The 56459-nt window shown below is 72.7% G+C and carries 51 protein-coding genes (2 of these 51 running past the window's edge); 36 read left to right on the top strand and 15 right to left on the bottom strand.

Annotated elements, in window-relative coordinates:
- From ACIP84_RS27260 to glmM, 4 genes are all read left to right on the top strand, one after another.
- A protein-coding gene (locus ACIP84_RS27260) for an ATP-binding cassette domain-containing protein (protein WP_401801142.1) crosses the window boundary here: on the top strand, nucleotides 1-742 show its 3' portion. It extends 5 nt beyond the left edge of the window; only the last 742 of its 747 coding nucleotides appear in the window; the start codon falls outside the window, past its left edge; its stop codon occupies nucleotides 740-742.
- Nucleotides 743-997: 255 nt separating this feature from the next.
- Entirely contained in the window at nucleotides 998-1441 is a 444-nt protein-coding gene (rplM, locus tag ACIP84_RS27255; protein WP_017239595.1) for a 50S ribosomal protein L13, read from the top strand.
- Between the two features lie 44 nt (nucleotides 1442-1485).
- Nucleotides 1486-1998, top strand: a complete 513-nt coding sequence (rpsI, locus tag ACIP84_RS27250) for a 30S ribosomal protein S9 (RefSeq protein ID WP_015035601.1) — start codon at nucleotides 1486-1488, stop codon at nucleotides 1996-1998.
- 140 nt (nucleotides 1999-2138) lie between these two features.
- Nucleotides 2139-3497 carry a phosphoglucosamine mutase gene (glmM, locus tag ACIP84_RS27245; protein ID WP_401801082.1) on the top strand — a complete coding sequence of 453 codons (1359 nt, stop codon included), beginning with the start codon at nucleotides 2139-2141 and terminating at the stop codon, nucleotides 3495-3497.
- Between the two features lie 67 nt (nucleotides 3498-3564).
- Here glmM and ACIP84_RS27240 read toward each other — a convergent pair whose 3' ends face one another.
- Entirely contained in the window at nucleotides 3565-4524 is a 960-nt protein-coding gene (locus tag ACIP84_RS27240) for a DUF389 domain-containing protein (RefSeq protein WP_401801079.1), read from the bottom strand.
- 2 nt (nucleotides 4525-4526) lie between these two features.
- Entirely contained in the window at nucleotides 4527-5495 is a 969-nt protein-coding gene (coaA, locus tag ACIP84_RS27235; protein WP_355966051.1) for a type I pantothenate kinase, read from the bottom strand.
- Nucleotides 5496-5692: 197 nt separating this feature from the next.
- On the opposite strand from coaA, the gene ACIP84_RS27230 reads away from it, so the two are divergent.
- The 9 genes from ACIP84_RS27230 (at nucleotide 5693) to ACIP84_RS27190 (ending at nucleotide 14424) form a co-directional block, all read left to right on the top strand.
- Nucleotides 5693-6463 (top strand): hypothetical protein, encoded by a 771-nt coding sequence (locus ACIP84_RS27230; RefSeq protein WP_401801076.1) that lies wholly within the window; start codon nucleotides 5693-5695, stop codon nucleotides 6461-6463.
- Nucleotides 6464-6502: 39 nt separating this feature from the next.
- The gene (glmS, locus tag ACIP84_RS27225; RefSeq protein ID WP_266968389.1) at nucleotides 6503-8350 is read left to right on the top strand and encodes a glutamine--fructose-6-phosphate transaminase (isomerizing); all 1848 of its coding nucleotides are present in this window, start codon (nucleotides 6503-6505) and stop codon (nucleotides 8348-8350) included.
- A gap of 24 nt (nucleotides 8351-8374) precedes the next feature.
- On the top strand, nucleotides 8375-8743 hold the full coding sequence (locus ACIP84_RS27220) for a holo-ACP synthase (RefSeq protein ID WP_266895479.1): 369 nt from the start codon (nucleotides 8375-8377) through the stop codon (nucleotides 8741-8743).
- A gap of 42 nt (nucleotides 8744-8785) precedes the next feature.
- Nucleotides 8786-10258, top strand: a complete 1473-nt coding sequence (locus ACIP84_RS27215; protein WP_401801072.1) for an NAD(P)H-hydrate dehydratase — start codon at nucleotides 8786-8788, stop codon at nucleotides 10256-10258.
- A 779-nt stretch (nucleotides 10259-11037) separates the two neighbouring features.
- Nucleotides 11038-11217, top strand: a complete 180-nt coding sequence (locus ACIP84_RS27210) for a L,D-transpeptidase (protein WP_401801069.1) — start codon at nucleotides 11038-11040, stop codon at nucleotides 11215-11217.
- Nucleotides 11218-11237: 20 nt separating this feature from the next.
- On the top strand, nucleotides 11238-12386 hold the full coding sequence (gene alr, locus ACIP84_RS27205; RefSeq protein ID WP_401801067.1) for an alanine racemase: 1149 nt from the start codon (nucleotides 11238-11240) through the stop codon (nucleotides 12384-12386).
- A 10-nt stretch (nucleotides 12387-12396) separates the two neighbouring features.
- Nucleotides 12397-13587: an alpha/beta fold hydrolase gene (locus ACIP84_RS27200; protein WP_401801064.1), complete on the top strand. Its 1191-nt coding sequence runs from the start codon at nucleotides 12397-12399 to the stop codon at nucleotides 13585-13587.
- Nucleotides 13588-13597: 10 nt separating this feature from the next.
- Entirely contained in the window at nucleotides 13598-14098 is a 501-nt protein-coding gene (tsaE, locus tag ACIP84_RS27195) for a tRNA (adenosine(37)-N6)-threonylcarbamoyltransferase complex ATPase subunit type 1 TsaE (RefSeq protein WP_030318610.1), read from the top strand.
- A 134-nt stretch (nucleotides 14099-14232) separates the two neighbouring features.
- Entirely contained in the window at nucleotides 14233-14424 is a 192-nt protein-coding gene (locus ACIP84_RS27190; protein WP_401801061.1) for a hypothetical protein, read from the top strand.
- Nucleotides 14425-14624: 200 nt separating this feature from the next.
- Here the strand turns inward: ACIP84_RS27190 and ACIP84_RS27185 are convergent, their stop codons facing one another.
- A complete protein-coding gene (locus ACIP84_RS27185; protein WP_355966106.1) occupies nucleotides 14625-15167 on the bottom strand; it encodes a L,D-transpeptidase in 543 nt (180 codons plus the stop codon).
- Nucleotides 15168-15287: 120 nt separating this feature from the next.
- On the opposite strand from ACIP84_RS27185, the gene tsaB reads away from it, so the two are divergent.
- The 8 genes from tsaB to ACIP84_RS27145 all read left to right on the top strand — a co-directional run bounded on the left by tsaB (nucleotide 15288) and on the right by ACIP84_RS27145 (nucleotide 21134).
- A complete protein-coding gene (gene tsaB / locus ACIP84_RS27180) occupies nucleotides 15288-15944 on the top strand; it encodes a tRNA (adenosine(37)-N6)-threonylcarbamoyltransferase complex dimerization subunit type 1 TsaB (RefSeq protein ID WP_030318607.1) in 657 nt (218 codons plus the stop codon).
- A gap of 23 nt (nucleotides 15945-15967) precedes the next feature.
- Nucleotides 15968-16438 carry a ribosomal protein S18-alanine N-acetyltransferase gene (rimI, locus tag ACIP84_RS27175; RefSeq protein ID WP_266973705.1) on the top strand — a complete coding sequence of 157 codons (471 nt, stop codon included), beginning with the start codon at nucleotides 15968-15970 and terminating at the stop codon, nucleotides 16436-16438.
- The gene (gene tsaD, locus ACIP84_RS27170) at nucleotides 16428-17543 is read left to right on the top strand and encodes a tRNA (adenosine(37)-N6)-threonylcarbamoyltransferase complex transferase subunit TsaD (RefSeq protein ID WP_055601347.1); all 1116 of its coding nucleotides are present in this window, start codon (nucleotides 16428-16430) and stop codon (nucleotides 17541-17543) included. The genes rimI and tsaD overlap by 11 nt, the downstream gene beginning before the upstream one ends.
- Nucleotides 17540-17794, top strand: a complete 255-nt coding sequence (locus ACIP84_RS27165; RefSeq protein ID WP_401801058.1) for a hypothetical protein — start codon at nucleotides 17540-17542, stop codon at nucleotides 17792-17794. The genes tsaD and ACIP84_RS27165 overlap by 4 nt, the downstream gene beginning before the upstream one ends.
- 65 nt (nucleotides 17795-17859) lie before the next feature.
- Nucleotides 17860-18708, top strand: a complete 849-nt coding sequence (locus ACIP84_RS27160; RefSeq protein WP_355966026.1) for a polysaccharide deacetylase family protein — start codon at nucleotides 17860-17862, stop codon at nucleotides 18706-18708.
- Between the two features lie 115 nt (nucleotides 18709-18823).
- A complete protein-coding gene (locus tag ACIP84_RS27155) occupies nucleotides 18824-19189 on the top strand; it encodes a YciI family protein (RefSeq protein WP_187623382.1) in 366 nt (121 codons plus the stop codon).
- Between the two features lie 82 nt (nucleotides 19190-19271).
- Nucleotides 19272-20477, top strand: a complete 1206-nt coding sequence (locus tag ACIP84_RS27150) for an RNA polymerase sigma factor (RefSeq protein WP_401801137.1) — start codon at nucleotides 19272-19274, stop codon at nucleotides 20475-20477.
- Nucleotides 20478-20498: 21 nt separating this feature from the next.
- On the top strand, nucleotides 20499-21134 hold the full coding sequence (locus ACIP84_RS27145) for a hypothetical protein (RefSeq protein WP_355966023.1): 636 nt from the start codon (nucleotides 20499-20501) through the stop codon (nucleotides 21132-21134).
- A gap of 79 nt (nucleotides 21135-21213) precedes the next feature.
- Here the strand turns inward: ACIP84_RS27145 and ACIP84_RS27140 are convergent, their stop codons facing one another.
- Nucleotides 21214-22404, bottom strand: coding sequence for a methyltransferase domain-containing protein (locus ACIP84_RS27140; protein WP_401801053.1), 1191 nt, complete (start codon nucleotides 22402-22404; stop codon nucleotides 21214-21216).
- A 129-nt stretch (nucleotides 22405-22533) separates the two neighbouring features.
- On the opposite strand from ACIP84_RS27140, the gene ACIP84_RS27135 reads away from it, so the two are divergent.
- The 4 genes from ACIP84_RS27135 to groL all read left to right on the top strand — a co-directional run bounded on the left by ACIP84_RS27135 (nucleotide 22534) and on the right by groL (nucleotide 25877).
- Nucleotides 22534-23466 (top strand): polysaccharide deacetylase family protein, encoded by a 933-nt coding sequence (locus tag ACIP84_RS27135; protein ID WP_401801051.1) that lies wholly within the window; start codon nucleotides 22534-22536, stop codon nucleotides 23464-23466.
- A complete protein-coding gene (locus tag ACIP84_RS27130; RefSeq protein ID WP_401801048.1) occupies nucleotides 23463-23654 on the top strand; it encodes a hypothetical protein in 192 nt (63 codons plus the stop codon). Before ACIP84_RS27135 ends, ACIP84_RS27130 begins: the two co-directional genes overlap by 4 nt.
- Before the next feature lie 175 nt (nucleotides 23655-23829).
- Nucleotides 23830-24138: a co-chaperone GroES gene (gene groES / locus ACIP84_RS27125; RefSeq protein WP_017239619.1), complete on the top strand. Its 309-nt coding sequence runs from the start codon at nucleotides 23830-23832 to the stop codon at nucleotides 24136-24138.
- Nucleotides 24139-24248: 110 nt separating this feature from the next.
- Nucleotides 24249-25877: a chaperonin GroEL gene (groL, locus tag ACIP84_RS27120; RefSeq protein WP_055601340.1), complete on the top strand. Its 1629-nt coding sequence runs from the start codon at nucleotides 24249-24251 to the stop codon at nucleotides 25875-25877.
- Between the two features lie 95 nt (nucleotides 25878-25972).
- Here the strand turns inward: groL and ACIP84_RS27115 are convergent, their stop codons facing one another.
- Nucleotides 25973-26671 carry an ester cyclase gene (locus ACIP84_RS27115; RefSeq protein WP_401801044.1) on the bottom strand — a complete coding sequence of 233 codons (699 nt, stop codon included), beginning with the start codon at nucleotides 26669-26671 and terminating at the stop codon, nucleotides 25973-25975.
- A gap of 46 nt (nucleotides 26672-26717) precedes the next feature.
- On the opposite strand from ACIP84_RS27115, the gene ACIP84_RS27110 reads away from it, so the two are divergent.
- Nucleotides 26718-30161, top strand: a complete 3444-nt coding sequence (locus ACIP84_RS27110) for a hypothetical protein (RefSeq protein ID WP_401801041.1) — start codon at nucleotides 26718-26720, stop codon at nucleotides 30159-30161.
- Here ACIP84_RS27110 and ACIP84_RS27105 read toward each other — a convergent pair.
- The 5 genes from ACIP84_RS27105 to ACIP84_RS27085 form a co-directional block, all read right to left on the bottom strand.
- Nucleotides 30138-31160: a hydroxyacid dehydrogenase gene (locus ACIP84_RS27105; protein ID WP_401801036.1), complete on the bottom strand. Its 1023-nt coding sequence runs from the start codon at nucleotides 31158-31160 to the stop codon at nucleotides 30138-30140. The two genes, ACIP84_RS27110 and ACIP84_RS27105, sit on opposite strands and share 24 nt — an antisense overlap.
- A gap of 17 nt (nucleotides 31161-31177) precedes the next feature.
- Nucleotides 31178-32035: a carbohydrate ABC transporter permease gene (locus ACIP84_RS27100; protein ID WP_355966002.1), complete on the bottom strand. Its 858-nt coding sequence runs from the start codon at nucleotides 32033-32035 to the stop codon at nucleotides 31178-31180.
- Nucleotides 32032-32931, bottom strand: coding sequence for a carbohydrate ABC transporter permease (locus ACIP84_RS27095; RefSeq protein WP_266968427.1), 900 nt, complete (start codon nucleotides 32929-32931; stop codon nucleotides 32032-32034). The genes ACIP84_RS27100 and ACIP84_RS27095 overlap by 4 nt, the downstream gene beginning before the upstream one ends.
- 4 nt (nucleotides 32932-32935) lie before the next feature.
- A complete protein-coding gene (locus ACIP84_RS27090) occupies nucleotides 32936-34264 on the bottom strand; it encodes an ABC transporter substrate-binding protein (RefSeq protein WP_401801032.1) in 1329 nt (442 codons plus the stop codon).
- A gap of 123 nt (nucleotides 34265-34387) precedes the next feature.
- A complete protein-coding gene (locus ACIP84_RS27085; RefSeq protein ID WP_401801029.1) occupies nucleotides 34388-35485 on the bottom strand; it encodes a substrate-binding domain-containing protein in 1098 nt (365 codons plus the stop codon).
- Nucleotides 35486-35692: 207 nt separating this feature from the next.
- On the opposite strand from ACIP84_RS27085, the gene ACIP84_RS27080 reads away from it, so the two are divergent.
- Nucleotides 35693-37513, top strand: coding sequence for a DUF2264 domain-containing protein (locus tag ACIP84_RS27080; protein ID WP_401801027.1), 1821 nt, complete (start codon nucleotides 35693-35695; stop codon nucleotides 37511-37513).
- On the opposite strand, the gene ACIP84_RS27075 is transcribed toward ACIP84_RS27080, so the two are convergent.
- Nucleotides 37506-38279, bottom strand: coding sequence for an SDR family oxidoreductase (locus ACIP84_RS27075; RefSeq protein WP_055602935.1), 774 nt, complete (start codon nucleotides 38277-38279; stop codon nucleotides 37506-37508). The two genes, ACIP84_RS27080 and ACIP84_RS27075, sit on opposite strands and share 8 nt — an antisense overlap.
- Before the next feature lie 61 nt (nucleotides 38280-38340).
- Complete coding sequence (locus ACIP84_RS27070) at nucleotides 38341-39015, bottom strand: MOSC domain-containing protein (protein WP_401801024.1); 675 nt, start codon at nucleotides 39013-39015, stop codon at nucleotides 38341-38343.
- An 81-nt stretch (nucleotides 39016-39096) separates the two neighbouring features.
- Between ACIP84_RS27070 and ACIP84_RS27065 the strand changes: the two genes are divergently transcribed.
- Entirely contained in the window at nucleotides 39097-40014 is a 918-nt protein-coding gene (locus ACIP84_RS27065) for a LysR family transcriptional regulator (protein ID WP_355965983.1), read from the top strand.
- A 108-nt stretch (nucleotides 40015-40122) separates the two neighbouring features.
- On the opposite strand, the gene ACIP84_RS27060 is transcribed toward ACIP84_RS27065, so the two are convergent.
- The gene (locus tag ACIP84_RS27060; RefSeq protein WP_355965980.1) at nucleotides 40123-40512 is read right to left on the bottom strand and encodes a WhiB family transcriptional regulator; all 390 of its coding nucleotides are present in this window, start codon (nucleotides 40510-40512) and stop codon (nucleotides 40123-40125) included.
- Nucleotides 40513-40945: 433 nt separating this feature from the next.
- Here ACIP84_RS27060 and ACIP84_RS27055 point away from each other — a divergent pair, with 433 nt between their 5' ends.
- The 4 genes from ACIP84_RS27055 to ACIP84_RS27040 all read left to right on the top strand — a co-directional run bounded on the left by ACIP84_RS27055 (nucleotide 40946) and on the right by ACIP84_RS27040 (nucleotide 45311).
- Nucleotides 40946-41557 (top strand): response regulator transcription factor, encoded by a 612-nt coding sequence (locus ACIP84_RS27055; RefSeq protein WP_003948568.1) that lies wholly within the window; start codon nucleotides 40946-40948, stop codon nucleotides 41555-41557.
- Nucleotides 41558-41806: 249 nt separating this feature from the next.
- Nucleotides 41807-42409: a sigma-70 family RNA polymerase sigma factor gene (locus ACIP84_RS27050; RefSeq protein ID WP_030318557.1), complete on the top strand. Its 603-nt coding sequence runs from the start codon at nucleotides 41807-41809 to the stop codon at nucleotides 42407-42409.
- Between the two features lie 168 nt (nucleotides 42410-42577).
- Entirely contained in the window at nucleotides 42578-44080 is a 1503-nt protein-coding gene (gene guaB / locus ACIP84_RS27045; RefSeq protein WP_030318555.1) for an IMP dehydrogenase, read from the top strand.
- A 106-nt stretch (nucleotides 44081-44186) separates the two neighbouring features.
- Entirely contained in the window at nucleotides 44187-45311 is a 1125-nt protein-coding gene (locus ACIP84_RS27040) for a GuaB3 family IMP dehydrogenase-related protein (RefSeq protein ID WP_030318553.1), read from the top strand.
- A gap of 70 nt (nucleotides 45312-45381) precedes the next feature.
- Here the strand turns inward: ACIP84_RS27040 and ACIP84_RS27035 are convergent, their stop codons facing one another.
- Both ACIP84_RS27035 and ACIP84_RS27030 read right to left on the bottom strand, forming a co-directional pair.
- Entirely contained in the window at nucleotides 45382-45870 is a 489-nt protein-coding gene (locus ACIP84_RS27035; protein WP_401801019.1) for a hypothetical protein, read from the bottom strand.
- Nucleotides 45871-45984: 114 nt separating this feature from the next.
- Complete coding sequence (locus tag ACIP84_RS27030) at nucleotides 45985-47226, bottom strand: nucleotide sugar dehydrogenase (RefSeq protein ID WP_355965973.1); 1242 nt, start codon at nucleotides 47224-47226, stop codon at nucleotides 45985-45987.
- A gap of 262 nt (nucleotides 47227-47488) precedes the next feature.
- Here ACIP84_RS27030 and ACIP84_RS27025 point away from each other — a divergent pair, with 262 nt between their 5' ends.
- From ACIP84_RS27025 to ACIP84_RS27010, 4 genes are all read left to right on the top strand, one after another.
- Complete coding sequence (locus ACIP84_RS27025) at nucleotides 47489-49195, top strand: glycerol-3-phosphate dehydrogenase/oxidase (protein WP_355965971.1); 1707 nt, start codon at nucleotides 47489-47491, stop codon at nucleotides 49193-49195.
- A 185-nt stretch (nucleotides 49196-49380) separates the two neighbouring features.
- The gene (locus ACIP84_RS27020) at nucleotides 49381-51807 is read left to right on the top strand and encodes a serine/threonine-protein kinase (protein ID WP_401801016.1); all 2427 of its coding nucleotides are present in this window, start codon (nucleotides 49381-49383) and stop codon (nucleotides 51805-51807) included.
- Nucleotides 51808-51967: 160 nt separating this feature from the next.
- Nucleotides 51968-55309 (top strand): protein kinase, encoded by a 3342-nt coding sequence (locus tag ACIP84_RS27015; protein ID WP_401801134.1) that lies wholly within the window; start codon nucleotides 51968-51970, stop codon nucleotides 55307-55309.
- A 136-nt stretch (nucleotides 55310-55445) separates the two neighbouring features.
- Nucleotides 55446-56459 carry the 5' portion of a serine/threonine-protein kinase gene (locus tag ACIP84_RS27010; protein ID WP_401801014.1) on the top strand. The gene runs 711 nt beyond the window's last position, so only the first 1014 of its 1725 coding nucleotides appear in the window; the start codon lies at nucleotides 55446-55448; its stop codon lies off the right edge, out of view.

Raw genomic sequence — 56459 nt, 5'->3', positions numbered from 1 at the left:
CTCGCGGTACGCGGCGGCGCAGACCCGGCTGCGGAAGTTCGAGGAGGCGGGGCCTCCGCCGGAGCCGCCGCGCGAGCAGGACATCAAGATGCGGCTGCGCGGCGGCCGTACCGGTGTACGTGCTGTGACCTGCGAGAACCTTGAGCTGACCGGGCTGATGAAGCCCTTCTCGCTGGAGATCTTCTACGGCGAGCGGGTCGGCGTCCTCGGCTCGAACGGGTCGGGCAAGTCGCACTTCCTGCGGCTGCTCGCGGGGGACCCGTCCGTCGCCCACACGGGGACGTGGAAGCTGGGCGCGCGGGTGGTGCCGGGGCACTTCGCCCAGACCCACGCGCACCCGGAGCTGACCGGGCGGCCGCTCGTCGACATCCTGTGGACGGAGCACGCCAAGGACCGGGGCGGTGCGATGTCGATGCTGCGGCGGTACGAGCTGGAGCGGCAGGGCGACCAGCCGTTCGACAAGCTCTCGGGCGGGCAGCAGGCGCGGTTCCAGATCCTGCTGATGGAGCTGGCGGGCACGACGGCGCTGCTCCTGGACGAGCCGACGGACAACCTGGACCTGGAATCGGCGGAGGCCCTGCAGGACGGGCTGGAGTCGTACGACGGGACGGTGCTGGCGGTGACCCACGACCGGTGGTTCGCGAAGAGCTTCGACCGGTTCCTGGTGTTCGGGTCCGACGGGGTGGTCCGGGAGACCACGGAGCCGGTGTGGGACGAGCGGCGGGTCGAGCGGGCGCGGTGACCTGGGGCGGTCGGCGGGCCCGGGGTGACCGGGTGTCCCATGGCGTTTTGACCCGTCCGGGGTGGCGCGGGTAGTGTTGCGGTTTGTTATGCGTACTGGCTTCGTCGCTTTCACGCGAGGAGCCCTTACGCAGGTTCCCTGGAGCAGTTACCAGTGGCTCGCATACGGGCGTCGTTCCCGGCAGTGCAGGCCCCAGCTGCATGATCGCTTCAGGTGTGTCTGGACTCCATCCACTGAAGAAGCGAAGGCTACGAAGTGCGTACGTACAGCCCCAAGCCCGGCGATGTCACTCGCCAGTGGCACATCATCGACGCGCAGGACGTTGTCCTGGGCCGTCTGGCGACCACGGCTGCGAACCTCCTCCGAGGCAAGCACAAGCCCGTCTACGCCCCGCACATGGACATGGGCGACTTCGTCATCATCATCAACGCTGACAAGGTCCACCTGTCCGGCAACAAGAAGACCCAGAAGCTGGCTTACCGCCACTCCGGCTTCCCGGGTGGTCTGCGCTCCGTCCGTTACGACGAGCTGCTGGACAAGAACCCCGAGAAGGCCGTCGAGAAGGCCATCAAGGGCATGATCCCCAAGAACACCCTGGGCCGTCAGATGATCTCGAAGCTGAAGGTCTACGCGGGCGAGAACCACCCGCACGCTGCGCAGCAGCCGGTCCCGTTCGAGATCACCCAGGTCGCGCAGTAGTTCCGGCCACACCCCCTAAGAACGAAAGAAATCTGAGGAGCATCGTGGCCGAGACCACCCCCGAGACCCCCGTCGACGAGTTCGAGGGCGTTGAGGAGTACACCACCGAGACCGAGCTCGTCGAGGGTGAGTACACCTCCGAGTCGCTCGCGTCCCGCTTCGGCGACCCGCAGCCGGCCGCCGGCCTGGGCCGTCGCAAGAACGCCATCGCCCGCGTCCGGATCGTTCCGGGCACCGGCAAGTGGAAGATCAACGGTCGCACCCTTGAGGACTACTTCCCCAACAAGGTGCACCAGCAGGAAGTCAACGAGCCCTTCAAGGTGCTCGAGCTCGACAACCGCTACGACGTCATCGCCCGCATCGCGGGTGGCGGTGTCTCCGGCCAGGCCGGCGCCCTGCGCCTCGGCGTGGCCCGTGCGCTGAACGAGGCGGACGTCGAGAACAACCGCCCGGCGCTGAAGAAGGCCGGCTTCCTCTCCCGCGACGACCGTGCGGTCGAGCGCAAGAAGGCCGGTCTCAAGAAGGCCCGTAAGGCTCCGCAGTACAGCAAGCGTTAATCGCCTGCTCGGTCTGCTTTCGTACGCCCCGGCGGCACTGTTCGTGCCGTCGGGGCGTACGTTTTTTCATCACTCTTCTCACCTTCGCCTTTCATCTTCACCTTTCATCAGCTTGGGCACGTATTTCTCGGAGGACAGCTGTGGGACGACTCTTCGGCACGGACGGCGTACGCGGTGTGGCCAACGCGGACCTGACGGCGGAGCTCGCGCTCGGCCTGTCGGTCGCGGCCGCGCACGTGCTCGCCGAGGCGGGCACCTTCGAGGGCCATCGGCCGACCGCGGTGGTCGGACGTGACCCCCGCGCGTCCGGAGAGTTCCTCGAAGCCGCCGTCGTGGCGGGGCTCGCCAGCGCCGGCGTCGACGTGCTGCGCGTCGGCGTGCTGCCCACCCCGGCCGTGGCCCACCTCACCGGCGTCCTCGGCGCCGACCTCGGCGTGATGCTCTCCGCCAGCCACAACGCCATGCCCGACAACGGCATCAAGTTCTTCGCGCGCGGCGGCCACAAGCTGGCCGACGAGCTCGAGGACAAGATCGAGTCCGTGTACGAGGAGCACCGCACCGGCGCCCCCTGGGAGCGTCCGACCGGTTCCGGTGTCGGCCGGGTCCGCGACTACAACGAGGGCTTCGACACGTACGTCGCCCACCTCATCGCCGTCCTCCCGAACCGTCTCGACGGTCTCAAGGTCGTCCTCGACGAGGCGCACGGCGCCGCCGCCCGCGTCTCGCCCGAGGCCTTCGCCCGGGCCGGCGCCCAGGTCGTCACCATCGGCGCCGAGCCGGACGGCCTCAACATCAACGACGGCTGCGGCTCCACCCACCTCGGGCTGCTCAAGGCCGCCGTCGTCGAGCACGGCGCCGACCTGGGCATCGCGCACGACGGCGACGCCGACCGCTGCCTCGCGGTGGACGCCGCGGGCAACGAGGTCGACGGCGACCAGATCCTCGCCGTGCTCGCCCTCGCCATGCGGGAGGCCGGCGCGCTGCGCGGGGACACCGTCGTCGCGACCGTCATGTCGAACCTGGGCTTCAAGCTCGCCATGGAGCGCGAGGGTCTGAACCTCGTCCAGACGGCGGTCGGCGACCGTTACGTCCTGGAGTCCATGAAGGAGCACGGCTTCGCGCTCGGCGGCGAGCAGTCCGGGCACGTCATCGTGCTCGACCACGCCACCACCGGAGACGGCACCCTCACCGGTCTGATGCTGGCCGCCCGGGTGGCCGCCACCGGCAAGTCGCTCGCGGACCTGGCCGGTGTGATGGAGCGGCTGCCGCAGATCCTCATCAACGTCCCCGACGTCGACAAGTCCCGGGTGAAGACCTCCGGCGACCTCGCCGCCGCCGTCACCGCCGCCGAGCAGGAGCTCGGCTCCACCGGCCGCGTCCTGCTGCGCCCCTCCGGCACCGAGCCGCTGGTCCGCGTCATGGTCGAGGCCGCGGACATCGAGCAGGCGCGCGCGGTGGCGCAGCGGCTCGCGGACGTCGTGAAGTCGGCGCTGGGCTAACCTTTCTGAGGCGCCGTCATGCGTTGAGGGCCTCGCCGTACCCGTGCCGGGTGCGGCGGGGCCCTTCTCAGCTGTCCTTCCGGGCCCCGGGCGCGCGGCGCCAGTGGCCGCGCTGGGTGCGCCAGAGGAGTTTCTGCCCGTACAGCGTCAGCACCCCGGCCAGCATGATGCCGAAGAGGTTCAGCATCAGCTGCTCGATCGAGCCCCACATCTGGCCGAAGTCGCCGTAGCTGAGGGCGACCGCCGCGTTCGCGCCGGCCGGGACCGTCGTCACCGAGATCGCCACGCCCACCAGGGCGCCGGACTTGGCCGAGGTCAGGGAGAGCATGCCCGCCACCCCCGCGAGCAGGGCCACGACGAACGAGAACGGGTCCGGCTGCCAGATGAAGCTGGTGTTGGGGCGGTCCCCGTCGAGGCGGCTCTCGCTGAACAGGTCGAGCGCGTCCATCCCCAGACTGAACACCGTCGTCGCCGCGATCGCCGCCGCGAAGCCGACGACCAGGGCGATCAGCGAGCGTGCCGCAAGCCTCGGCTCGCGGCGCACCACCGCCGTGCAGACCCCGGCGAGCGGGCCGAACTCCGGTCCGACCGCCATGGCGCCCACGATCAGGATCGCGTTGTCCAGGACGACACCGCAGGCCGCGATCATCGTCGCCAGGATCATGAACGCGCTGTAGGTGATCGAGAGCGTCGACTCCTCGTGCGTCGCCCCCTCCAGCTGCTCCCAGAGCACCGCGTCCGCAGGCTCGCCCGGAGCCTCCTTCTCGGCGGTGTCCGCGCGCGTGGAGAGGGAGAAGTCGATGTTCTCGACCGCGATGGAGCCGTCCTGATCGATCCTCAGCCCGCGCAGCCCCTTGAGGAGCTCGTCGCCCGCCTCACGGGCGACGTCGCACATGACCACGTCTCCGGAGGGCTCCCGGGCGGCCCCGGGAAGCACCACCAGGTGCGTGGTGCCGACCGTGGACTCGATCACCTCGACGGCGGCCCGGGTGCGGTCGGGCGGCACGATCATCCGGAGATGCAGCATCCTCAGAGCTTACGGAGGCTCAGCCGCTGCACCTTGTGGTCCGGGCCCTTGCGGACGACGAGAGTCGCCCGGCCTCGCGTCGGGGCCACGTTCTCCAGGAGGTTCACCTTGTTGATGGTCCGCCACATGGTGCGCGCGTAGTCGAGGGCCTCGTCCTCGGAGACCTGGGTGTAGCGCTGGAAGTACGAGTCGGGGTCCTGGAAGGCGGTGTCGCGCAGCTTGCGGAAGCGGTTGAGGTACCAGCGCTCGATGTCCTCGGGGCGCGCGTCCACGTACACGGAGAAGTCGAAGTAGTCGGCGAGGCCGACGCGGGTGCGGCCGTCCTTGCCGGGCAGGGCCGGCTGGAGGACGTTCAGGCCCTCGACGATGAGGATGTCCGGGCGGCGGACGACGAGGCGCTCGCCGGGGACGCGGTCGTAGATCAGGTGCGAGTAGACCGGGGCCGTGACCTCGTCCTTGCCCGCCTTGATGTCGGCGACGAACCGGGTCAGGGCCCGGCGGTCGTAGGACTCGGGGAAGCCCTTGCGGGACATGAGGCCGCGGGCCTTCAGCTCCTCCATCGGGTAGAGGAAGGCGTCCGTGGTGACCAGCTCCACGCGCGGGTGCTCCGGCCAGCGGGCGAGGAGGGCCTGCAGCAGACGGGAGACCGTGGACTTCCCGACGGCGACCGAGCCGGCGACCCCTATGACGAAGGGGGTGCCGCGCTGCTCGGCGCTCTCGCCGAGGAAGGTGTTGAGGGCGCCCCGCAGTCCGCTGGTGGCCTGCACGTACAGATTGAGCAGCCGGGACAGCGGAAGGTAGATGTCCCGTACCTCGTCGAGGTCGATGACGTCACCGAAACCGCGGAGCCGCTCGACCTCCTCGGCGGTGAGGGGGAGCGGGGTCTTGTCGCGCAGGGCGCTCCACTCTGCGCGGGTGAGGTCGACGTAGGGCGTCGTGCCGTTGGCGCTTCGTGGCGGCGAGGTGATCACCCCGCCATTGTCGGGGGTCGCACGGCTCTGTGGGCCGTGGGGGGCCGTGGGGTGGGTCACGCGGCAAAAGCGGTTGTCGTGCCGCGGGGATGGGGCAATCCTGCTTGACGCCGCGTGGCCGTAGTTCCTCACGCGGGGGGAGCCGCCCCGAAGGGCGGCACGACGAGAACACGAAGAGAAGCAGAGAGCCACCACGCATGCGTACGTCCATTCGAAGCACCGCCGTCGCCGCCACCGCCGTCTCCCTCGTCCTGCTCGTCACCGCCTGCGGTGGCGGGGAGAAGAGCGACGGCAAGGGGGACAAGGCCGGTGGCACCGGTGCGCCCGGCGCCTCCGCCACGAGCGCGCCCGCCGCCAGGGCGCTGTCCGACGCCGAGCTGGAGAAGGCGATCGTCGAGCGGGCCGACCTCAAGGGCCACCAGGTGCAGAAGACCGAGACCGGGGACGTCGTCCCGGCGGCCTCGGTCACCGCCGACAAGGCCGCCTGTACGCCGATCGCCCAGGCCATGTCCTTCCTCTCGCCCGGCTCGCCCGCCGCGTCGGCGGAGCGCAAGGTCCTCGAAGAGCCGAGGAAGGACGCGTCGGCCTCGCCCGAGGACGCGCTCCTCGGCGGGCTGGCCGCCCGGGTCACGGCGGTCACGCTCGGCTCGTACGACGGGCAGGGCGCGCAGGAGGCCTTCGCCTCGGTGAAGAAGGCCGGTGCGGAGTGCGCCGGCGGCTTCCACGTCGTCCACCTCAAGGAGAAGACGAAGGTGGCCGAGGTCGCCCCGGAGACCGTCACCGCCGGCGAGGAGGCCGTCGCCTTCACCGTCACCTCCGACATGGAGGGTCAGCCCTTCGTCAGCAAGCTCGTCGTCTTCCGCCAGGGCAACACGCTCGCGTCGTTCTCGACGATCAGCCTCGTCCCCGGCGGCGTCAAGGAGCTGCCGAAGGCCGTCATCGACGCGCAGGCCGCCAAGCTGTCCTGACTCCGGCCCTTGGGGCGCCTTCCGCCGTAGGCTGCCGTCATGTGCGGAATCGTGGGATACGTCGGCGGGCAGTCGGCGCTTGATGTGGTGGTCGCGGGCCTCAAGAGGCTCGAATACCGGGGCTACGACTCGGCCGGTGTCGCGGTGCTCTCCGACGGAGGGCTCGCCGCGGCCAAGAAGGCGGGCAAGCTCGTCAACCTGGAGAAGGAGCTCGTGGACCGGCCGCTCGCCGGGGGGTCCGTGGGCATCGGGCACACCCGCTGGGCCACCCACGGCGGGCCGACCGACGCCAACGCGCACCCGCATCTGGACAACGCCGGGCGCGTCGCCGTCGTCCACAACGGCATCATCGAGAACTTCGCCCCCCTGCGGGACGAACTCGCCGAACGCGGCCACGACCTGCTGTCCGAGACGGACACCGAGGTCGTGGCCCACCTCATCGCCGAGGAGTTCTCCTCCGCGGGGGACCTCGCGGAGGCCATGCGACTGGTGTGCCGGCGGCTCGACGGGGCCTTCACCCTGGTCGCCGTGCACGCCGACCAGCCGGACGTGGTCGTCGGCGCCCGCCGGAACTCGCCGCTCGTCGTCGGTGTCGGCGAGGGCGAGAACTTCCTCGCCTCCGACGTGTCGGCGTTCATCGCCCACACCCGGTCGGCCATCGAACTCGGCCAGGACCAGGTCGTCGAGCTGACCAGGGACGGCGTCACGGTCACCGACTTCGACGGCGCGCCCGCCGACGTCCGCGCCTTCCACGTGGACTGGGACGCCTCCGCCGCCGAGAAGGGCGGCTACGACTACTTCATGCTCAAGGAGATCGCCGAGCAGCCCAAGGCCGTCGCCGACACCCTCCTCGGCCGGATCGACGGCTCCGGCCGGCTCACCCTCGACGAGGTGCGCATCCCCGACGCCGTGCTCCGCGAGGCCGACAAGATCGTCATCATCGCGTGCGGCACCGCGTTCCACGCCGGCCTCATCGCCAAGTACGCCATCGAGCACTGGACCCGCATCCCCTGCGAGGTCGAGCTCGCCAGCGAGTTCCGCTACCGTGACCCGATCCTGGGCCAGCGCACCCTCGTCATCGCCATCTCGCAGTCGGGCGAGACGATGGACACGCTGATGGCGCTGCGGCACGCGCGGGAGCAGGGCGCGAAGGTGCTCGCCGTCTGCAACACGAACGGCTCGACGATCCCGCGCGAGTCCGACGCCGTGCTGTACACCCACGCCGGGCCCGAGGTCGCCGTCGCCTCCACCAAGGCCTTCCTCACCCAGCTCGTCGCCTGCTACCTCCTCGCGCTCTACCTCGGCCAGGTGCGCGGCACCAAGTGGGGCGACGAGATCCACGCCGTGGTCCGCGAACTGGCCCGGATCGGCGACGAGGTCGAGCGGGTCCTGGAGACCATGGAGCCGGTCAGGGCCCTGGCCCGCTCCCTCGCCCACAAGGACACCGTCCTCTTCCTCGGCCGGCACGTCGGCTACCCCGTGGCCCTCGAAGGCGCTCTGAAGCTCAAGGAACTGGCGTACATGCACGCCGAGGGCTTCGCCGCCGGAGAGCTCAAGCACGGGCCGATCGCGCTCATCGAGGAGGACCTGCCGGTGGTCGTGGTCGTGCCCTCGCCCAAGGGCCGCTCCGTCCTGCACGACAAGATCGTCTCCAACATCCAGGAGATCCGGGCCCGCGGCGCCCGCACCATCGTGATCGCCGAGGAGGGCGACGAGGCCGTCGTCCCGTACGCCGACCACCTCGTCCGCATCCCCGCCACGCCTACGCTGCTCCAGCCGCTGGTCTCCACGGTGCCGCTCCAGGTCTTCGCCTGCGAGCTCGCCACCGCGCGGGGCAACGAGGTCGACCAGCCGCGCAATCTGGCCAAGTCCGTGACCGTGGAGTGAGTGTGTGCGTGTGAAGGTGAGCAGATGATCATCGGGGTGGGGATCGACGTGGCCGAGATCGACCGGTTCGCCGCGTCGATCGAACGGACGCCGGGGCTGCTGCAGCGCCTCTTCGTCGAGCGTGAACTGCTGCTCCCCAGCGGCGAGCGGCGCGGGCCCGCCTCCCTCGCGGTGCGGTTCGCCGCGAAGGAGGCCCTCGCGAAGGCGCTCGGCGCGCCGGGCGGCCTGCACTGGACGGACGCCGAGGTGTACGTCGAGGGCACCGGGCAGCCACGGCTGCGGGTGAGCGGGACGGTGGCGGCGCGGGCGGCCGAGCTGGGCGTGAAGCACTGGCACGTGTCGCTGAGCCATGACGCGGGGGTGGCGTCCGCCGTGGTGATCGCGGAGGCGTAGGCGCGGGATGTACGGACCCGGGGGCTGCGGCAGACTGCGACCATGCGTACCGCTTACCGCGTGGAGACCGTACGGGCCGCCGAAGCCGCCCTCATGGCCCGACTCCCCGAAGGCGCGCTCATGCAGCGCGCCGCCGCCGGACTCGCCGCCGCCTGCTGCTCGCTCCTCGGGAAGGGGCGGGTGTACGGGGCGAGGGTCGCCCTCCTCGTCGGCAGCGGCGACAACGGCGGCGACGCCCTCTACGCCGGGTCCCGGCTCGCCCGCCGCGGCGCCGGAGTCACCGCCGTCCTGCTCGGCGACCACGCGCACGAGGGCGGGCTCGCGGCCCTGCGCGCGGCGGGAGGCCGGGTCGTGGACAGCGCCCACGACGACCCCTTCGAACCGCTCGCCGCCGCCGATCTCGTCCTCGACGGCATCACCGGCATCGGCGGCCGGGGCGGGCTCCGGCCCGACGCCGTGCCCGTCGCCCGTGCCGCGCGCGGCTCGGACGCCGTCGTCGTCGCCGTCGACCTGCCGAGCGGCGTCGACGCGGACACGGGGGAGGTGGCGGGGGAGGCGCTGCGGGCGGACGTGACGGTGACCTTCGGGACGTACAAGCCGGGCCTCCTCGTCGACCCGGCGCGTTCCTACACGGGCGCGCTGCGGCTCGTCGACATCGGGCTCGGCGCGGAACTGCCGGGCGTGGCCGACCTGGAGGCGCTCCAGCACCAGGACGTGGCGCGCCTGCTGCCCGTACCGGGCGCCGAGAGCGACAAGTACCGGCGCGGGGTGCTCGGCGTCGTCGCCGGGTCCGCGCGCTATCCGGGAGCGGCGGTGCTCGCCGTCGAGGGCGCGCTGCGGGGCGGCGCGGGGGCGGTGCGGTACGTCGGGTCCGCGGCGGACGCGGTGATCGCGGCGCATCCGGAGACGCTGGTCCACCCCGGGCCGCCGGACCGCGCCGGGCGGGTGCAGGCATGGGTGGTCGGGCCGGGGCTCGGCGACGAGCCGGGCGTCGCGGAGGTCCTCGCCTCGGACGTGCCGGTGCTCGTGGACGCGGACGGGCTGCGCGGGCTCGATCCCGCGCTCGTACGGGCCCGCAGCGCGCCGACCGTGCTCACCCCGCACGCGGGGGAGGCGGCGGCGCTGCTCGGCGCGACCCGGGGCGAGGTGGAGGCGGGGCGGCTCGCGGCGGTACGCGAACTGGCGGCGCGGTTCGGGGCGACGGTGCTGCTCAAGGGGTCGACGACGCTGGTCTGTGGTCCGGGCAGCACGGACGCGGGGCCGGCCGCGGGTGGCGCGGTGCGGGTGAACCCGACGGGGACGGGGTGGCTGGCGACGGCGGGCAGCGGGGACGTCCTGTCGGGCCTCGCGGGCTCGCTGCTCGCGGCGGGGCTGCGCCCGGTGGACGCGGCGTCGTGCGCGGCGTACCTGCACGGTCTCGCGGCGCGCCGGGCGTCGGGGGGCGGGCCGGTGACGGCGGGGGAGGTGGCGGGGGCGTTGGGCGGGGCGTGGCGGGATGTGACGGCGGGTGTCTAGGGCGGGCGGGATGTGACGGCGGGTGTCTAGGGGGGGCGGGCGGGATGTGAGTGGCGGGTCTCCAGGGAGGCGTGCTGTGACGGAGGGTCTTCAGGGGGGCGGGGCGTGACGTGACGGCGCGGTTGCAGGGGGCGTGGAGTCCCCCGTCCACCCCCGGTCGGCTGAACCCGCTGCGCCGGCCGCCTCTCCCGGCGCGCTCGCCCGGGCCATGGGGGATGGGGTGGGTGGGTGATCAGATCGAGAAGTCGTGCCGTGTCGTTGTTCGTTCTCCTGGGGGTCCTGCTCGTGCCCCCGGCCGGAGGCGGGGCCGCCGTCGCCGATGCTCCCGAGCCCGGGGGCGCCCTCGTGCCCGGGGTGGTCGGGGGCGGGCAGGCCGAGTACCCGATGGATACGCCCGATCAGGTGCTGCCGCCGCTGCAGCCCGAGGGCGAGGTGCCCGTGCCCACGCCCGAGGAGGACGTGGACGAGTCGGTCGAGTACATGCCCCGGAGTGCCGTGGCGGCCTCCTGCACCGCCACCACCGGCACCCATCAGCGGCGGGTCGAGCGGCTGCTGAAGCTCACGGTCGACGGGAGGCAGTCGGCCGCCGACTGCCGGGCCATCCGCGCGTTCCAGGTCAGGGAGAAGATCAAGCCCGCCAACGGCTACGCCGGTCCCGTCACCTGGGCCAGGGCCGAACTGCTCGCCGCCCGGAAGAACCTCGACCCCGGGCGGCGCTGTCCCGTGAAGAAGTACGCCGGCGCTACAAGAACCACTGGTCCACCATCTACAACACCCCCATGCCCTACTCCCAGTTCTTCAGCGGCGGTCAGGCCTTCCACGCCGTCTACGGGCAGCTCGCCACGCCCACCGGCAGCCGCGGCTGCGTCAATCTCAGCTACCGCCACGCCCAGAAACTCTGGGACGTGCTGCGCAAGGGTGACCGGGTCTACATCTGGGGAAAGCGGCCCGGGAGCTGACACCTGAGAGACTAAGCGCGATGACTGAGACACCGCCGCCCCGCAGAGCCCGCGCCGAGATCGACCTCGGTGCGCTGCGTGCGAACGTCCGCACGCTGCGCGCCCGCGTCGCCCCCCACGTCCGGATCATGGCCGTGGTCAAGGCCGACGCGTACGGACACGGCGCGGTGCGCTGTGCCCGCGCCGCCCTGGACGCGGGCGCGGACTGGCTCGGCACGGCCACCCCGCACGAGGCCCTCGCGCTGCGCGCCGCCGGGATCACCGACGTGCCGGTCATGTGCTGGCTCTGGACCCCCGGCGACCCCTGGGACCAGGGCGTCGAGGCCGGTCTCGACATGTCGGTGAGCGGGATGTGGGCCCTTGAGGAGGTCGTCGCGGCCGCCAGGAGGACCGGCGGCACCGCGCGCGTCCAGCTCAAGGCCGACACCGGGCTCGGGCGCAACGGCTGTCAGCCCGCCGACTGGCCCGAGCTGGTCGGGGCGGCCCTGAAGGCCGAGGCCGACGGGCTCGTCAAGGTCACCGGGCTCTGGTCGCACTTCGCCTGCGCCGACGAGCCGCACCACCCCTCGATCGCCGCCCAGCTCGACGTCTTCCGCTCGATGCTCGACCACGCCGAGCAGGCCGGCGTCGAGCCCGAGGTCCGGCACATCGCCAACTCGCCGGCGACTCTCACTCTCCCCGAGGCCCACTTCGATCTGGTCCGTCCCGGTATCGCCGTGTACGGCGTGTCGCCGAGCCCGGAGCTGGGCACCTCCGCCGAACTGGGGCTGCGGCCGGTGATGTCGCTCAAGGCGAGCGTCGCCCTGGTCAAGCGGGTCCCGGCCGGCCACGGCGTCAGCTACGGCCACCACTACGTCACCGACGCCGAGACGACCCTCGGGCTCGTCCCGCTCGGCTACGCCGACGGCGTCCCCCGGCACGCCTCCGGCCGCGGCCCCGTCCTCGTCGACGGCACCGTCCGCACCGTCGCCGGACGCGTCGCCATGGACCAGTTCGTCGTCGACCTGGGCGGGGACGAGCCCGCGCCGGGCACCGAGGCCGTGCTGTTCGGACCCGGCGACCGGGGCGAACCGACCGCCGAGGACTGGGCGGTGGCCGCCGACACCATCGCGTACGAGATCGTCACCCGGATCGGCGCGCGCGTCCCGCGCGTGTACCTGGGCGAATAAAGGGGGGCCCGTGGGCGAGTCCAGCAGCACCGGTACGTGGCGCCGCGCCGGATTCGCCGGCGCCGCGATAGGCGTCCTCGCGGCGGGAGCCGCCGCCGGGGTGGCCGTCGAGCGCCTCACCGTCGGCCGGTCCGTACGGCAGAAGGCGCGGCTCGCCCTCGACTCGACGGGCCCGTACGGCGGGCTGCGCGGGACCCCGGGCCGGGCCCTCGCCGACGACTCGACCGTCCTGTACTACGAGGTCGACGAGGTGGCGCCGGACATCCCGGCCGCCCGCCGCCGGCGGCTCTTCGGGCGCAAGGAGCCCGCCCCCGTGACCGTCGTCTTCAGTCACGGCTACTGCCTCAACCAGGACTCCTGGCACTTCCAGCGGGCCGCGCTGCGCGGCCTCGTCCGTACCGTCCACTGGGACCAGCGCAGCCACGGGCGCTCGGGTCAGGGCGTCGCCCAGTCCGGCGCCGACGCCGTGCCCGTCACCATCGACCAGCTGGGCCGCGACCTCAAGGCCGTCCTCGACGCCGCCGCGCCCGAGGGACCGCTCGTCCTCGTCGGGCACTCGATGGGCGGCATGACGATCATGGCGCTCGCGGAGCGGTACCCGGAGTTCGTCCGCGACCGGGTCGTCGGAGTCGCCTTCGTCGGTACGTCCGCCGGGAAGCTCGGGGAGGTCTCCTACGGCCTTCCGGTCGCCGGCGTCAACGCGGTCCGGTGGGTCCTGCCCGGTGTGCTGCGGGCGCTCGGCTCCCAGGCCGAGCTGGTGGAGCGGGGCCGGCGGGCGACCGCGGACCTGTTCGCCGGGCTCATCAAGAAGTACTCGTTCGCGTCGAGGGACGTGGACCCCGCCGTCGCCCGCTTCGCCGAGCGGATGATCGAGTCCACCCCCATCGACGTCGTCGCCGCCTTCTACCCGGCCTTCGCCGAGCACGACAAGGCCACCGCGCTGTCCGTCCTCGGCGACCTGCCGGTGCTCGCGCTCGCCGGCGACCACGACCTGGTCACCCCCAGCTCCCACACCGAGGCCATCGCCGACCTCCTCCCGGACGCGGAACTCGTCATCGTGCCGGACGGCGGCCATCTGGTGATGCTGGAGCACCCGGAGGCGGTCACCGACCGGCTCGCCGACCTGCTCGTCCGGGTGGGAGCCGTCCCGGAGGCGGCCGCGGCGACCGTCACGGTGAGGCCGGAGACCCGCAACGGTTAAGTTGGCGGGTATGGAAGCAGCGCACCCGCCCGTCTCCGGCGCCACTCTCGCCATCGACTCCCCCCAGCAGATGCAGGAGCTCGGCCGCCGTCTCGCGAAGATCCTCCGCCCCGGCGACCTCGTCATGCTCACCGGTGAACTCGGCGCCGGGAAGACCACCCTCACGCGGGGCCTCGGCGAGGGCCTCGGCGTGCGCGGCGCCGTCACCTCCCCGACCTTCGTCATCGCCCGTGTCCACCCGTCCCTGGTCGGCGGCCCCGCGCTGGTGCACGTGGACGCCTACCGCCTCGGCGGCGGGCTCGACGAGATGGAGGACCTGGACCTCGACGTCTCGCTGCCCGAGTCGGTCGTCGTCGTCGAATGGGGTGACGGGAAGGTCGAGGAGCTGACGGACGACCGGCTGCACCTGCTGATCCACCGGGTGACCGGCGACACCGACGACGACCGGCGCACGGTCGTGCTGCGCGGGATCGGCCCGCGCTGGGCCGACGAGGACCTGGGCGTGCTCTGACCGGCCGTACCGGCGGCCCCACGGTCGTACGTAGTTTCCGACAACGTGTCGGGAAGGTGTTGCGTCGTTCCCACGTGCCGTGGTGACATGGATGCACAAGCTGGTTAGGTGAACCTAACCTACGGGAGGCATGCATGGCGACGCCGAAGCGCGCGGAACCCGTCCGGGACCACGTCTCGATGAGTGAGCTGCTGGCATCCTGCGCGGCCGCCCGCGCCGTGTCGACACCGCCGGGCCGGCGCCCCGAGCGGGCGGACGAGGAGCGCGGCGCGAGGGCCGGGCAGGTCGAGCGGATCGTGCGGGTCGTGCGCGGCAGAGCCGCGTAGCCCGCCGGGCGGCGGCCCGCCCGGCCCGGGGCGGTACGGCTGAGCCGTGCGGCCCTGGGAGAGCTGAGCGGTGCGGGCCGTGAAGAGCTGAGCGGTGCGGCCCGTGCGGCCCGTGGAGGCGCGGCCGTGCGCCCCTGAAGGGCGGAACCCCGCGCCCGTGAGGGCGGGTCCGGAGCGGCCCGCCCGGTGCGCGTGCGCGCCTACGCGACGACGACGACCTTCGCGCCGATCACCGCGAACGTCCACAGCGCGTCCCCGTCGGCCCGCTTCATGCGGATGCCGCCGGTCTTCCTCGCCGGGTCCGGGCTCGGCGTCGAGCCGTCCACCGCCGCGCTGAAGCCGATCGCCACGTCCTGGGCCGTCGCGAACCGCACCACGTGCTCGATCTGCACGCCGTCCGAGCCGCGGACCGAGCCCGAGCGGGACGTCACGCTGTACGCGCCCGGCGCCGGGTCCACCGTGCTCGGCATCACCGTGAACGTCCGGGTGGCCTTGCCCTTCGCGTCGACCAGCCACACCCGGCGGTCGGCGAGGGAGTACACGACGCGCTCGCCGCTGCCGGAGGCCGCGGGCACGGCCAGGGGGTCCTTCGCCGGCTGCTTCGGCCCGCCGCTCGGCGAGATCGACGGGACGGAGGTGCCGGGGGTCCGGGGCTTGACCGCCAGATCGGCGGGAGCGTTCGCCGAGGCCTGGTACGCCAGGAAGCAGACCGCGGCGACGGCCGCCGCCGTGAGCCCGGCCACGAATCCCGAGCTGCTCCGTGCCACCGTGCCCACCTCTCGTACGAACGTATCGAAGGGTGACGGTAGCAGCCGGGGGAGCGGGGGGCGGGGCACCGTGCCCGGGAGCCGTAGGCTGTTCGCGTGCTGTTGCTCGCCATGGATACCGCCACCCCCGCCGTCACCGTCGCCCTCCACGACGGCGAGGCCGTCGTCGCCTCGTCGAGTCAGGTCGACGCCCGCCGCCACGGGGAGCTGCTGCTGCCCGCCGTCGACCGGGTCCTCAAGGAGGCCGGCCTGAAGCTCGACGCGGTCACCGGGATCGTCGTCGGCGTCGGCCCCGGGCCGTACACCGGCCTCCGGGTCGGCCTCGTCACGGCCGCGGCCTTCTCCTCCGCGCTCGGCGTCCCGGTGCACGGCCTGTGCACCCTCGACGGCCTCGCGTACGCCTCCGGGATCGACGAGCCGTTCGCCGTCGCCACGGACGCGCGCCGCAAGGAGGTCTACTGGGCGCGGTACGACGACTCCCGCACGCGGGTGACCGACGCGGCCGTCGACCGGCCCGCCGAGATCGCCGAGCGGCTCGCCGGACTCCCCGTCGTCGGCGCGGGCGCCCGCCTCTACCCCGAGGCCTTCCCCGACGCCCGCGACCCCGAGCACCAGTCGGCGGCCGCGCTCGCCGCGCTCGCGGCGGAGCGGCTCGCGGCCGGCGAGGGCGGCTTCCTCGACCCGCTGCCGATGTACCTGCGCCGGCCGGACGCCCAGGTCCCGAAGAACTACAAGGTGGTCACACCCAAGTGACCGTCGCCGTGGAACTGCGCGAGATGCGCTGGTGGGACATCGCACCGGTGCTGGCCCTCGAGGACGAGCTGTTCCCCGAGGACGCCTGGTCGGCGGGGATGTTCTGGTCGGAGCTCGCGCACGCGCGCGGGCCGCGGGCCACCCGCCGCTACATCGTGGCGGAGACCCCCGAGGGCAGGCTCGTCGGGTACGCCGGGCTCGCCGCGGCCGGCGGACTCGGCGACGTGCAGACGATCGCCGCCGCCCGCGACCAGTGGGGTACGGGGCTCGGCGCCCGGCTCCTCACCGACCTGCTCCACCACGCCACCGCCTTCGAGTGCGAAGAGGTGCTCCTCGAAGTGCGCGTGGACAACACCCGGGCCCAGAAGCTCTACGAGCGCTTCGGCTTCGAGCCCATCGGTTTCCGGCGCGGCTACTACCAGCCCGGAAACGTGGACGCGCTCGTGATGCGACTGACCGTTCAAGGAACTGAGACTGATTCTGATGGCTGCTGACGAACCGCTCGTACTCGGCATCGAGACCTCCTGCGACGAGACCGGCGTCGGCATCGTCCACGGGACCACGCTCCTCGCGGACGCCGTCGCGTCCAGTGTCGACACCCACGCCCGCTTCGGCGGCGTCGTGCCCGAGATCGCCTCCCGCGCCCACCTGGAGGCGATGGTCCCGACGATCGAGCGCGCCCTCAGGACGGCCGGGATCTCCGCGAAGGACCTCGACGGCATCGCCGTCACGGCCGGCCCCGGCCTCGCGGGCGCGCTGCTCGTCGGCGTCTCGGCGGCCAAGGCCTACGCGTACGCCCTCGGCAAGCCGCTCTACGGCGTCAACCACCTCGCCTCGCACATCTGCGTCGACCAGCTGGAGCACGGCAAGCTCCCCGAGCCGACGATGGCGCTGCTCGTCTCCGGCGGGCACTCGTCGCTGCTGCTCTCCTCCGACATCACCTCCGACGTGCGGCCGATGGGCGCCACCATCGACGACGCGGCGGGCGAGGCCTTCGACAAGATCGCCCGGGTGCTCGACCTCGGATTCCCCGGCGGACCGGTCATCGACCGGCTCGCCAAGGAGGGCGACCCGGCCGCCATCGCGTTCCCGCGCGGTCTGAGCGGCTCCCGGGACCCCGCGTACGACTTCTCCTTCTCCGGCCTCAAGACCGCCGTGGCCCGCTGGATCGAGGCCAAGCGGGCGGCCGGCGAGGACGTGCCGGTCCGGGACGTCGCCGCGTCCTTCCAGGAGGCGGTCGTGGACGTCCTCACCCGCAAGGCCGTCCGTGCCTGCAAGGACGAGGGCGTCGACCACCTGATGATCGGCGGCGGCGTGGCCGCCAACTCGCGGCTCCGTGCCCTCGCCCAGGAGCGCTGCGAGCGGGCCGGCATCCGGCTGCGGGTCCCCCGGCCCGGACTGTGCACGGACAACGGCGCGATGGTCGCGGCCCTCGGCTCCGAGATGGTGGCCCGCAACCGGCCCGCCTCCGACCTGGAACTGTCGGCGGACTCGTCGCTGCCGGTGACGGACCCGCACGTGCCGGGCGCGCACGCGCACGGCCACTCCCACGACCACGATCATGTGCACGAGGTCAGCAAGGAGAACCTGTACTCATGAGGCTCACCCTCATGTGGGAGGCGCGGGCCGCGCAGGGCCGGGGAGCCGAGCTCCTGGAATGGGCCCGGGCGCGGGTCCTCGCCCGTGAGCCGATCCGCCGGGAGGTCTTCCGGGCCCCGCAGGACCGGGTCCTCGTCCTCACCTGGTGGGAGGCGGAGACCTTCGACGCCGAGCTGCCCGAGCTGCCGGAGCCGGACGCGGAGCTGATCACGCGTCCGGTCCACCGCTGGCGTTTCGAACCGGTCGAATAGCCGAAGAGGCGACACGCGATCGAAAGTAGAGCAACCTTTCGATCGAATCCGGCATCCCACAGCGCGTGAAGAAGACGATCGCGCTGTGGGCGGCGCTGACCGCCGCCGCCCTCCTGGTGACCGGCTGCGGGGCGGAGCGGCCCGGTCCCGCCGCCGCCCCGGCGAAGACGGACGCACCCGCGGCCGACCCCTCCGCCGGGCAGAAGGCACCCGAGGAGCCCGGGGCCGCGGCCGCCGCCGCGTACCGCCGCTGGGGCCTCAAGCCCTTCCCGGCCCCGCCCGCGCCGCCGGCGGTCAAGCCGGTGACGCGCAAGCCGGGCGGCCCGGTCCCCGTCATCAGCGACATACCCACCACCGAGAAGATCGTCTTCATCACGATCGACGACGGCGCGGAGAAGGATCCCGCGTTCGTGCGGATGATGAAGGACCTCGACATCCCGGTCACGATGTTCCTCACGGACTCGGCCGTCCGCGCCGACTACGGGTACTTCACCCCGCTGGTCGCCCAGGGCCACGGGCTCGCCAACCACACCCTCACCCACCCCGACCTGCGCACCCTCTCCCAGGACGCCCAGCGCCGGGAGATATGCGGCCAGCAGACCAAGCTCGCGCAGCGGTACGGCACGACCCCGCGGCTCTTCCGCCCGCCCTACGGCAACTGGAACGAGGCCACGCGCGCGGCGGCGGGCACGTGCGGCGTCGACGCGATCGTGCTGTGGCGCGAGTCCATGCAGATCAAGAACATGCAGTACCAGCGCGCCGACCGGAGACTGCACCCCGGCGACATCATCCTGGCCCACTTCCGCGGCCCGTCCGAGCTCAAGGGCCGGACGATGACCGAGATGACGGCGACGATGCTCCGCCGCATCCAGGAACAGGGCTTCACGGTGGCGCGCCTGGAGGACTACGTCTGAGCCGAACGCGCCGGGAGGAAGAACTTCTCGCGAGTCGTCGATGCGGGCCTCTCCCGTTCGACGTAAGTGTGGAAGGCGGGGAACGGCCCCGCCACCGCGTCATCGAGGAGTCGTCATGCCCCGCTTCCTGTCCCTCGTCCGCATCGAGGAGAACACCATCGACATGGAGAGCGCCGACCCCGGCTTCGAGGAGCGGATGGGCGCGCTCTTCGAGGAGATCACCAAGGCCGGGGCCATGGTGGACACCGCCGGGCTCCGGCCGACCTCCGAGTCCACCCGGATCACCTGGTCGGACGGGAAGCTGTCGTTCACCGACGGGCCGTTCACCGAGACCAAGGAGGTCGTCGGCGGCTACGCGATGCTCCAGTGCAAGGACATGGCCGAGGCCGTCGAGTGGGGGAAGCGGTTCCTCGCCGTGCACCCGCCGCAGTGGAAGGTCGGTCTCGAGGTCCGCGAGGTCGAGGAGATGCCGGAGGGCTGACCGCTGCCGGAGCCGTACCTGTGCTGTCATGTGAGACGTGACGGCACAGACGGTCGAGGAGACGCTGGAGACGGTCTTCCGGATGGAGTCGGCGCGGATCATCGCCACGGTGGCGCGGCTCGTCCGCGACGTCGGCATCGCCGAGGAGATCGCCCAGGACGCGCTCGTCGCCGCCCTGGAGCAGTGGCCGCGGACCGGCGTCCCGGAGCGCCCGGGAGCCTGGCTGACGGCCGCCGCCAAGCACCGGGCCGTCGACCTGGTGCGGCGGCGCGAGACGTACGCGCGGAAGCTCGCCGAGGTCGGCCGCACGCTCACGGAGGAGTCCTACGATCCCGAGCCCTCGGGCCCCGGGGACATCGACGACGACGTGCTGCGGCTGATCTTCACCGCCTGCCACCCGGTGCTCTCCGCCGAGGCGCGCGCCGCCCTCACCCTGCGGCTCGTCGGCGGGCTCCGCACGGACGAGATCGCCCGCGCCTTCCTCGTGCCGGAGGCGACCGTCGCGGCCCGGATCACCCGCGCCAAGCGGGCGCTCGCGAAGGCGGGCGTGGAGTTCGAGGTGCCGTACGGGGAGGACCGGGCGGCCCGGCTCGGCTCCGTCCTCGAGGTCGTCTACCTGATCTTCAACGAGGGGTACGCGGCGACCGCGGGCGACGACCTGCTGCGTCCCGGCCTCTGCGAGGACGCGCTGCGGCTCGCCCGCGTCCTCGCGGCGCTCGTCCCGCAGGAGGGCGAGGCGCAGGGGCTCGTCGCCCTGCTGGAGCTCCAGGCCTCCCGGACGGCGGCCAGGACCGGGCCCGACGGGCGGCCGGTGCTGCTCGACGCGCAGGACCGGCGGCGCTGGAACCGGCTCCTCATCAGGCGCGGATACGCCGCGCTCGAACGCGCCGGGGACGGGCGCTCGTACGGGCCGTACGCCCTCCAGGCCGCGATCGCCGCCCTCCACGCGCGGGCCGCCTCGTACGAGGAGACGGACTGGGCGACGATCGCCGCGCTGTACGGGAGGCTGGGCGCCCTCGCCCCCTCGCCGGTCGTCGAGCTGAACCGCGCGGTCGCCGTGTCGATGGCCGAGGGCCCCGCGGCGGCCCTGCCGATCGTCGACGCCCTCGCCGCCGAACCGGACCTGGCCCGCTACCACTTGCTGCCGAGCGTCCGCGGCGACCTGCTGGCCCGCCTCGGTCGGGCGGAGGAGGCGCGCGCGGAGTTCGAGCGGGCGGCGGGCCTCACCCGCAACGAGAGCGAACGGGCGCTGCTGCGGGGGAGGGCGCGGGAGTTGGACCTGCCGTGACGCGCGCTTAGGGTGCTTGGCATGTCCCCGCGCAACCCGTTGCCCCCGCCGCCCCCGCCCGCCGAGATCCGGAGCTGGCCCGACCGGGACGCCCGGCTCGCCGACCGGGCGCGGGCCCTGGACGAGCTGGGCAGGCGGCTGCTCGGGGGCGCGCGGCTCACGATGTTCCTGCTCTGGTTCTTCCTGCTCCAACTGGGCTGGGGCCTGGTCGGCGTCCTGCTCATCGCGATAGGACAGCCCGTCCTCGACCCGCTGATGGTGATGACCGGGCTCGTCACCTCGGTCCTCGGCATCGGGGTCCTCGTCCCTGCCGTGTGGCTGACGGTCCGCAGCCTGCGGCTCGACCGGACGGTCCGTGCACGCCTCGCCCAGTGGGCGGCCCTGGACCGGCACGGCCCGACGGACGCCCGGCTGCGCGCCCCCGTGCTCAGCGCCTGCTGGCTGCTGCTGTCCTTCGCGATGTGCGGCCTCGGCCTCTGGCTGGGCTTCGCGGTCCCGGCCGGCGTCAGCCGGTACGACGGCTACGGCCTGGTCGCGTACGGCATGGGCGTCGCCATGATCCTCTGGGTCACCGGTCTGACGGGCCTGGTGAAGGCCGTCGGCCACTACCGCTTCGCCGTGCGCCTCACGGGCCGCGGGCCGTCAGCCGCTTCCTGAGCGGCCCGCCCCGGCCGCCGCGCGTCGCGACCTGAGCGGCCCGCCCAGGCCGCGGCGCGTCCCGTCCTGAGCGGCAAGCTCAGCGGCCGCCGCCCGCCGGGCGGCCGATCAGCATCGTCGGGGCTCCCGCGACGCGGGTGAGCAGGACCGTCGCCGCGTTCGGGCCCTTCGGCTTCACCTTGCGGCGGATCTCCTCGGGTTCGACCGCCGAGCCGCGCTTCTTCACCGTCAGGGTGCCGACCTCGCGCTCTCGCAGCAGGGCCTTCAACTTCTTCAGGTTGAAGGGGAGTTCGTCGGTGATCTCGTACGCGGCGGCGTACGGCGTCGGGATCAGTCCGTCCGCCGTGACGTACGCGATCGTCTCGTCGATCAGGCCGCCGGCCAGCTCCTCGGCCACCTCGGCGACGAGATGCGCGCGGATGACCGCGCCGTCCGGCTCGTAGAGGTAGCGGCCGACCGGGCGGACCGCCGGGTCGGGGAGGCCGCGGCCGACGAGGCCGGCGCCCGACGGGAGCAGGGTGGCGCGGCGGGCGCCCGGCTCCGTGCCGAACCAGAGGACGGCCTCCTTGACGTCCCCGCCGTCCGAGATCCATTCGGCCTCGGCCTCCGCGGGGACCGCCTCGTGCGGGATGCCGGGGGCCACCTTGAGCGCCGCGTGCGGGGCCTTGCGGGCCGCCTCGACCGCCCAGGAGAGCGGCGGGGAGTAGGCCTCGGGGGCGAAGATCCTGCCCCGGCCGCCGCGCCGCGCCGGGTCGACGAAGACCGCGTCGTACGGGGTGGTGTCGATGTCGGTGACGTCCGCGCACCGCACCTCGATGAGCTCCGTGAGCCCGAGCGCCTCGGCGTTGGCGCGGGCGACCTCCGCCGTCAGCGGGTCGCGGTCCACGGCGAGGACCGAGATCCCGGCGCGGGCGAGCGCGATCGCGTCGCCGCCGATCCCGGAGCAGAGGTCGGCGACGCTGCGGACCCCGAGCGCCTTCATCCGGCCGGCCCGGTAGGTGCCGACCGAGGCGCGCGTCGACTGCTCGACGCCGTTCGGCGTGAAGTACATCCGGTACGCGTCCTCCGCGCCGAACTTCGCCACCGCCCGCTGCCGCAGCCGCGCCTGCCCGACGGCCGCCGTCACCAGCTCGGCGGGGTGGTCGCGGCGCAGCCGGGAGACGATCGCCAGCTCCTGGGCGGGGTCGTGGTCGCGGAGGGCCGTGAGGAGCGTCTGCCCCTCGGGGGTGAGCAGCGGGGCGAAGGAGGCGAGGTCGGTCACCCGTCCCATTGTGGGCCCTGCGGTGCTGTGGGCCGGCCGGGGGACCGGGGGCACGTACGGCGGTGTCGTGCCCGTGAAGGGGCCTCCGCGCTGACAGGATGCGGCGCCATACGACTCGTACGACAAAAGGACTAAACGATGGCAAAAGGTGTGCACGGTTCCTCCCGGGCGCTCGGGGCGGTGCTCGTCGTCGCCGCCCTCGCCTCCGCCGCCACCGGCTGCTCCGGAAGCGCCGAGCCGGAACGCGGCGCGCCCGCCCCCGCCCCCGCCGCCGGGCAGCAGGCGCGGGCCCAGGAGCAGGGCGCGGCCGGCGCCCTCAACGCGTACGTCGAGAAGGTCCACAAGCAGCGCGCCGCCCGCGTGCTCGCCGCCAAGAAGTGGGGCCTCGCCAAGCCCCCGCTCGAAGCCCCGGCCCCGCCCGCCGTCAAGCCGAGGATCACCACCCGCAAGGGCTTCGAGACCGACGGCGAGGACCTGCCGCCCGTCTTCACCACCGTCCCGACCAAGCAGAAGATCGTCTTCCTGACGATCGACGACGGCTCGGAGAAGGACCCCGAACTGCTGCGGATGATGAAGGAGCTGAAGATCCCCTACAGCGCCTTCCTCAGCGACTACGTCGTCAAGGACGACTACGGCTACTTCGCCCGGATGCAGAAGTCGCAGGAGGCGGGGGTGTCCCTGCACAACCACACGCTCAACCACCGCTACCTGCCCGGACTCTCGTACAAGCAGCAGAAGCGCGAGATCTGCGGCATGCAGGACGTCATCGAGAAACGATTCGGCACCCGGCCCCCGCTGTTCCGCCCGCCGTACGGCAACTACAACGAGGACACCCTGCGCGCCGCCAGGACGTGCGGCGTCAAGGCCGTCCCGCTGTGGGCGGCGGAGGCCTTCCCCGACCACATGGAGTGGCGCGAGTGGGACCGGGACCTGCACCCCGGCGACATCGTCCTCACCCACTTCCGGGGCAAGGACGACTGGAAGGGCAGCATGGCCGACATGGTCCGCCGGGTGATGAACGTGATCACGGCCAAGGGGTACGCGGTCGCGAAGCTCGAGGACTACGTGTGAGCGGACGGCGGGCGCTGCCCCTCCTGGCCGCCGTCCTCGTGCTGGGGCTGACCGGCTGCGCCTCGACCGTGGACTCGATCGAGCGGCTCGGCCGGAAGGCCGTCGAACGCGTCGGCACCCGCGGGGCGGAGCCGGCCGCCGCGGCCGACGATGCGCCCCGGCGGCCGGAAGCGCACCGCCACGGGTGAGGAATTGGCACTCCGCTTGACCGAGTGCTAATCGCGGTCATAGTCTCGGCCCTGGCACTCACCACTGGAGAGTGCCAACAGAGCGACGGGCAGGTCCGGCACCCGCGACGACGGATCCACCTGGTCGCCACCTCAGACAGTTAACCCCGAGATCTCCGAAGGGGGAGGTCGGATCGTGACGACCACCAGCTCCAAGGTTGCCATCAAGCCGCTCGAGGACCGCATTGTGGTCCAGCCGCTCGACGCCGAGCAGACCACCGCCTCTGGCCTGGTCATCCCGGACACCGCCAAGGAGAAGCCCCAGGAGGGCGTCGTCCTGGCCGTGGGCCCGGGGCGCTTCGAGAACGGCGAGCGTCTGCCGCTCGACGTCAAGACCGGCGACATCGTGCTGTACAGCAAGTACGGCGGCACCGAGGTGAAGTACAACGGCGAGGAGTACCTCGTCCTCTCGGCTCGCGACGTGCTCGCGATCGTCGAGAAGTAATTCACCGAAGTATCTGAAGCAGATGCTTTGAGCTGCGCCCCTTGACCCCGCACCGGGCGTCCGGGGGCGCGGTTCGTTCCACCCCATTCCGAGAGGGCTGAACCGCTCCCATGGCGAAGATCCTGAAGTTCGACGAGGACGCCCGTCGCGCCCTTGAGCGCGGCGTCAACAAGCTTGCCGACACGGTGAAGGTGACGATCGGCCCCAAGGGCCGCAACGTCGTCATCGACAAGAAGTTCGGCGCCCCCACCATCACCAACGACGGTGTCACGATCGCCCGCGAGGTCGAGATCGAGGACCCGTACGAGAACCTCGGCGCCCAGCTGGTGAAGGAGGTGGCGACCAAGACCAACGACATCGCGGGTGACGGCACCACCACCGCCACCGTGCTCGCCCAGGCCCTGGTCCGCGAGGGTCTGCGCAACGTCGCCGCGGGTGCCTCCCCGGCCGCCCTGAAGAAGGGCATCGACGCCGCCGTCAAGGCCGTCTCCGACGAGCTGCTCGCCACCGCGCGCCCGATCGAGGACAAGTCCGACATCGCCGCCGTCGCCGCGCTCTCCGCGCAGGATCAGCAGGTCGGCGAGCTCATCGCCGAGGCGATGGACAAGGTCGGCAAGGACGGTGTCATCACCGTCGAGGAGTCCAACACCTTCGGCCTGGAGCTCGACTTCACCGAGGGCATGGCCTTCGACAAGGGCTACCTGTCCCCCTACATGGTGACCGACCAGGAGCGTATGGAGGCCGTCCTCGACGACCCGTACATCCTGATCAACCAGGGCAAGATCTCCTCGATCCAGGACCTGCTGCCCATCCTGGAGAAGGTCATCCAGGCCGGCGCCGGCAAGCCGCTCCTGATCATCGCCGAGGACGTCGAGGGCGAGGCCCTGTCGACCCTGGTCGTGAACAAGATCCGTGGCACCTTCAACGCCGTGGCCGTCAAGGCCCCCGGCTTCGGTGACCGCCGCAAGGCCATGCTCGGCGACATCGCCACCCTCACCGGTGCGACCGTCATCGCCGAGGAGGTCGGCCTCAAGCTCGACCAGGCCGGCCTGGACGTGCTCGGCACCGCCCGCCGCGTCACCATCACCAAGGACGACACCACGATCGTCGACGGTGGCGGCGACTCGTCCGAGGTGCAGGGCCGCGTCAACCAGATCAAGGCCGAGATCGAGTCCACGGACTCCGACTGGGACCGCGAGAAGCTCCAGGAGCGCCTCGCGAAGCTGGCCGGCGGCGTGTGCGTGATCAAGGTCGGCGCCGCCACCGAGGTGGAGCTGAAGGAGAAGAAGCACCGCCTCGAGGACGCCATCTCGGCGACCCGCGCCGCGGTCGAGGAGGGCATCGTCTCCGGCGGTGGCTCCGCGCTCGTCCACGCCGTCAAGGTCCTCGAGGGCAACCTCGACAAGACCGGTGACGAGGCCACGGGTGTCGCGGTCGTCCGCCGCGCCGCCGTCGAGCCGCTGCGCTGGATCGCCGAGAACGCCGGCCTCGAGGGCTACGTCATCACCTCGAAGGTGGCGGAGCTCGACAAGGGCCAGGGCTTCAACGCCGCGACCGGCGAGTACGGCGACCTGGTCAAGGCCGGCGTCATCGACCCGGTGAAGGTGACGCGCTCCGCGCTGGAGAACGCCGCCTCGATCGCCTCCCTCCTCCTCACCACCGAGACCCTCGTGGTGGAGAAGAAGGAAGAGGAGCCGGCGGACCACGGCCACGGCCACGGTCACGGCCACTCGCACTGACGCGTGCCGTAGCTGATCACCGAGGCCCGGTGCCCCCGTCGCGGGGGCACCGGGCCTCGGCGTCTTCCCGCTACTCCTCCACGGCTGTCTTCCCGCTATCCCTCCACGGCTCCGAGCTGTCCCATGAGCCCGAGCATGTCGTACTGCCACCACCCCTCGACGATCTTCCCGTCGTCCCGGAAGCGGTGGATGATCATCCCGGTCATGGTCACGTCCATACCGGTGGGCTGGAGCCCCAGGAAGTCGCCGTTGTGGGTCGCCTTCCAGGTCCAGCGGGTGCAGACCCGGTCGCCCTCGGCGATCTGGTCGTCGACGGTGAAGGCGAAGTCGAAGCCGCCCCGCCACATCTCCACCTCGCGCCGGAACGCGTCCATGCCGATGGTGTCCTGGGCGTTGGCCGGATTGCGGAAGTGGCACCCCTCGGCGAGCAGCTCGTCGAGCAGCGCGAGCTCCGGCTCGGTCGCGATCATCTCCAGGAAGCGCCGGGCGTTGTTCTTGTACATCGCCTCGTCGCGGACCACGTCCAGGTCGGTGAACGTCGGCATCTCGTCACAGAGCGCCACCATCTCCCGGAAGATCCGGTCGGTCTCGGGAAGCTGCGAGTTCCGCATGGCCACGTCGTAGGACGGGAACTCCACGATCTCCACGAGATGCGTGGAATCGGCCCGGTCCTTGCCGAGAACGCTGTGCGTGGCGGTCCGCTTGCCCTTGGTCTGCTCGATCCACCGGTCCATGAGCCGGCTCATGTCGTCGATCCGGCTGGTCTTGAAGTCGATGATCTGCGTGAACGTCATGACGCCTCCCGACCCAGGTGGGATCTCTCCAGTCTAGGTTGGACGCATGGAGCGGGCAGGGGGAGAGCGGTCGGTCACGGTCGACAACGAAGCGGGCGTTGTCGTGATCGGCGACGGCAACCAGGTGGGATTCGGCACGGGGGCGACGGTCCGCTCGGCGTACCGGGAACAGGTCCGGCGCATCGCGCCGCCGGAACTCATCGGCCGTGAGGACGAGTTGGCCGAGCTCGCCGCCTTCTGCCGTACGGGGGACGGGTACCGGTGGTGGCGGGCGGACGCCTGGGCCGGGAAGACGGCGCTCATGGCCTGGTTCGCGCTCAACCCGCCGGCCGGCGTGCGGATCGTCCCCTTCTTCGTCACCGCCCGCCTCGGCTCGCAGAACGACGCCGTCGCGTACGTCGACGTGGTCCTGGAGCAACTCGCGGAGCTGGCGGGCGAGGGGATCCCGGCCCATCTGACCGCCGCCACCAAGGACGCCCACCTGTTCCGCCTCTACGGCGAGGCCTCCCGGGCCTGCGCCGCGCGCGGCGAACGGCTGGTCCTGCTGGTCGACGGCCTCGACGAGGACCGGGGCGTGACGACGGGCCCGGAGGCCCGCTCGATCGCGAGCCTGCTGCCCGCCTCCGGCCACGTCGTCGTCTCCGGCCGGCTGAACCCGCCACTCCCGGCGGACGTGCGGCCGGACCATCCGCTGAGGAACGCGGAGGTCGTACGGATCCTCCCGCCCTCCCCGCGGGCCCGCGCGATCAGGGCGGAGGCGGAGCGCGAGCTCAAGCACCTCCTGGCCGCGGGCGGTCTCCCGTACGAGCTCCTGGGGCTGGTCACCGCCTCGGGCGGGGGCCTGACGGCGGACGACCTCGCCGAGCTGACCGGAGACGTGCCCTACCGGGTGCGGGACCTGCTGCGCACCGGCCCCGGGCGCACGTTCGCGCTCCGGGACGAGGGCTATCTCCTCGCCCACGAGGAACTGGTCGTCCAGGCACGGGAGATGCTGGGCCCGCGCGAGCAGGAGCGGTGGCGCGGGGTCCTGCGCGGCTGGGCGGAGAGCCGACGGGCCAGGGGCTGGCCGGCGGACACGCCGGCGTACCTGCTGCACGGCTGGTTCACCATGCTGCGAGCGGCCGGCGACCCGGACGGGATGGTGGACTGCGCCCTCGACGCGGTACGGCACGACCGGCTGCTCGCCGCCACGGGCGGCGACGGGGCGGCGCTCGCCGAGATCGAGGCGGCGGGGGAGGCGCTGCTCGCGCGGGGCGATCGCCCGGCCCTGCTCACGGCCCTGCTGCGGCTCGCCCTGCGGCGGGCCGCGCTGCGGGACCGCAACGGCCAGGTTCCCGCCGGCCTGCCCGTCGCCTGGGCCGAGCTCGGCGAGCGGGACCGCGCGCTGGCGCTCGCGCGCGGACTCGCACCGCCGAACCGGATCCGGGCCCTGTGCGCCGTCGCCGAGCTGCTGCACGCCGACGGCCTGCGAGAACGCGCCCACGCCCTCCTGGACGAGGCCGACTCCCTGGCCCGCGCCGAACACCAGAGCCAGGAACGCCCCTTCGCGCTCTGGGCCGTCGGCGACTCCTGGCTCGCCGTCGGCGCCGCGGACAGGGCGGAGGAGGCCATGAACGCGCTATCGGGGCCGATCCTGCGCCGTCGTCCGCTGCTGGCCCTGGTGGCCTTCCGCTGCGGTGCGGGCGAGTTCCGACGTGCTCTGGGGGCGGTACGGGAGGTGAGGGAGGACCGGACCCGCGCCCTCGGCCACGCGATCGTCTGCGGCGCCCTCGCGGCATCGTCCCGCGCGCCCGAGGCCCTCGCCCTCGCCCGGTCGGAGCGGGGGTTCGGGAAGGCGCTGGGGTTGCTGCGGATCGCTGAGGCCCTCGGTACCGCAGCCGCCTCCCCGTCCCTCGGTACCGCCGGCGCCCTCGATCCGCAGGCGCCGACCCGGCCCGACCGGCTCGTTACCGAAGCGCTCGCCGTCGTGGCGGACGAGGCCCCCGCCGGCGGGAGCGAACTCGCCGCGGAGTTGATCACCGCTCTCGTGGCCGCCGGAGCCTCCGAGCGGGCCGAGGCGCTCGCCGTCGAGCCCGGGACCTCGCGGCACGGTGAGGCGATGCGCCTCGCCTTGGTCAAGGCGCTGGCGGAGCAGGGGGACCCGGGCCGGGCAGAGGGGCTCCTCGCCCTGCTCGTCTCGGAGAGCAGCCGGAGCCACGCCCGCGCCGCACTCGTCGAGGCCTGGGCGGAGCAGGACGCCGTCGACAGGATCCGTCCCGTTCTCGCCGCGCTGACCGACCGGTTCAGCCGCCCCCGCGCCGTACGGGCGGCCATCGGGGCCCTGGTCAGGACGGGGCACGTCGAGGAGGCCGAGGCGCTGGCCGCGAGCGAGCCGGACGTGGCCGATCCGCAGGGGGCGAGCCTGAAGGTGTTCCTCGCCCGTGCCCTCACCGCGGCCGGTCACCGCGAGCGGGCCGCCGCACTCCTCGGCCGGGTGGAGGAGACGAGCCGCGCGCCCCGGCACGAGGACGTCGCCCCCGTCCTCGCCGCCGTGGCGGAGGCGCTGGCCCTGGCAGGTCACCTCGCGCCCGCCCGACTCCTGACGGACGGCCTGGAGGCGGGGACGGACCGGGAGCCGCACCTCCTCCGGGTCGTCCGGGCCCTCCTGGCCACGGGCCGGTTCGAGGAGGCCGAGCTGCAGTCCCGGGGGGCACGCGTCAATCAGCGGGAGTACCTGGTCGGGCTGATCGCCCGCGCCCGGGGGGCCCAGGGACCCGACGAGCTGCTCCGGGAGTTCGGCCGGCCGGCCGCGCGACGCGGCTGTGTGCGGCTGAGCGGCGACGGCGTACCGCGCCCCCGGCTCCCCGCGCCCGAGACCGGGGTCCCGGTCGCGGAGGTGGAGAGGCGTGCGGCGCGCGCCCTGGCCCTGCACGGGGAGGGCCGGGACGACGAAGCGGCCCTGGAGCTGGACCGTGCGGTGGCCGCAGCGCGCGGGACCCTGCGGTCCACGGCGGTGCCGCTGGCCGCCGTGGTGGGGGCGCAGACGGTGCTGGGACGGCGGGAGGAGGCCGCGGAGCTGCTGGCCGAGTCGGCGTCGTTCCTCCGGTTCGCCGACGGGCGCCGCGAGGTGTCGTTCGTGGCGCAGGCGTATGTCGCGGCCGGTCGGTTCGACGACGCGGAGTCGCTGGTGGCGGAGGCGACCGCGGAGCTGACCGAGGAGACCGCCGCGCTGCGGCTCGACCTCGCGGAGGTGCTGGCCCGCGCCGGTGAGCACGGGCGGGCGGAGGCCCTTCTCGACGGGCTCGCGCGCGTCGGGCTCGCCCGGGCCAGGGCCTATGCGGTGCTGGCCCTGACGCACCCCGACCCCGGCCGCGCCCGCGAGATCACCGCGCTCGCCCTGCACGTGGGGCCCTGGTACGAGGCGCTGCCCGCCGTCCTGCACCACGAGCCCGACGCCGTCCCCCTGGTCCTCGGCGAGGCCGACCGCCTACGCCGAGCGCTGGAGGTCTGAGGCCCGTACCTCCTCCGCGAACGGTTCGCCCCGGACGTACCGCCCCACCTCCTCCAGCGCCTGGTCCGTCATGCGGTGGAGTTCGTTGCCGAGGGAGCCTGCCACGTGCGGGGTGAGCAGGACGTTCGGCAGGGTGTAGAGCGGGGAGTCGGGGGGCGGGAGCTCCGGGTCGGTCACGTCCAGGGTCGCGTGGAGGCGGCCCGAGGTCAGGTGGGGGAGGAGGGCCCGCTCGTCGATCAGGGAGCCGCGGGACGTGTTGATCAGGGTCGTTCCGTCGCGCATCGCCGCCAGTTGGGGCGCGCCGATCATGTGGTCCGTGGACGGGAGCTGGGGGGCGTGGACCGAGACGACCGTGCTGCGGGCGCACAGGTCGTCGAGGTCGGTGACCAGTTCCACGCCGGGGGGCGGGACGTCGACGTACGGGTCGTACAGGAGGATCTCGATGTCGAAGGGGCGCAGCAGGTCGATCACGCGGCGGCCGATCCGGGACGCGCCCACGATGCCGACCGTGCGGCGGTAGTTGCCCCAGGTCGCGGACTCGGTGAGCCAGGCGTGGTCGGCGCGGAGTTCGGCGTACCGCTGGGCCGAGCCGAGGACCCGCTTCCCGGCGAAGAGGATCGCGGCGAGCGTGTACTCGGCGACCGGCAGCGCGTTGGCAGCGGCGGCCGAGGTGACGCGCAGGCCGCGGTCCCAGCAGGCCTCGGTGATGTGGTGCTTGACCGAGCCGGCCGCGTGGACGACCGCCCGCAGGCGCGGTGCGCGGTCCAGGACGTCGGCGGTCAGCGGGGTCGCTCCCCAGCAGGTGAGGAGGATCTCGGCCTCGGCGAGCGCGGTGGTGGTCCGCGGGTCCCGGGACGTCAGGTCGTGGGCGACCAGGTGTGGGTCGGTGCGGGTGAGTGCGCCGAGGCGGGTGCGGTGGGTGTCGGTGAGGAGGCGTTCGGCCACGCCCTCGCCCATCGCGAGCAGCAGTGCGGGGCGGTTGTCAGTGGTCGGGTGCATCGTGGTACCTGAGCTCCTCACTTGACGCTGCCGGCCGTCAGACCGGCCTTCCAGTGGCGCTGGAGGGAGACGAAGGCGACGACGAGGGGGACGACGGCGAGCAGGGATCCGGTGACGACGAGGGGGTAGAAGTCGGGTTCGGCGTGGGCGTTGCTGTTCCACGCGTACAGGCCGAGGCTCAGCGGGTAGAGCTTCTGGTCCGACAGCATCACCAGGGGGAGGAAGAAGTTGTTCCAGACGGCGGTGAACTGGAAGAGGAAGACGGTCACGAAGCCGGGCATCACCATGCGCAGGCCGATGGACCAGAAGACGCGCAGCTCGCCCGCCCCGTCGATACGGGCCGCCTCCAGGGCCTCGTCGGGGATGTAGCCGGCGCAGAAGACCCGGGACAGGTAGACGCCGAAGGGGTTGACGAGGACCGGGACGAGCACGGCCCCGTAGGTGTTGACGACGCCGACCTCGCTGGCCAGGAGGTACATCGGCAGGGCGAGGGCGGTGGTGGGGACGAGCACGCCCAGGAGGACGAGGCCGAAGAGTTTCTCCTTGCCCCGGAAGTCGTAGACGTGGAAGGCGTATCCGGCGGCGACGCTGACGAACGAGCAGGCGAGGGCGCCGAGTCCGGCGTACAGCAGGCTGTTGGCGTACCAGTGGAAGTAGATGCCGTCGTTGTACTCGGCGAGCCGGGTGAGGTTGCCGCCCAGGTCGAAGCCCTCGAAGGAGAAGGCGTTTCCGGCGAGGAGACCGCCGGCGTCCTTGGTGGCGGCGGTCAGCAGCCAGACCAGCGGGAAGAGCATGTAGACGACGGCGAGGACGAGGGCGCCGTTGACGGCGGCCTTGGAGAGCCAGACGGAGCCGGTGCGGGGTCGGCCGGTCATGCCGTGCGCTCCTTCCCGGCCTTGCGGCGGCCCGTCATCCGCGTCACCGCGAACGACAGCAGTGCCGCCGTCAGGGCGAGGAGTACGGACGCCGCGGCGGCGAGTCCGTAGTCGTTGCGGTCGAAGGCCGCGGTGTAGGCGTACATGTTCGGCGTCCAGGTGGAGGTGACGGCGGAGCCCGTGCCCTTGTTGAGGATCAGCGGCTCGGTGAAGAGCTGGAGGGAGCCGATGATCGTGAAGAGGGCGACCATGGCGAGCGAGGCCTTGACGAGCGGGACCTTGACGGAGAAGGCGATGCGCCAGGCGCCGGCTCCGTCGACGGTGGCGGCTTCGAGGACGGAGCGGTCGATGGCCTGGAGGGCCGCGTAGAAGATGACCATGTTGTAGCCGAGCCATTCCCACAGCGCGATGTTGACGACGGAGGGCAGGGCGCCTTCGGGCGAGAAGAAGTCGAAGCCGATGCCTCCGGCTTCCATGGCCTGGACGACCGGGCTGAGCTGGGGTGTGTAGAGGTAGACCCAGATCAGCGCGGCGATGATGCCGGGGACGGCGTGCGGCAGGAACAGCGCGAGCTGGAAGAAGCGGCGGGCGCGGGCGAGCGCCGAGTCGAGCAGGAGGGCGAGGCCGAGGGCCCCGGCGAGCAGCAGCGGGATGTAGAGCAGGCAGTATCCGAGCAGGACGCCGAAGCCCTCGCGGAAGGCCCGGTCACCCAGCGCCGCGGTGTAGTTGTCGAGGCCGGTGAAGACGGTCTCGGTGCCGCCGAAGCCCAGTCCGGACTGCTTCTCGGTGAAGAGGCTGAGCCAGACCGCGTATCCGATCGGCACCACCATCACCGCGGTGAACAGCAGGAAGAAGGGGGTCAGCAGGATCGTGGCGGCGCGGGTGCGGGCCTTCATCCGGTCAGCCCTCGACCTTCAGGCCGCGCTTGGTGAGTTCGGCGACGGTGGCGTCGTGACCGGCCTTGACGGCGTCGGCGATGCCGGGGCCGCCCTGGGTGATCTTGCCGAAGTGGTCCTTGATGGTGGTGTTGGTGGTGCCGGTGGTCGGGCCCCAGGCCCAGTTCGGGCTGATGGAGGCACCCGCGGTCTCGAAGAGGGCGTAGATGTCCTGGCCGCCGTAGTAGCTCGCGTCGAAGGCCTTCTTGGCGACGGGGCGCAGTGCGGTGGCGGCGGGGAAGGCGGAGGAGGTGCCGGAGGCGATCCGGGCCTTCACGCCGGCCTCGGTGGTGGACATCCACTCGGCGAAGGTGACGGCCGCGGCCTGCTGCTTGCTGTCCTTGGTGACGGCGAAGGAGGTGCCGCCGAGCATGCCGCTGGCGGGCTTGCCGTCCCAGCTGGGCATCGGGGCGACGCCCCACTTGCCGTCCTGCTCGGGCAGGGTGCCCTTGAGGACGCCCGCGCCCCAGGAGGCGCCGAGGTAGCCGATGGTGGTGCCGTTCTTGAGGGAGCCGGTCCACTCGGGGCTGAAGGAGGCGTTCTTGTGGACGAGTCCGGCGTCGAGGAGGCCCTGCCAGTAGCCGGCGACCCTGGTGGTGGCCGCGTCGGTGGTGTCGATCTTCCAGGTGTCGTTCTCGGCCTTGAACCACTGGGCGCCGGCCTGCCAGGCCATCGCCTCGAAGGTGGTCGGGTCGTCGGGGAAGAAGGTGGCGATACGGGCCTTGGCGTCGGCCTTCTTGACCTGTTCGGCGGCCTTCTTGAACTCGTCCCAGGTGGTGGGGACCTGGACCTTGTACTTCGCGAAGAGGTCCTTGCGGTAGAAGAAGGCCTGCGGGGCGGCGTCGAAGGGGACGGCCCAGGATTTGCCGCCGAGGGTGGTGAGTTCGACGGTCTGCGGGAGCAGCTTGGCGCGGTCGGCCTCGGTGAACTGGCCGCCGATGTCCTGGAGGGCGCCGGAGCTCACGAACTCGGGGAGTGAGGAGTACTCGATGGAGACGAGGTCGGGGGCGTTGCCGGCCTTCACGGCGTTGGAGATCTTGGCGTAGCCGCCGGCGGTGCCGGAGGGGATCTCCTCGAACTTCACCTGGATGTCGGTGTGGGAGGCGTTGAAGGCGTCGACGACGTCCTTGGAGCCCTTGGCCCAGCCCCAGAAGGTGAGGGTCACGGGCCCGTTCGGCTTGTTCGCCGTGCTGTTCGCTGTGTCGTCACCGCTGCCGCCGCAGGCCGTGAGTACGGCGAGGGCGGTGGCGGTGCCGGCTATGACACGGGACGTTCTGCTCCAACTACGGGTCACGGCACGACTCCTGAAGGGCGGCGGCGGGGAGGTTGTGGCCGTGATCCTGTGACCGTTCGTGACCGAAGTCAAGAGCGAAAGATTGATTGATCGAAAAAAGATCAGACGTAAGTCGGCCGGGACTCAGCCGGAGGACGTCGTGCGCGCCCCGCACGAGTCCCGGACCCGCAGCCTCGGCAGCAGCCCCAGATGGCGCCGCGCCGCGTCCTCGTCCGCACCCTCCGTCAGCCGCTCCACCAGGAGTTCCGTCGCGTGCCGCCCCACCTGCCGCTTCGGCGGCGCGACCGCCGTCAGCGGGGTGTCGGCCAGCGCGGCGACCTCGTCGTCGTACGCGATCAGGGCCAGGTCCTGCGGCACCCGTACACCCAGCTCGGCGAGGCGCTGCACGATCTCGATCGCGTCCACGTCGTTGTGCACCAGCGCCGCGCTCGCCAGGCCGGACCCGACCGCCTCGTGCAGCGCCCGCACCGCCCGTTCGAAGCCCTCCGGATCCGCCTCGGCCGGTACGGAGTCGATGACCGGCCGGGGCTCCGAGAGGCCCAGGGTGCCCAGCGCCTCGGCGTACCCGGCGCGCACCGCGAGCGCGGTCGGCGAGTCCCGGCGCGCCACGAGCAACGGGGTCGCGTGGCCGAGGGCGAGCAGGTGGCGCAGGGCCAGCAGGACGCCGTGGGCGTGGTCGGAGGCGACCCGGTCGAGGCCGTCCAGCGGACTGCCGGGTTCGGCCCGGCGCTCCAGGAGCACCGCCGGTACGGGGAGTTCGGCCAGCCAGTCCCCGTACGCGCGCCGGTCCTCGGGTCCTCGCCAGCCCGGTGCGACGAGGACGCCCTCGGCACCGGCCGCGAGCAGCCCCTCGGTGCGGGCCCGGTCCTCCTCGGGCCGGTAGTCCGATACGCGCAGGACGAGCCGGGCGCCGGCGCGGGCCGCCGCCTCGTGCGCACCGCGGATGACCTCGGCGAAGTAGTACGTGGCGGAGGGCGCGAGCAGCCCGAGGACCAGGCCCTCACCGGTCCGTCCGCCGCCCGGGGCGCCCCGCCGCTCGGGCCAGGACACCTGGCCGTGCACCCGGTCGAGCAGTCCCCGGCCGGCCAGGAGTTCGACGTCCCTGCGGGCGGTGACGGGGGAGACCCCGAGCCGCTCGGCCAGTTCGGCGACGCGGGCGGTGCCGCGCTCGCGCACCAGGGCCAGCAGTCGGTCGTGTCGTTCGGCAGCACTCTCGCGCACGGCGCAGTTCCCCCTCGCGGTGGTGGTGGTTCCCCGACCTTAGATCACCCGCGGCCCCCGAATGATCGAACGGAAGAAAGTTCGATCATTCGCTCCGATTCTCTTGACGTCCGATCGGAGCCTGTCCAGGATTCCCGGCGACGGAGTCGTCACCGCGGGGAGCCCGAGAACGTTCCCGAGCGAGCCCCGGGAACCTCAGGGAGCATCATGCCCACGCCGCCCGAGAACCGTGAGCTCAGCCCGTACACCGGCTGGACCCGCGCCCACTGGGAGGACACGGCCGACCGACTCCTCCTGGCAGTACGCCCGTTCGCCTCCCCGCGGCACGGACTGATCGACCTGCCGGGCCCCCGGCCCAGCTGGTCCGGAGCTCGCTCCGACGGCCTGGAGGGCTGGGCCCGCACCTTCCTCCTCGCGGCGCTCCGGGTCGCGGGCGCGCGGGGCGAGGACCCGCACGGGCATCTCGACCGGTACGCGGAAGGCCTCGCCGCCGGCACCGCGAAGCCCGGACGCGCGGACGAGGACTCCTGGCCCCTCACCACCGGCACCCGGCAGGCGATCGTCGAAGCCGCCTCCGTCGCCCTCGGCCTCCGCCTCACCCGCCCCTGGCTCTGGGACCGGCTCGACGACCGCACCCGCGAGCAGGTCGTCGACTGGCTCCGCCCCGCCCTCGGCCCCTCGCCCGTCGACAACAACTGGTGGCTCTTCGGCCTCACCGTCGCCGGCTTCCTCCAGGACGCCGGCGTCGACACCGACCGGGCCGCCGCCACCGTCGACCGCTCCCTCGCCCGGATCGAGGACTGGTACCTCGGCGACGGCTGGTACAGCGACGGCGACAACCGCGCCTTCGACCACTACAACGCCTGGGCCCTGCACTTCTACCCGGTCCTCCACGCCCACCTCGCCGGGGACCGGGCGCTGCTCGACCGGTACGGGCCCCGCCTGCGCGCCCACCTCGACGACTACGTCCACCTCTTCGACGCCAACGGCGCCCCGCTCCCGTACGGGCGCTCCCTGATCTACCGCTTCGCCGCGGCCGCCGCCCCCTGGCTCGGCAGCCTCACCGGGCACACCCCGCTCACCCCGGGCGCCACCCGCCGCCTCGCCTCCGGGACCCTGCGGTACTTCCTCGACCGCGGCGCCACCGGCCCGGACGGGCTCCTCACGCTCGGCTGGCACGGCCCGTACGCGCCGCTGGTCCAGGAGTACTCGGGCCCCGGCTCCCCGTACTGGGCGTCCAAGGGCTTCCTCGGCCTCCTCCTGCCCGCCGGGCACCCCGCCTGGACCGACCGCGAGGAACCCCTGCCGGCCGAACGCGCCGACACCGTCCGCTCCGTCGCCCCGGCCGGGCTGCTCGTCCAGACCACCGCCGCCGACGGACTCGTACGCCTGCACAACCACGGCAGCAACCATGTGCACAGCGCCGAGGGCGGCGAGGACGACCCCGGTTACGCCCGCCAGGCGTACGCGACCCGTACGGGACCCACCACCGGGCCGGCCCCCGCCGACAACCACTTCGCGCTGCTCGTCGAGGGGAGGCCGACCAGCCGGGGCCCCGCCGCACCCGCCGGCACCGGCCCCGGCTGGGCCGCCTCGCGGCACACCCCGTGCCCCGGCGTCCGGGTCGTCTCCGCGACCCTCGCCCACGGCCGCGCGGAGGTCCGCGCCCACCTGGTCCTCGGCGCCCCGGACGGGACGCCCGTACGGCAGACGGGCTGGGCCACCACCCACGGCGGGCCGCACGCGCAACTGCACCCGGTGCACGGCTATCCCGAGGACCATGGAGCCGCCGTGCCCGCCGCCGAACTCCCCACCGGGGAGACCCTCCAGGGGCCCGGCAGCCGCACCCTCGCCCTGCACGGCGCGACGAGCGGCCCGGCCACCCTCTTCGTCGCGCTCGCCTCACTCACCGCCGAGCCCGCCCCGGCCCCCGTCACGGACCTCGCGGCCGTCCGGGTCACCGGCCACACCCTCCATGTCACCTGGCAGGACGGCGCCACCACGCGACTGGACCTCGACGCTACTTAGGCCCGTACTTCCGGCCCGCCTTGGAGGAGACCCCGCCCAGGAGCCCGCGCGGCGCCAGCTTCACCACACCCATGAGGGCCTTGTAGCGGGGGTCGGGGATCGACAGCGACTTGCCCCGGTCCAGGTCGGCGAGCGCCGCCGTCACCAGCTTGTCCGCGTCGAGCCACATCCAGCCCGGGATGTTGTCCGTCCCCATCCCGGCCCGCTCGTGGAACTCGGTCCGCACGAAGCCGGGACAGAGCGCCATCAGCCGTACGCCGCTGCCCGCCAGGTCCCGCGCAGCGCCCTGGGTGAACTGCACGACCCAGGCCTTCGACGCCCCGTAGGTGCCGCGGGGCACGAAGGCCGCCACCGAGGCGACGTTGACCACGGAGCCCCGCCGGCGCTCCTTCATCGAGGCGGCGGCCGCCGAGGTCAGCCGCAGCACCGCCTCGCAGTGCACCGTGAGCATCTTCAGCTCGTCGGCCATGGACACCTCGAGGAAGCGGCCCTTGTTGCCGAAGCCGGCGTTGTTCACGAGCATGTCCACCGGCTGCTTCGGGTCCGAGAGCCGGGCCTCGACGGCGGCGATGCCCTTCTCCTCGGCGAGGTCCGCCGCGAGCACCTCGGCCTCGATGCCGTGGCGGTCGTGCAGCTCCGTCGCCTGCTCCCGGAGCCGCTTCACGTCCCGGGCCACGAGCACGACATCGTGGCCGTCCGCGGCGAGCCTCCGCGCGAAAGCGGCCCCGATGCCCGCGGTGGCGCCCGTAATCAGTGCAGTCGTCATACGGGCACGGTAGTGCCACGGCGGAGACGCTCTTGTCCGCGTACCGCCGACCAGACGCGGGCTACGCGCGCGCGTACTTCTCCGCGTACTGGCGTGCGAGCGCGAGAAGGCCGGACTCCATCCACTCGGCGGCGACCAACGTGCGGGGCAGCAGGGTGCGTTCGGTGGTCGCGGCGCGGTGGAGCAGTGCGACGGTGATGTCGTGGTCGGGCCGGTGGACGACCGTGATCGGGTCGCCGGCGCGGATCTCGCCCGGCACGATCACCCGCAGCAGCGCGCCGGGACCGGCCTCGGACTGCGTGAACCGCTTGACCCAGCCCTTCTCCTCCAGGAAGCCAGCGAACGTACGGCAGGGGATGCGGCCGCCGGTGACCTCCAGGACGACCTCCTCGCCGATCCGCCAGCGCTCGCCGATCAGGGCGCCGTTGACGTCGAGGTCACGGGTCGTGAGGTTCTCGCCGAAGGAGCCGTCGGCGAGCGGGCGGCCGAGCTCCTGCTCCCACCGGTCCAGGTCCTCGCGCGCGAAGGCGTACGCGGCCCGGTCGTCGCCGCCGTGGAAGCGCAGGTCGCAGACGGTGTCCCCGGCGAGGCCGCTCTTGCCGACGCCGGGCGCCCCGGGCGCCTCGATCCGGACCGGCCTCTCGACGGGGCGCTTGTCGATGGCGGTCAGGCCGGAGGCGGCCTCGGTGTAGTCCACGGCCTTGGCGCGGCCCACATTCACACTCAGCAAGGTCATGTGGGCACTTTACGGGCACTCGCCTCAAAGCTGGAAGCGGAAAAGTGGGACGTCACCCAAGATTCGCTTATGCTGGAGTCCATGATCGAGGCTCGTCATCTCCGCGTCCTGCGCGCCGTCGCCGCCACCGGCTCCTTCTCGGCCGCCGCGCGCGAACTGGGCTGCACCCAGCCCGCCGTCAGTCAGCAGATGAAGGCCCTCGAAGGCTCCGCCGGTACGCCGCTGCTGATCCGTACGGGCCGCGAGATGCGCCTCACCGAGGCCGGCGAGGTCCTGGTCCGCCACGCCTCCGGCATCCTGGCCGGGCTCACCGCCGCGGAGGAGGAGGTCGCCGCGATCGCCGGGCTCCGCGCGGGCCGGGTCCGGCTCGTCTCCTTCCCCAGCGGCAGTTCCACGCTCGTCCCCACCGCGCTCGCCGCGCTGCGGGCCGCGCACCCCGGCACCCGCGTCTCGCTCGTCGAGGCCGAACCGCCGCGCTCGATCGAGATGCTCCGCGAGGGCGACTGCGACGTGGCCCTCGCCTTCCGGTACGGCGGCGGGGCGTCCGGCCGGCAGGCCGACGGGCAGGCCGAATGGGACGACCTGGTCGTCCGCCCGATCCTGGCCGACCGCCTGGTAGGCCTGGTCCCCGAGGGGCACCGGCTCGCCGGGGCCGGTTCCGTGGGCATGGCCGAACTGGCGGGCGAGTCGTGGATCGCGGGCTGCCCGCGCTGCCGCCGTCAGCTCGTCGACGTGTGCGAGGAGGCGGGCTTCACCCCCCGTATCGACTTCGCCACCGACGACTACCCGGCCGTGGTGGGGCTGGTCGGCGCCGGTCTCGGCGTGGCCGTCCTGCCGGAGCTGGCCATCGAGTCCGTACGGCCCAGGGGGGCGCGGACCGTGGCCGTGGAGCCCGCCGTGGAGCGGGAGATCGTGGCCCTGACACTGCCCGACCTGGCGAAGGTGCCCGCCGTCGCCGCCACGCTCGACGAACTGACCCGGGCCGCCACGCGCGCGTAGGACGCCGCCAGGCGCGCGTGGGCGAGGCTCCGGTCGGTGGTGCTCCGGTCGGTGGTGGTCCGGCCGGTGGTCCGTTCAGGTCGGGTGCTTAGTTGAGGAAACGTTCCTTCACGTGCGCTCCACAATCGGCCGGCCTGTCGCCGACGCCGATGTCGTCATGGATGTCACGGAAGCCGCGGACGCGACCGACGCGGTCGTCGGTGCCGTCGTGATCAGGCGATTGCGCGCGCGTCCCATGAGCTCTTCGCGTTCGTCCTCGGTGAGGCCGCCCCATACGCCGTAGGGCTCCCGGACGGCGAGTGCGTGTGCCGCGCACTCCGCACGTACCGGGCACCGCATGCAGACCTCTTTCGCCGAGTTCTCACGCGCACTCCGTGCCGCGCCGCGCTCTCCCTCGGGGTGGAAGAACAGGGAGCTGTCGACGCCGCGGCAGGCCGCGAGCAGTTGCCAGTCCCACAGATCGGCGTTGGGTCCGGGAAGGCGGGAGAAATCTGCCATTGCGCTTGTCCCCTTGAAACCGTGTCGAACGGATAGGTGGGCGGGTGGATGGCTGATGGCCGGGGCTCCTCGCGGCCCCGTGGGTCCGGGTCGGTACACCTACTGTCTAAGTAGATGTAAATATGACTCATTGCGAATCTAGCCACAGACACTGCGAAAAGGGAAGAAATCCCGCTAAATGGGGCATAGCTTTCGATGTTGGGCAGATGGGCCGCGTCGCTCTCCTCCGCGTACGACCCCTCACGTAGAGTGCCGAAGGGTGCCGTCCGACCCGTAACTCTTTCGAGTGACCGTCGTTGAGAGTGCGGAGGCGGTTGAAGGAACAAGCGATCGGGCAGGTGTCCGAGAGCGTCAATCGCACAGGTGACGATTACGTACAGCCCTGGAGGCTCAAGGTGACGCGCTACAGCTGCGAGAGCCGCGGAGGTCAGGCATGACATCCGTCCTCGTCTGCGACGACTCCCCGCTTGCCCGAGAGGCGCTCCGCCGCGCGGTCGCGACCGTGCCCGGTGTCGAGCGCGTGACCACCGCGGCCAACGGCGAGGAAGTCCTCCGCCGCTGGGGCGCGGACCGCTCGGACCTGATTCTGATGGACGTACGCATGCCCGGTCTGGGCGGCGTGGAGACCGTCCGCCGGCTGCTCTCCGCGGACCCCGGCGCCCGCATCATCATGCTCACGGTCGCCGAGGACCTCGACGGCGTCGCCCTCGCGGTCGCCGCGGGTGCCCGCGGCTATCTGCACAAGGACGCCTCGCGCGCCGAACTGCGGGCCACCGTCACCCAGGCGCTGGCCGACCCGACCTGGCGGCTCGCCCCGCGCCGGCTCCGTTCGGCCGAGATGGGCGCCGCGCCCACCCTCACCGCGCGCGAGATCCAGGTTCTCGAGGGCATGAGCCACGGCCGGTCCAACGCCGAGATCGGGCGCGAGCTCTTCCTCTCCGAGGACACAGTCAAGACCCACGCCCGCCGACTCTTCAAGAAGCTGGGTGCCTCCGACCGGGCGCACGCGGTCGCCCTCGGATTCCGCTGGGGCCTGGTCCGCTGAATCGCAGGTAACCGGCCACCTCCCCGCTCTCGCCCGCGTCCCTCGTGGGGTGGGCGGGGCGGGCTTGTGTCACTTCCCCGCGCGATGCCGCATCCTTGAGATGTGGAGTTCCTCGGGGACGAGTCGATCGAGCGGGAGGGGAGGGCGCGGGAGATGGGTTCCAGTTCCGGCGCACCTGCTCATAACGCTTCGGTGCACAACTATGGACGCGGTGCCACGAACGCCGAGGCGTCGGGGCACCATGGAGCGATGCGCGACGACGAGACCGTGGGGTCCCCCATGCCTGCCGGGCAGGGGGAGATCGGCGCGCTCGTGCACCGTGCGGTCGAGGGCGACGCCCAGGCGACGCACGACCTGCTCGCACGGGTGCATCCGCTCGCGCTGCGGTACTGCCGCACCCGTCTCAACCGGCTGCCGGGCGACGCCCGGCACTTCGTCGAGGACCTGGCCCAGGAGGTCTGCGTCGCCGTCCTGATGGCGCTGCCGCGCTACAAGGACACCGGCAGGCCCTTCGAAGCCTTCGTCTTCGCCATCGCCGGACACAAGGTCGCCGACCTCCAGCGGGCCGCCATGCGGCACCCGGGGTCCACGGCCGTCCCCTCCGACGAGATGCCCGAGCGGCCCGACGACTCCCTCGGCCCGGAGGAGCGCGCGCTCCTCAGCGACGACGCCGAGTGGGCCAAGAAGCTGCTCGCCAACCTCCCGGAGAACCAGCGCGAACTGCTCGTGCTCCGTGTGGCTGTCGGACTGACCGCCGAGGAGACCGGGCAGATGCTCGGCATGTCCCCGGGGGCCGTCCGGGTCGCGCAGCACCGCGCGCTCAGCCGGCTCAGGGCGCTGGCCGAGCAGTAGCCACGGGGCCGCAGTGGCCGACCAGTAAGACTCACTGGTGCCAGTCGTCCCTTTCGTACACGTGCGAATGTCCAAAGCTTGCGGCTGATCTTGATCGTGGAATGAGACACCGCTTCAGCCCGTTAGCATGGACATCCGCACCGATCAAGGCCATTTGGGGAAGGTGTCATGACTGCAAACGTCGACGGAGTGCCCGAGAAATTCGCGACACTCGGGCTGACCTACGACGACGTGCTGCTGCTGCCGGGCGCGTCCGAGGTCCTCCCGAACGCGGTCGACACCTCGTCCCGCATCTCCCGCAACGTCCGCGTGAACATCCCGCTGCTCTCGGCGGCGATGGACAAGGTCACCGAGTCCCGCATGGCCATCGCCATGGCGCGGCAGGGCGGCGTGGGCGTGCTGCACCGCAACCTGTCCATCGAGGACCAGGTCAACCAGGTCGACCTCGTGAAGCGCTCCGAGTCCGGCATGGTCACCGACCCGATCACCGTGCACCCGGACGCCACGCTGGCCGAGGCCGACGCGCTCTGCGCCAAGTTCCGCATCAGTGGTGTCCCGGTCACCGACCCGGCCGGCAAGCTCCTCGGCATCGTCACCAACCGCGACATGGCGTTCGAGTCGGACCGCAGCCGCCAGGTGCGCGAGGTCATGACCCCGATGCCGCTGGTCACCGGCAAGGTCGGCATCTCCGGCGTGGACGCCATGGAGCTGCTCCGCCGCCACAAGATCGAGAAGCTGCCGCTGGTCGACGAGGCGGGCATCCTCAAGGGCCTCATCACGGTCAAGGACTTCGTCAAGGCGGAGAAGTACCCGCACGCGGCGAAGGACAAGGAAGGCCGCCTGCTCGTGGGCGCGGCCGTCGGCGCCAGCCCCGAGGCGCTCGAGCGCGCCCAGGGTCTCGCCGAGGCCGGTGTCGACTTCCTCATCGTCGACACCTCCCACGGTCACAACAGCAACGCCCTCAACTGGATGGCGAAGATCAAGTCCAGCGTCGGCGTCGACGTCATCGGCGGCAACGTCGCGACGCGTGACGGCGCGCAGGCCCTGATCGACGCCGGTGTCGACGGCGTCAAGGTCGGCGTCGGCCCCGGCTCCATCTGCACCACGCGTGTGGTCGCCGGCATCGGCGTCCCGCAGGTCACCGCGATCTACGAGGCGGCGCTCGCCGCCCGCGCCGCCGGCGTCCCGGTCATCGGCGACGGCGGTCTGCAGTACTCCGGAGACATCGGCAAGGCGCTCGCCGCCGGTGCCGACACGGTCATGCTGGGCAGCCTGCTCGCCGGGTGCGAGGAGTCCCCGGGCGAGCTGCAGTTCATCAACGGCAAGCAGTTCAAGTCGTACCGCGGCATGGGCTCGCTGGGCGCGATGCAGTCCCGCGGCCAGGGCCGGTCCTACTCCAAGGACCGCTACTTCCAGGCCGAGGTCGCCTCGGACGACAAGCTCGTGCCCGAGGGCATCGAGGGCCAGGTGCCCTACCGCGGCCCCCTGGCCAACGTCCTGCACCAGCTCGTCGGCGGCCTGCGCCAGACCATGGGCTATGTGGGCGCGGCCACCATCGAGGAGATGGAGTCGAAGGGCCGCTTCGTCCGGATCACGTCCGCGGGTCTCAAGGAGAGCCACCCGCACGACATCCAGATGACGGTCGAGGCGCCGAACTACAGCAGGAAGTAACACAGCGCGACGCGTGGGGGCGGTTCCGGCATGTGGCCGGAGCCGCCCCTCACGCTTGTGTCGGGGATACTGGTAGGCGCAGACGTAGAGGGAAAGGCCACACATCGTGACTGAGATCGAGATCGGGCGCGGCAAGCGCGGCCGCAGGGCGTACGCGTTCGACGACATCGCCGTCGTTCCGAGCCGACGCACCCGGGACCCGAAGGAGGTCTCGATCGCCTGGCAGATCGACGCCTACCGCTTCGAGCTCCCCTTCCTGGCCGCCCCCATGGACTCGGTCGTGTCGCCGCAGACCGCGATCCGCATCGGTGAGCTGGGCGGGCTGGGCGTCCTGAACCTGGAGGGTCTCTGGACCCGGTACGAGGACCCGCAGCCGCTGCTCGACGAGATCGCGGAGCTGGACGAGGCGACCGCGACCCGCCGTCTGCAGGAGATCTACGCGGCCCCGATCAAGGAAGAGCTGATCGGGCAGCGCATCAAGGAGGTGCGCGACTCCGGTGTCGTCACCGCCGCCGCGCTCTCCCCGCAGCGGACCGCGCAGTTCTCCAAGGCCGTCGTCGACGCCGGCGTGGACATCTTCGTCATCCGCGGCACCACGGTCTCCGCCGAGCACGTGTCGGGCGCGTCCGAGCCGCTGAACCTGAAGCAGTTCATCTACGAGCTCGACGTCCCGGTCATCGTCGGCGGCTGCGCCACGTACACCGCGGCCCTGCACCTGATGCGCACCGGCGCCGCGGGTGTCCTCGTCGGCTTCGGCGGCGGCGCGGCGCACACCACGCGCAACGTGTTCGGCATCCAGGTCCCGATGGCGACCGCGGTCGCCGACGTGGCCGCGGCCCGCCGCGACTACATGGACGAGTCCGGCGGCCGGTACGTGCACGTCATCGCCGACGGCGGGGTCGGCTGGTCCGGCGACCTGCCGAAGGCGATCGCCTGCGGCGCCGACGCGGTCATGATGGGCTCCCCGCTGGCCCGTGCCACGGACGCGCCCGGCAAGGGCCACCACTGGGGCATGGAGGCCGTCCACGAGGACGTGCCGCGCGGCAAGCTGGTCGACCTGGGCGTCGTCGGCACCACCGAGGAGATCCTCGCGGGCCCGTCGCACATCCCGGACGGTTCGATGAACTTCTTCGGCGCCCTGCGCCGCGCGATGGCCACCACGGGCTACAGCGAGCTCAAGGAGTTCCAGCGCGTCGAGGTCACGGTCGCGGACTCCCAGCACAAGCGCTGACGTCTGTCCCGTACGTACGAGGAGGGGCCCCGCACCGGGTGGTGCGGGGCCCCTCCTCGTACGGCGACGGCTACGAGGCCTTCTTGGCTCCGGAGAACGCGGCGAAGGCGGCGATGCCGAAGAACAGGAACGTCAGCCCGTCCTTGGTCTCGTTCCAGGCTTCGGTGAGCAGGCTGAACTCCTGGAGGAAGAGCTCCGTCGCGGAGACGTCCAGCTCCTTGGAGAGGAGGATCGCGATGCCCAGGAGCTGGCCGAGGTAGACCGCGCCGAGGGCGAGCACGGCGCTCGCGACCGGCAGGACGGGGTTGCGGCCGCCGACCTTGCCGGCGGCGAGGCCGGTGAGGAAGCCGACGCCGACGGCGGCCCAGCCGATCTCGCGCTCGACGCCGCCGATGACGCCGCCGTACAAACCCGCCGACACGAGGGCCGCGACGACCGCGGCGACCAGGCCGAGGGCGACGTTGTCGCGGGCGGGCGCCGGCGGCGGCGCGACCGGGTACTGCTCGGGCGCGGCGCCCCCGGCGAACGGGTTGCCGGGCGGCGGAACGGGCTGGCTCATGGTGCGGATCCCCCCAGGGACGGAAGTAGCACGCGCGTACGTGCATACGAGAGGCCCGGAGACTAGCACCCGCCTATGACAGGGGCACAACAGCTTTGCCCGCGGCTGCGCAGGTCACAGACGGTGGGCCGTGCCCGTGGGGGTGGCGCCTCGGGTGTCGAGGAGGAGTTGGGCCTTCACCGCGAGGCCTTGGAGGTCGTACGTGCGGTGGTGCTGGAGCAGGACCGTCAGGTCGGCGTGGGCGGCGGCCTCGTAGAGGGAGTCCGCGCGGGGGACGGGGAGTTCGCGGACGCGCCAGTCGGCGACGTGCGGGTCGTGGTAGCTGACGGCCGCGCCCAGGTCCATCAGGCGGCGGGCGATCTCGTCGGCGGGGGAGCCCTGGCGGTCCGGCAGGTCGGGCTTGTACGTGATGCCGAGCAGCAGGACCCGGGCGCCGCGGGCCGACTTGCCGTGCTCGTTGAGGAGGGTGGCGGCGCGCTGGACCACGTACTGCGGCATGCGCTCGTTGACCTGGCCGGCGAGTTCGACGAGCCGGAGCGGGCGGTGGGCGCCGACGGTGTCGACGGGGACGCCGTGGCCGCCGACCCCGGGGCCCGGGCGGAAGGCCTGGAAGCCGAAGGGCTTGGTCTCGGCGCAGCGGATGACGTCCCACAGGTCGACGCCGAGCTCGTGGCAGAGCACCGCCATCTCGTTGACCAGGGCGATGTTGACGTGCCGGAAGTTGGTCTCCAGGAGCTTGACCGTCTCCGCCTCGCGGGGGCCACGCGCGCGTACCACCTTGTCGGTGAGCCGGCCGTAGAAGGCGGCCGCCGCTTCGGTGCAGGCCGGGGTGAGGCCGCCGATGACCTTGGGGGTGCCGGCGAAGCCGTGCGTGCGGCTGCCGGGGTCGAGGCGGCCGGGGGAGTACGCGAGGTGGAAGTCACGTCCGGCGCGCAGGCCGGAGCCCTCTTCCAGGAGGTCCCTGAGCAGGCCCTCGGTGGTGCCCGGGGGGACCGGCGATTCGAGGAGGACGGTGGTGTGCGGGCGCAGCCGGGCGGCGAGCGCGCGGGCCGCTTCGGTGACGGCGGTGAGGTCGAGGGTGTGGTCGGGGCCCAGGGGGGTCGGGGCGCAGAGGACGGCGGTGCGGACCCGGCCGAGTTCGGCGGGGTTGGCGGTCGGCCGGAAGCTCCCCGAGAGCATCCGGCGGATCTCCGGGACGGTGAGGGAGCCGTCGACCGGGGAGCGGCCGGCGGCGAGTTCGGCGACGGGGCGGGGATCGGTGTCGTAGCCGATGGTGTCGATGCCTGCGGCGGCGGCGGCCTGGGCCAGGGGGAGTCCGTGGTGGCCGAGGCCGATGACGGCGAGATCAGCGGGCATGGGGGGTGGGCCGTCCTTCCCGATAGCCGGAGGGAACGCGACGCGCAAGCCCGGTGGACAGAACGGGTCGAGCGCAATGTCAGACTAGGCGTAAATATGACCGATATGCCGCATTGTGGAGCCGAAGGTCGCCGAGTGTTATCCACAGGTCGGTGGCGAGGCGGTGGCTGAAGTCGCCGGGGAGGGACAGAATCGAGCTGTGAGCCGGACCACGGGGCCCGGTTCGCGTGCTGGAACGACGGGGGACGACGGGAGGCAAGCCGTGAGGACAGCGACACTGGGACCCGCCGAGCGCGCCGAGGCGCTCGCCGCCATGGCCGAGCGCGAGCTGGACGTGCTGGTGGTCGGCGCCGGGGTGGTCGGCGCCGGCACGGCCCTCGACGCCGTCACGAGAGGGCTCTCCACCGGCATCGTCGAGGCCCGCGACTGGGCCTCCGGCACCTCCAGCCGGTCAAGCAAGCTCATCCACGGCGGCCTGCGCTACCTGGAGATGCTGGACTTCGCCCTGGTCCGGGAGGCCCTCAAGGAGCGCGGACTGCTCCTGGAGCGGCTGGCGCCCCACCTGGTCAAGCCGGTCCCCTTCCTCTACCCGCTCCAGCACAAGGGCTGGGAGCGGTTCTACGCGGGCTCGGGCGTCGCGCTGTACGACGCGATGTCCCTCTCCTCCGGGCACGGCCGCGGCCTGCCCGTCCACCGGCACCTCTCCCGTGGCGGCGCCCTGCGCGTCGCCCCCTGTCTCAGGAAGGACGCCCTCGTCGGCGCCCTCCAGTACTACGACGCCCAGATGGACGACGCCCGCTTCGTCACCACCCTCGTGCGCACCGCCGCGTCCTACGGCGCCCTGGCCGCGAGCCGGGCCCGCGTCATCGGCTTCCTGCGCGAGGGCGAGCGGGTCGTCGGCGCCCGCGTCCAGGACGTCGAGGCCGGAGCGGAGTACGAGATCCGGGCCAAGCAGATCGTCAACGCCACCGGGGTGTGGACCGACGACACCCAGGCACTCATCGGTGAGCGCGGCCAGTTCCACGTCCGCGCCTCCAAGGGCATCCACCTCGTCGTCCCCAAGGACCGCATCCACTCGTCCACCGGGCTGATCCTGCGCACCGAGAAGTCCGTGCTCTTCGTGATCCCCTGGGGTCGGCACTGGATCGTCGGCACCACCGACACCGAATGGGACCTCGACAAGGCCCATCCCGCCGCGTCCAGCGCCGACATCGACTACCTCCTGGAGCATGTGAACACCGTGCTCGCCACCCCGCTCACCCGGGACGACGTCGAAGGGGTCTACGCGGGACTGCGGCCCCTGCTCGCCGGCGAGTCGGACGCCACGAGCAAGCTCTCCCGCGAGCACACCGTCGCCCACCCCGTGCCCGGCCTGGTCGTGGTGGCCGGCGGCAAGTACACGACGTACCGCGTCATGGCCAAGGACGCCGTCGACGAGGCCGTGCACGGCCTCGACCAGCGGGTCGCCCCCTGCGTCACCGAGGACATCCCGCTGCTCGGCGCCGAGGGCTACCGGGCCCTGTGGAACGCCCGGGCCAGGATCGCCGCCCGCACCGGCCTGCACGTCGTCCGGGTCGAGCATCTCCTCAACCGGTACGGCTCCCTGACGGAGCAGATCCTCGACCTGATCGCCGAGGACCCCACCCTCGCCGCACCGCTTCCGGCGGCCGACGACTACCTGCGTGCCGAGATCGTCTACGCGGCCTCCCACGAGGGCGCCCGGCACCTCGACGACGTCCTCACCCGGCGCACCAGGATCTCCATCGAGACCTTCGACCGGGGCACGCTCAGCGCCCGCGAGTGCGCCCGGCTGATGGCGCCGGTCCTCGGCTGGGACGAGCACCAGATCGAGAAGGAGATCGAGCACTACGAGAAGCGGGTCGAGGCCGAGCGGGAGTCGCAGCGGCAGCCCGACGACCTGACGGCGGACGCCGCCCGGCTCGGGGCGCCGGACATCGTGCCGATCTGACGGGACGTCCGGGACGCGCGGGTGGGAACCTGGGGGGTGTGCGGGGGCGTCGTCATCCCGGAGTACGGACCCGGGGACGCCGCCCGTCCTGAGGTGAGGGACAATGGCCTCTCTTCCAGGGCGGGTTACCGCATCGCGCGGGAAGCGGCAGACGCGGCGAAGATCAGGGATCGCAGAGGGGACGCATGTCGGAGGCGGAGCAGTCGCGGGACACGGCGAAGGACCCCGGGCGGGACGCCGCCGCGGGGGCCGCGACCGACGGCGACCGAGGAGTGGTCCCGGCCGCGCGTGAGCCGGAGCGGGACGACGCGACGGACACACAGGACGCGAAGAACGCGCAGGTCGAGCGGGGTGCGGAGAAAGCCGGGGCACCGGCGGCGTCCGCCGCCACGCCCGCGGACCCGGCGCCGGCCGACCTGACGAAGCCCACGAGGTCCGCGGACCCGGCGGGCGCGGAGGACTCGGGTGCCGGGGACGTTCAGGACGCCCCGGGCGGTCCGGACGTGAAGGACGTTCAGGGCGGGTCCGGTGGGCGGCTGCGGGGGACCGAGCCGTCGACCGGGCGGGCCGGGTTCGGCGCGGGCGACGGCGACGGCGAGAGCGACCGTCCCCAGGCGCGGGGTTCCGCGCGCGGCGCCGGCGGCGACAGGGGGCGCAAGGCTCCGGTCAACGAGGGCCGGCTCCTCGCCGGCCGCTACCGGCTCGGCGGGATCCTCGGCCGCGGCGGCATGGGCACCGTGTGGCGGGCGGTCGACGAGACCCTCGGCCGCACGGTCGCCGTCAAGGAACTCCGCTTCCCCACCAGCATCGACGAGGACGAGAAGCGCCGCCTCATCACCCGGACCCTGCGCGAGGCCAAGGCCATCGCCCGGATCCGCAACAACGGCGCCGTCACCGTCTACGACGTCGTCGACGAGGACGACCGTCCGTGGATCGTCATGGAGCTCATCGAGGGCAAGTCCCTCGCGGACGCCGTCCGCGAGGACGGCACGCTCACGCCCCGGCGTGCCGCCGAGGTCGGCCTCGCCATCCTCGACGTGCTGCGCTCGGCGCACCGCGAGGGCATCCTGCACCGCGACGTGAAGCCGTCCAACGTGCTGATCGCCGAGGACGGCCGGGTCGTCCTCACCGACTTCGGCATCGCCCAGGTCGAGGGCGACCCCTCGATCACCTCCACCGGCATGCTCGTCGGCGCCCCTTCGTACATCTCGCCCGAGCGCGCCCGCGGCCACAAGCCAGGCCCCGCCGCCGACATGTGGTCGCTCGGCGGGCTCATCTACGCGGCGGTCGAGGGCAGCCCGCCCTACGACAAGGGCTCCGCCATCGCCACCCTCACGGCGGTGATGACCGAGCCCGTCGACCCGCCGAAGAACGCGGGACCCGAGCTGGAGAAGGTCATCTACGGCCTCCTCGCCAAGGACCCGGCCCAGCGGCTCGACGACGCCCGCGCGCGGGTCCTGCTCCTCGCCGTGCTCGACGCGCCCGACCCGGTGCCCCCGGTCTCCCCCGAGGTCACCCGGGTCGTACCGCTGCCGCCGCGCCCCGACCAGCCTCCGGTGGCCCCGGTGGCCGACCGGGGTACGGCGCCCGAGGCGCCCGCCGACCGGATGCGGGGTGCGCTGAAGTCCGTACGGAACGCGGCGGCCGCCGTGAAGGCCGAGCCGAAGGCTCCGTCGACACCGGCCGCAAGGACGGCGGCGGGTGCCGCCTCCGCGACACGGCCGGGCGGTGGCAGACCGACTCAGGCCCGTGCGTCGCTGACCGACGTCGTACCGCGGCGCACGCTGGTGATCATCGCCGCGGTCGCCGTACTCGCCCTGCTCGGGACGATCCTCGCGGTCTCCCTCAGGGGCGGCGGCGACGAGGGCAACCAGGGCAAGGACAGCGGGGGTACGACGGCCTCGGCCGGCGCCTCCGCCGGCGGTGACGGCTCCGACGGCTCCGGTGGCTCGGGCGGCGACAAGGGCCAGTCGCCCGGCGGCGCCGGCCAGCAGGGCGGCGCGCAGCCCGGCGACACCGGCTCGAACGGGTCGACGGGCGGCAACGGCACGACGGGCTCCACGGGCTCCACGGGCTCCACCGACGGGTCCGGCGGTTCGGACGGCAACGGCACCACGCCGACCGGAAAGCCCAGCGGCGGCACGGGCGCGCAGCTGCCCGCGGGCTACACCCTCGTCACCAACGACCGCTTCCACTTCTCCATGGCGATGCCCGCCACGTTCAAGGTCCGCTCGATACCGGGCTACAGCGGCGGCGGGATATTCAGCGAGAGCGGCGGCTTCCCGCGCATCCAGGTCGACTTCAACTCCACCCCGAAGGACAACGCGGCGGCCGCCTGGGAGCTCGGCAAGATCGGCGTGGCCGCCACCAGCAAGAACTACAAGCACTTCGGTATCCGGACGGTCTCCTACAAGGGCTACCCGACCGTCGCGGACTGGGAGTTCGAGCGCACCCAGCAGGGGATGCGCGTCCATGTGCTCAACCGCGGCTTCAAGGTGGACGCCTCGCACGGCTACTCCATCATGATCAGCTGCAAGGCGGAGGAGTGGAACGGCGCGGAGTGCAGGACGCTGCGCGAGACGGCGTTCGCCACGTTCAGCCCCAAGGACTGACCGACGGCACGTATCGTGAGAGTTCGAGGACCGTACGCAGCCGAACAGAGCCGATAACTGCACGCTGCCGGACCGGAATTGTCGGACTCGCGTGATCCCGTCCGATCCCGAGGGATCCGCGGGTCCACAGGGGGACAGCGTGCGCGCGTGGGGAGGCGTCGTGGACGACTACGCGGGAAGGGTGCTCGCGGACCGCTACCGCCTGCCGCTGCCGCCGGCGGACGCGGACGCGGACGCGTACGACCCGGCCGGGACGCGTGCCTTCGACACGTTCAGCGGTCAGGAGGTCCTGGTCCGCCAGGTGCCGCTGCCCGAGTTCGTCGATGCCGAGGTGCTCGACGGCGAGGGCGGCCCGGCCGGTCCCTACGGCGCCGCGGGGCGGGCCACCCGCCGTCCGGCCGAGCCCGTCGTCCGCCGGGCCATCGAGGCGGCCCAGGCCGCCGCGCAGATCCCCGACCATCCCCTCCTCGACCAGGTCTTCGACGTCTTCGCGGAGGCGGGTTCGCTCTGGATAGTGAGCGAACGCATCGCGGCCAGGCCGCTGGCCGCGCTCCTCGCAGAGCGGCCGCTCAACCCCTACCGCGCGGCCGAGATCGGCGCCGACGTCCTCACCGCCCTGCGCGCGCTCCACGCCCACGGGTGGGTGCACCGGAACATCACCGCCCGGACCGTGCTCGTCTGCGACGACGGCCGGGTGGTCCTGACGGGCCTCGCGGTGGGCGCCGCGGAGGAGGCGCTCTGCGGGTACGCACCCGTGCCGGAGCCCGATCCGGACGCGACGGCGTGGCAGGCGCCGGCCGAGGAGTACGGGGACGGGGGACACGACGCCGAGGGGTACGGCACCGAGGAGTACGGAGCGGGGGAGTACGGCACCGACGTCTACGAGGAGTACGGCTCCGAGCTGTACGAGGCGGAGGTCTACGAGGAGGGCGACGGGCACGTCCCGCACGGGACGGACGAGTTCGAGGAGGCCGCCGAGGAGCCGGCCGGCGAACTGGTCGACGAGCTGCTCGACGAGCAGGCGGTGGAGACGGCCGAGGAGTCGGGACCGGACTTCGGCTACGGGAACGGCCATGGCTACGGCCACGGCTACGGTCACGGCGATGCGGCGTACCTCCCCGAGTCCGGCCCGTATGACCGGGACTCCGGCCCGTACGTCCCCGAGCCCGGGACATACGACACCGAAGCCGCCTCGTACGTCCCCGAAGCCGGCCCGTACGAAACCGAGTCCGGCCCGTACGACACCGAACCCGAGGCGTACGACACCGAGTCCGGCCCGTACGAGACCGAGTCCGAGGCGTACGCCACCGAGTCCGGCCCGTACGACACCGAACCCGAGGCGTACGACACCGAGTCCGGCCCGTACGAGATCGAGTCCGAGGCGTACGACACCGAATCGCCCTCCCCCTACGGAACCGCCCCCGGCGGCTACGGCGCCGACCCCTACGGGCGGGCGCTGCCCGCGGCGCCCGCCGCCGAGACGCAGCCCGCGCCCGTGCCGCCCACCGCCGACGTGCGGGCGGCCCGCGCCGGGGCCATCGCCGCCTACCGGGCCGGCGCGCGCGCTGCCGCCAAGCTCGGCGAGACCGGGGCCCTGCCCGTCCAGCGCCCCGCGCCGGCGGACCCGCCCGGGCCGCCCCCGGCGCCGACCGCGCAGGCGGCGGGTGCGCCCGAGCCGCAGTGGTGGGCGCGGGTGGCGGACGACGACGAGGACGACGAGGACGAGGGCGACGAGCCGTACGGCGCGGGTCCGCAGGCGGGCCCGCCGCCGCGCGTGATGCTGGCCGGCAACTGGAGCGACGGCCCGCACGCGTCGCGGGACGGCTCCCCGCCGATCCCGGCCGGTGGCGGCTCGGGTCCCGGCCGCGGTCCCGTGCTGCCCGGCTCGGGCCGTCCGGCCCTGCCCGCCGGCTACACGGCCGCCACCCCGGACCCGGCACGCCTCCCGGTCCCCGCCGGCGCCCGGGGGGAGGCGGCCCTGGAGGCGGCCAGGATCCCGGCGCAGGCCCAGGCGGACCGTGGCCCCACCACCCGGCTCGCCGCCGAGCGGGCCCGGCAGACCCGGATCGCGGTCGTCGGCGCCGTCACCGAGCGCTGGGCACCCGAGCAGGCCGGTCCCGTCCACGAGAACTGGCGCCTCGCCCCGCCGATCGGCCCCGCCACCGACCTGTGGGCGCTCGGCGCGCTCCTCTACCGGGCCGTCCAGGGCCACGCCCCCTACCCCGAGGACAGCGCCGCCGAGCTCGTCCAGCTGGTCTGCGCCGAGCCGCCCGCCTTCGCCGAGGAGTGCGGCCCGCTGCGCCCGGTCGTGGAGTCGCTGCTGCGCCAGGACCCCACCGAGCGCCCCGACTTCGAGGAGCTGCGCGGCTGGCTGCGCTCCCTCGTGCGCTCGGCTCCGGAGCCTGAGGCCGGTGTCGGAGTCGTACCGCTGCCGTCCTTCGACGAGAGGCGGCTGCCGATCGTGCGCCGGCGCGGCGAGCTCGTACGGCGTCGGCGCGGGGGAGCGGGAGCGGGCCGGCACCGCCACAAGCGGGGCAGGGACCCGCGTCCCCCGACCCAGGCGCACGCCCGTCACGACGACCTCTCCACGCGCGAGTACGGGCCCGCGCCCGTGCGGGACGATGTCCGGGAGGGCGTCCGCGAGGAGTACCGGGAGGACTTGCACGAGTCGTTCCACGAGGAGATCCCCCAGCGCGCTGCCCGAGCACCCAGAGCGCCCCGTGCCTCCCGGACGGCGAAGGCGCCCCGCGGCGGCCGTCCGTCGTCCTCGAAGTCCCCGGGCTCCCCGCAGGCCCTCGGCCGTACGCTCCTCGTCCTGGTCCTCCTGCTGATCGGCGGGGCCGTCGCGTACGCCGTCCTCTTCATGTCCGGCGACGGGGAGAAGCCCACCGCGCCGACCACCCCCACGGCCGGCCAGGCTCCGCGTACGACCGCGCCCACGAGCCCTCCGTCCGCGACGAAGGAGCCGACCACGGCCCCGCCGACCAGCGGACCGGCCACCCCGCGCACCACCCCGCCCGCCGCCGACCCCTCGGGTCCGGCCCTCGCCGCCGGGTACACGCTGCGGCAGGACCCCGAAGGGTTCCGGATCGGTGTGCCGAACGGGTGGCGGCGCAGCCCGGTCAACGACGTCGGGCAAGTGCGCTACACCAGCGGCGACTTCACGATGATCGTGGTCCCCGGCCGCGACAGCGTCGGCGGCAACGGCTCCGACCCGCTGGAGTACCAGCGGTCGAGGGAGCGCGAACTGGACCCCTTGCGGGCGGCCGCGAGCTGGGGGGAGGTGCAGGACGAGCGCCGGGTCACCATCGGTACGACGGTGACGGCCACGGGCAGTTACCTGTGGCCGGACAGCACGGGCCGGATGGTGTTCGTCCGCAACCTGGCCCTGATCGACGGCGGCAGGTACCACGTCGTCCAGGTCATCGGCCCGAAGAACGACCGCGCCAAGGTCTCCGAGATCTTCGACGAGGCCACGAAGGCGTTCCGTCCGGGGCGCTGAGCGGGACCGTGTCGGGAGGGGGTGCCCGGAATGCCCATCGGCCCCCGGTCACAGTGCTGTTCCTATGGCGGCCCCGAGGTTCCGCCACCCGTACCCCCCTCCGTAACCTGGCATCCGAAGGAACGGGCGGGGGCAAGTGGAACATTCTCAGAGCACAGGCGCGGGGCTGCTGCTCGCCGGTCGCTACCGGCTGGGCGAGTCCATCGGACGCGGCGGCATGGGCAAGGTCTGGCGCGCACACGACGAGGTGTTGCACCGCGTCGTGGCGGTGAAGGAGTTGACGGCGGGCCGGTTCGTGGCCGAGGCCGACCGCCTCGTGCTGCACGCCCGTACGCAGAAGGAGGCGCGGGCCGCCGCGCGGATCACGCACCCGGGTGTGGTGACCGTCCACGACGTCCTGGAGCACGACGACCGGCCGTGGATCGTCATGCAGTACGTCGACGGGCCCTCGCTCGCCGACGCCGCCAAGGAGAAGGGCACGATCGACCCGCACGAGGCGGCCAGGATCGGGCTGCACGTCCTCGGCGCGCTGCGCGCCGCGCACGCGGCCGGGGTGCTGCACCGGGACGTCAAGCCGGGCAACGTCCTGCTCGCCCGTGACGGGAGCGTCCTGATCACCGACTTCGGGATCGCGGCGATCGAGGGCGACGCGACGATCACCCGGACCGGTGAACTCGTCGGTTCCATCGACTATCTCGCCCCCGAGCGGGTGCGCGGCGGCGACCCCGGTCCCGCCTCCGACCTCTGGTCGCTCGGCGCCACCCTGTACACGGCGGTGGAGGGCACGTCGCCGTTCCGCCGCACCTCACCGATCAGCACCATGCAGGCCGTGGTGGCCGAGGAGCCGCCGTACCCGGAGAAGGCGGGCCCGCTGGCCCCGGTCATCGTGGCCCTGCTGCGCAAGGACCCGGCGCAGCGGCCGCAGGCGGACGAGGCCGGGCGGATGCTGCTCGACGCGATGGAGGGGCGTACGCCGGCGGCGGCGCAGGCGTACGTACCGACCCAGCGGGTGGTGCGGGACGACCTGGACCCGTCCGGGGACGGTTCAGTCTCCGGCCACGACCTCGTCACGCTGGGGGAGGAGTCCGACGGCCCGGGGCCGACGGGCACGGCCAGGACCACGACCCCGGCGGGCACGACCGCCTCCGGC

The sequence above is a fragment of the Streptomyces sp. NPDC088707 genome (assembly GCF_044752725.1).
Classification (GTDB): Bacteria; Actinomycetota; Actinomycetes; order Streptomycetales; family Streptomycetaceae; genus Streptomyces.
This window is presented reverse-complemented; position numbering and strand designations above follow the sequence as displayed.

Bases quoted from the DNA above. Each gene is read 5' to 3' on its own strand.
- ACIP84_RS27075 (WP_055602935.1), bottom strand. From the start codon at position 38,279: ATGACGACTGCACTGATTACGGGCGCCACCGCGGGCATCGGGGCCGCT.
- alr (WP_401801067.1), top strand. From the start codon at position 11,238: ATGACTGAGACACCGCCGCCCCGCAGAGCCCGCGCCGAGATCGACCTC.
- ACIP84_RS27055 (WP_003948568.1), top strand. From the start codon at position 40,946: ATGACATCCGTCCTCGTCTGCGACGACTCCCCGCTTGCCCGAGAGGCG.
- tsaD (WP_055601347.1), top strand. From the start codon at position 16,428: ATGGCTGCTGACGAACCGCTCGTACTCGGCATCGAGACCTCCTGCGAC.
- ACIP84_RS27095 (WP_266968427.1), bottom strand. From the start codon at position 32,931: ATGAAGGCCCGCACCCGCGCCGCCACGATCCTGCTGACCCCCTTCTTC.
- ACIP84_RS27070 (WP_401801024.1), bottom strand. From the start codon at position 39,015: ATGACCTTGCTGAGTGTGAATGTGGGCCGCGCCAAGGCCGTGGACTAC.
- ACIP84_RS27165 (WP_401801058.1), top strand. From the start codon at position 17,540: ATGAGGCTCACCCTCATGTGGGAGGCGCGGGCCGCGCAGGGCCGGGGA.
- ACIP84_RS27115 (WP_401801044.1), bottom strand. From the start codon at position 26,671: ATGACGTTCACGCAGATCATCGACTTCAAGACCAGCCGGATCGACGAC.
- groL (WP_055601340.1), top strand. From the start codon at position 24,249: ATGGCGAAGATCCTGAAGTTCGACGAGGACGCCCGTCGCGCCCTTGAG.
- ACIP84_RS27080 (WP_401801027.1), top strand. From the start codon at position 35,693: ATGCCCACGCCGCCCGAGAACCGTGAGCTCAGCCCGTACACCGGCTGG.
- ACIP84_RS27210 (WP_401801069.1), top strand. From the start codon at position 11,038: ATGCCCTACTCCCAGTTCTTCAGCGGCGGTCAGGCCTTCCACGCCGTC.
- ACIP84_RS27145 (WP_355966023.1), top strand. From the start codon at position 20,499: ATGTCCCCGCGCAACCCGTTGCCCCCGCCGCCCCCGCCCGCCGAGATC.
- ACIP84_RS27065 (WP_355965983.1), top strand. From the start codon at position 39,097: ATGATCGAGGCTCGTCATCTCCGCGTCCTGCGCGCCGTCGCCGCCACC.
- ACIP84_RS27105 (WP_401801036.1), bottom strand. From the start codon at position 31,160: ATGCACCCGACCACTGACAACCGCCCCGCACTGCTGCTCGCGATGGGC.
- ACIP84_RS27030 (WP_355965973.1), bottom strand. From the start codon at position 47,226: ATGCCCGCTGATCTCGCCGTCATCGGCCTCGGCCACCACGGACTCCCC.
- ACIP84_RS27215 (WP_401801072.1), top strand. From the start codon at position 8,786: ATGCGTACCGCTTACCGCGTGGAGACCGTACGGGCCGCCGAAGCCGCC.
- ACIP84_RS27190 (WP_401801061.1), top strand. From the start codon at position 14,233: ATGGCGACGCCGAAGCGCGCGGAACCCGTCCGGGACCACGTCTCGATG.
- ACIP84_RS27240 (WP_401801079.1), bottom strand. From the start codon at position 4,524: ATGCTGCATCTCCGGATGATCGTGCCGCCCGACCGCACCCGGGCCGCC.
- guaB (WP_030318555.1), top strand. From the start codon at position 42,578: ATGACTGCAAACGTCGACGGAGTGCCCGAGAAATTCGCGACACTCGGG.
- ACIP84_RS27060 (WP_355965980.1), bottom strand. From the start codon at position 40,512: ATGGCAGATTTCTCCCGCCTTCCCGGACCCAACGCCGATCTGTGGGAC.
- ACIP84_RS27230 (WP_401801076.1), top strand. From the start codon at position 5,693: ATGCGTACGTCCATTCGAAGCACCGCCGTCGCCGCCACCGCCGTCTCC.
- tsaE (WP_030318610.1), top strand. From the start codon at position 13,598: ATGGAAGCAGCGCACCCGCCCGTCTCCGGCGCCACTCTCGCCATCGAC.
- ACIP84_RS27220 (WP_266895479.1), top strand. From the start codon at position 8,375: ATGATCATCGGGGTGGGGATCGACGTGGCCGAGATCGACCGGTTCGCC.
- ACIP84_RS27135 (WP_401801051.1), top strand. From the start codon at position 22,534: ATGGCAAAAGGTGTGCACGGTTCCTCCCGGGCGCTCGGGGCGGTGCTC.
- ACIP84_RS27020 (WP_401801016.1), top strand. From the start codon at position 49,381: ATGTCGGAGGCGGAGCAGTCGCGGGACACGGCGAAGGACCCCGGGCGG.
- ACIP84_RS27035 (WP_401801019.1), bottom strand. From the start codon at position 45,870: ATGAGCCAGCCCGTTCCGCCGCCCGGCAACCCGTTCGCCGGGGGCGCC.
- ACIP84_RS27100 (WP_355966002.1), bottom strand. From the start codon at position 32,035: ATGACCGGCCGACCCCGCACCGGCTCCGTCTGGCTCTCCAAGGCCGCC.
- ACIP84_RS27050 (WP_030318557.1), top strand. From the start codon at position 41,807: ATGCGCGACGACGAGACCGTGGGGTCCCCCATGCCTGCCGGGCAGGGG.
- ACIP84_RS27110 (WP_401801041.1), top strand. From the start codon at position 26,718: ATGGAGCGGGCAGGGGGAGAGCGGTCGGTCACGGTCGACAACGAAGCG.
- ACIP84_RS27140 (WP_401801053.1), bottom strand. From the start codon at position 22,404: ATGGGACGGGTGACCGACCTCGCCTCCTTCGCCCCGCTGCTCACCCCC.
- rimI (WP_266973705.1), top strand. From the start codon at position 15,968: ATGCGCTGGTGGGACATCGCACCGGTGCTGGCCCTCGAGGACGAGCTG.
- ACIP84_RS27150 (WP_401801137.1), top strand. From the start codon at position 19,272: ATGGAGTCGGCGCGGATCATCGCCACGGTGGCGCGGCTCGTCCGCGAC.
- ACIP84_RS27155 (WP_187623382.1), top strand. From the start codon at position 18,824: ATGCCCCGCTTCCTGTCCCTCGTCCGCATCGAGGAGAACACCATCGAC.
- glmS (WP_266968389.1), top strand. From the start codon at position 6,503: ATGTGCGGAATCGTGGGATACGTCGGCGGGCAGTCGGCGCTTGATGTG.